56 protein-coding genes and 2 riboswitches (2 of these 58 only partly in view) are annotated in these 57671 nt (G+C 39.2%); of the genes, 15 read left to right on the forward strand and 41 right to left on the reverse strand.

What is annotated here, in order from left to right; all coding sequences use genetic code 11:
• On the forward strand, positions 1–45 hold the end of the coding sequence (locus tag FGG79_RS22015; RefSeq protein ID WP_205688806.1) for a hypothetical protein. It extends 246 nt beyond the left edge of the window; only the last 45 of its 291 coding nucleotides appear in the window; its start codon lies off the left edge, out of view; it ends in the stop codon at positions 43–45.
• Between the two features lie 196 nt (positions 46–241).
• Positions 242–709, forward strand: a complete 468-nt coding sequence (locus FGG79_RS07645) for a YkyB family protein (protein ID WP_138777114.1) — start codon at positions 242–244, stop codon at positions 707–709.
• An 88-nt stretch (positions 710–797) separates the two neighbouring features.
• Here FGG79_RS07645 and FGG79_RS07650 read toward each other — a convergent pair whose 3' ends face one another.
• Positions 798–1700, reverse strand: a complete 903-nt coding sequence (locus FGG79_RS07650) for a chemotaxis protein (RefSeq protein WP_138777115.1) — start codon at positions 1698–1700, stop codon at positions 798–800.
• 131 nt (positions 1701–1831) lie between these two features.
• On the reverse strand, positions 1832–2278 hold the full coding sequence (locus FGG79_RS07655; protein WP_138777116.1) for a TlpA family protein disulfide reductase: 447 nt from the start codon (positions 2276–2278) through the stop codon (positions 1832–1834).
• A gap of 143 nt (positions 2279–2421) precedes the next feature.
• On the opposite strand from FGG79_RS07655, the gene FGG79_RS07660 reads away from it, so the two are divergent.
• Positions 2422–2619 (forward strand): hypothetical protein, encoded by a 198-nt coding sequence (locus tag FGG79_RS07660; RefSeq protein WP_138777117.1) that lies wholly within the window; start codon positions 2422–2424, stop codon positions 2617–2619.
• 59 nt (positions 2620–2678) lie between these two features.
• Here FGG79_RS07660 and queE read toward each other — a convergent pair whose 3' ends face one another.
• Genes queE through queC form a run of 3 tightly spaced genes read right to left on the reverse strand, consistent with a single transcriptional unit; the run spans position 2679 to position 4494 of the window.
• The gene (queE, locus tag FGG79_RS07665; RefSeq protein WP_138777118.1) at positions 2679–3401 is read right to left on the reverse strand and encodes a 7-carboxy-7-deazaguanine synthase QueE; all 723 of its coding nucleotides are present in this window, start codon (positions 3399–3401) and stop codon (positions 2679–2681) included.
• Complete coding sequence (locus FGG79_RS07670) at positions 3398–3832, reverse strand: 6-carboxytetrahydropterin synthase (RefSeq protein ID WP_138777119.1); 435 nt, start codon at positions 3830–3832, stop codon at positions 3398–3400. The genes queE and FGG79_RS07670 overlap by 4 nt, the downstream gene beginning before the upstream one ends.
• Complete coding sequence (gene queC, locus FGG79_RS07675; protein ID WP_138777120.1) at positions 3829–4494, reverse strand: 7-cyano-7-deazaguanine synthase QueC; 666 nt, start codon at positions 4492–4494, stop codon at positions 3829–3831. The genes FGG79_RS07670 and queC overlap by 4 nt, the downstream gene beginning before the upstream one ends.
• A 123-nt stretch (positions 4495–4617) precedes the next feature.
• A riboswitch (PreQ1 riboswitch) is annotated at positions 4618–4662 on the reverse strand.
• Positions 4663–4880: 218 nt separating this feature from the next.
• Here queC and FGG79_RS07680 point away from each other — a divergent pair.
• Complete coding sequence (locus tag FGG79_RS07680; RefSeq protein ID WP_138777121.1) at positions 4881–5468, forward strand: HD domain-containing protein; 588 nt, start codon at positions 4881–4883, stop codon at positions 5466–5468.
• Positions 5469–5513: 45 nt separating this feature from the next.
• Here the strand turns inward: FGG79_RS07680 and corA are convergent, their stop codons facing one another.
• Positions 5514–6509: a magnesium/cobalt transporter CorA gene (gene corA, locus FGG79_RS07685; RefSeq protein WP_138777122.1), complete on the reverse strand. Its 996-nt coding sequence runs from the start codon at positions 6507–6509 to the stop codon at positions 5514–5516.
• Between the two features lie 130 nt (positions 6510–6639).
• Here corA and FGG79_RS07690 point away from each other — a divergent pair, with 130 nt between their 5' ends.
• Positions 6640–7791 carry an aminotransferase A gene (locus FGG79_RS07690; RefSeq protein WP_138777123.1) on the forward strand — a complete coding sequence of 384 codons (1152 nt, stop codon included), beginning with the start codon at positions 6640–6642 and terminating at the stop codon, positions 7789–7791.
• A gap of 645 nt (positions 7792–8436) precedes the next feature.
• Here the strand turns inward: FGG79_RS07690 and ptsP are convergent.
• The 10 genes from ptsP to FGG79_RS07740 all read right to left on the reverse strand — a co-directional run bounded on the left by ptsP (position 8437) and on the right by FGG79_RS07740 (position 17278).
• Positions 8437–10158 carry a phosphoenolpyruvate--protein phosphotransferase gene (ptsP, locus tag FGG79_RS07695; RefSeq protein WP_138777124.1) on the reverse strand — a complete coding sequence of 574 codons (1722 nt, stop codon included), beginning with the start codon at positions 10156–10158 and terminating at the stop codon, positions 8437–8439.
• Positions 10158–10424 (reverse strand): phosphocarrier protein HPr, encoded by a 267-nt coding sequence (locus FGG79_RS07700; RefSeq protein ID WP_138777125.1) that lies wholly within the window; start codon positions 10422–10424, stop codon positions 10158–10160. The genes ptsP and FGG79_RS07700 overlap by 1 nt, the downstream gene beginning before the upstream one ends.
• Positions 10425–10755: 331 nt before the next feature.
• Complete coding sequence (locus FGG79_RS07705; protein WP_138777126.1) at positions 10756–11019, reverse strand: hypothetical protein; 264 nt, start codon at positions 11017–11019, stop codon at positions 10756–10758.
• Between the two features lie 381 nt (positions 11020–11400).
• The gene (locus FGG79_RS07710; protein ID WP_138777127.1) at positions 11401–12657 is read right to left on the reverse strand and encodes a hypothetical protein; all 1257 of its coding nucleotides are present in this window, start codon (positions 12655–12657) and stop codon (positions 11401–11403) included.
• Complete coding sequence (locus FGG79_RS07715; protein ID WP_138777128.1) at positions 12627–13820, reverse strand: DUF58 domain-containing protein; 1194 nt, start codon at positions 13818–13820, stop codon at positions 12627–12629. The genes FGG79_RS07710 and FGG79_RS07715 overlap by 31 nt, the downstream gene beginning before the upstream one ends.
• Positions 13820–14758 carry an AAA family ATPase gene (locus FGG79_RS07720; protein WP_138777129.1) on the reverse strand — a complete coding sequence of 313 codons (939 nt, stop codon included), beginning with the start codon at positions 14756–14758 and terminating at the stop codon, positions 13820–13822. Before FGG79_RS07720 ends, FGG79_RS07715 begins: the two co-directional genes overlap by 1 nt.
• A gap of 350 nt (positions 14759–15108) precedes the next feature.
• Entirely contained in the window at positions 15109–15855 is a 747-nt protein-coding gene (locus tag FGG79_RS07725; RefSeq protein WP_138777130.1) for an SDR family NAD(P)-dependent oxidoreductase, read from the reverse strand.
• A 149-nt stretch (positions 15856–16004) separates the two neighbouring features.
• The gene (locus FGG79_RS07730) at positions 16005–16184 is read right to left on the reverse strand and encodes an aspartyl-phosphate phosphatase Spo0E family protein (protein ID WP_138777131.1); all 180 of its coding nucleotides are present in this window, start codon (positions 16182–16184) and stop codon (positions 16005–16007) included.
• Positions 16185–16290: 106 nt separating this feature from the next.
• The gene (locus FGG79_RS07735) at positions 16291–16881 is read right to left on the reverse strand and encodes a cell wall hydrolase (protein WP_346764026.1); all 591 of its coding nucleotides are present in this window, start codon (positions 16879–16881) and stop codon (positions 16291–16293) included.
• 202 nt (positions 16882–17083) lie between these two features.
• Positions 17084–17278, reverse strand: a complete 195-nt coding sequence (locus FGG79_RS07740; protein WP_138777132.1) for a hypothetical protein — start codon at positions 17276–17278, stop codon at positions 17084–17086.
• Positions 17279–17443: 165 nt separating this feature from the next.
• On the opposite strand from FGG79_RS07740, the gene FGG79_RS07745 reads away from it, so the two are divergent.
• Positions 17444–17623, forward strand: a complete 180-nt coding sequence (locus FGG79_RS07745; RefSeq protein WP_138777133.1) for a YkvS family protein — start codon at positions 17444–17446, stop codon at positions 17621–17623.
• A gap of 133 nt (positions 17624–17756) precedes the next feature.
• Complete coding sequence (locus FGG79_RS07750; RefSeq protein ID WP_138777134.1) at positions 17757–19142, forward strand: DUF2254 domain-containing protein; 1386 nt, start codon at positions 17757–17759, stop codon at positions 19140–19142.
• A 62-nt stretch (positions 19143–19204) separates the two neighbouring features.
• Here FGG79_RS07750 and FGG79_RS22090 read toward each other — a convergent pair whose 3' ends face one another.
• The 6 genes from FGG79_RS22090 to FGG79_RS07775 all read right to left on the reverse strand — a co-directional run bounded on the left by FGG79_RS22090 (position 19205) and on the right by FGG79_RS07775 (position 24814).
• Positions 19205–19324, reverse strand: coding sequence for a DUF6254 family protein (locus FGG79_RS22090; protein ID WP_240794214.1), 120 nt, complete (start codon positions 19322–19324; stop codon positions 19205–19207).
• Positions 19325–19394: 70 nt separating this feature from the next.
• Positions 19395–20432, reverse strand: coding sequence for a YkvI family membrane protein (locus FGG79_RS07755; protein ID WP_138777135.1), 1038 nt, complete (start codon positions 20430–20432; stop codon positions 19395–19397).
• Between the two features lie 149 nt (positions 20433–20581).
• Positions 20582–22276, reverse strand: a complete 1695-nt coding sequence (locus FGG79_RS07760) for a M3 family oligoendopeptidase (RefSeq protein WP_138777136.1) — start codon at positions 22274–22276, stop codon at positions 20582–20584.
• A gap of 159 nt (positions 22277–22435) precedes the next feature.
• On the reverse strand, positions 22436–22894 hold the full coding sequence (locus FGG79_RS07765; protein ID WP_481747256.1) for a MarR family winged helix-turn-helix transcriptional regulator: 459 nt from the start codon (positions 22892–22894) through the stop codon (positions 22436–22438).
• 236 nt (positions 22895–23130) lie between these two features.
• Positions 23131–23376 carry an aspartyl-phosphate phosphatase Spo0E family protein gene (locus FGG79_RS07770; protein WP_240794215.1) on the reverse strand — a complete coding sequence of 82 codons (246 nt, stop codon included), beginning with the start codon at positions 23374–23376 and terminating at the stop codon, positions 23131–23133.
• A 256-nt stretch (positions 23377–23632) separates the two neighbouring features.
• Positions 23633–24814, reverse strand: a complete 1182-nt coding sequence (locus tag FGG79_RS07775; RefSeq protein ID WP_138777138.1) for a pyridoxal phosphate-dependent aminotransferase — start codon at positions 24812–24814, stop codon at positions 23633–23635.
• 119 nt (positions 24815–24933) lie between these two features.
• Here FGG79_RS07775 and FGG79_RS07780 point away from each other — a divergent pair, with 119 nt between their 5' ends.
• Positions 24934–25719 carry a carbon-nitrogen family hydrolase gene (locus FGG79_RS07780; RefSeq protein ID WP_138777139.1) on the forward strand — a complete coding sequence of 262 codons (786 nt, stop codon included), beginning with the start codon at positions 24934–24936 and terminating at the stop codon, positions 25717–25719.
• Between the two features lie 68 nt (positions 25720–25787).
• Here the strand turns inward: FGG79_RS07780 and FGG79_RS07785 are convergent, their stop codons facing one another.
• From FGG79_RS07785 to FGG79_RS07795, 3 genes are all read right to left on the reverse strand, one after another.
• Positions 25788–26387 carry a DUF2087 domain-containing protein gene (locus FGG79_RS07785; RefSeq protein WP_138777140.1) on the reverse strand — a complete coding sequence of 200 codons (600 nt, stop codon included), beginning with the start codon at positions 26385–26387 and terminating at the stop codon, positions 25788–25790.
• 204 nt (positions 26388–26591) lie between these two features.
• Positions 26592–27053, reverse strand: a complete 462-nt coding sequence (locus tag FGG79_RS07790) for a methylated-DNA--[protein]-cysteine S-methyltransferase (protein ID WP_138777141.1) — start codon at positions 27051–27053, stop codon at positions 26592–26594.
• A 14-nt stretch (positions 27054–27067) separates the two neighbouring features.
• The gene (locus FGG79_RS07795; RefSeq protein ID WP_138777142.1) at positions 27068–29221 is read right to left on the reverse strand and encodes a PAS domain S-box protein; all 2154 of its coding nucleotides are present in this window, start codon (positions 29219–29221) and stop codon (positions 27068–27070) included.
• Positions 29222–29389: 168 nt separating this feature from the next.
• Here FGG79_RS07795 and FGG79_RS07800 point away from each other — a divergent pair, with 168 nt between their 5' ends.
• Positions 29390–30415 (forward strand): acyltransferase family protein, encoded by a 1026-nt coding sequence (locus tag FGG79_RS07800; RefSeq protein WP_138777143.1) that lies wholly within the window; start codon positions 29390–29392, stop codon positions 30413–30415.
• A 339-nt stretch (positions 30416–30754) separates the two neighbouring features.
• Positions 30755–32485, forward strand: coding sequence for a B12-binding domain-containing radical SAM protein (locus FGG79_RS07805; RefSeq protein WP_138777144.1), 1731 nt, complete (start codon positions 30755–30757; stop codon positions 32483–32485).
• Between the two features lie 26 nt (positions 32486–32511).
• On the opposite strand, the gene FGG79_RS22265 is transcribed toward FGG79_RS07805, so the two are convergent.
• Positions 32512–32637, reverse strand: a complete 126-nt coding sequence (locus FGG79_RS22265; protein ID WP_276607955.1) for a hypothetical protein — start codon at positions 32635–32637, stop codon at positions 32512–32514.
• Complete coding sequence (locus FGG79_RS21705; protein WP_171050724.1) at positions 32637–32795, reverse strand: hypothetical protein; 159 nt, start codon at positions 32793–32795, stop codon at positions 32637–32639. The genes FGG79_RS22265 and FGG79_RS21705 overlap by 1 nt, the downstream gene beginning before the upstream one ends.
• A gap of 180 nt (positions 32796–32975) precedes the next feature.
• Between FGG79_RS21705 and FGG79_RS07810 the strand changes: the two genes are divergently transcribed.
• Complete coding sequence (locus tag FGG79_RS07810) at positions 32976–33500, forward strand: hypothetical protein (protein ID WP_138777145.1); 525 nt, start codon at positions 32976–32978, stop codon at positions 33498–33500.
• Between the two features lie 69 nt (positions 33501–33569).
• On the opposite strand, the gene FGG79_RS07815 is transcribed toward FGG79_RS07810, so the two are convergent.
• Entirely contained in the window at positions 33570–34922 is a 1353-nt protein-coding gene (locus FGG79_RS07815) for a TrkH family potassium uptake protein (protein ID WP_138777146.1), read from the reverse strand.
• Positions 34923–35189: 267 nt separating this feature from the next.
• Here FGG79_RS07815 and FGG79_RS07820 point away from each other — a divergent pair, with 267 nt between their 5' ends.
• On the forward strand, positions 35190–35390 hold the full coding sequence (locus FGG79_RS07820; protein ID WP_138777147.1) for an alpha/beta-type small acid-soluble spore protein: 201 nt from the start codon (positions 35190–35192) through the stop codon (positions 35388–35390).
• Positions 35391–35478: 88 nt separating this feature from the next.
• Here the strand turns inward: FGG79_RS07820 and FGG79_RS07825 are convergent, their stop codons facing one another.
• From FGG79_RS07825 to FGG79_RS07855, 7 genes are all read right to left on the reverse strand, one after another.
• Positions 35479–36573, reverse strand: coding sequence for an anti-sigma factor domain-containing protein (locus FGG79_RS07825; protein ID WP_138777148.1), 1095 nt, complete (start codon positions 36571–36573; stop codon positions 35479–35481).
• The gene (gene sigI, locus FGG79_RS07830) at positions 36570–37325 is read right to left on the reverse strand and encodes an RNA polymerase sigma factor SigI (protein WP_138777149.1); all 756 of its coding nucleotides are present in this window, start codon (positions 37323–37325) and stop codon (positions 36570–36572) included. The genes FGG79_RS07825 and sigI overlap by 4 nt, the downstream gene beginning before the upstream one ends.
• Before the next feature lie 143 nt (positions 37326–37468).
• A complete protein-coding gene (locus FGG79_RS07835) occupies positions 37469–38740 on the reverse strand; it encodes a DUF5667 domain-containing protein (protein WP_171050833.1) in 1272 nt (423 codons plus the stop codon).
• A 291-nt stretch (positions 38741–39031) separates the two neighbouring features.
• Positions 39032–39799 (reverse strand): TerC family protein, encoded by a 768-nt coding sequence (locus FGG79_RS07840; protein ID WP_138777151.1) that lies wholly within the window; start codon positions 39797–39799, stop codon positions 39032–39034.
• A 100-nt stretch (positions 39800–39899) separates the two neighbouring features.
• Positions 39900–39998: riboswitch (yybP-ykoY riboswitch) on the reverse strand.
• Positions 39999–40060: 62 nt separating this feature from the next.
• Positions 40061–40522, reverse strand: coding sequence for a hypothetical protein (locus tag FGG79_RS07845; protein ID WP_138777152.1), 462 nt, complete (start codon positions 40520–40522; stop codon positions 40061–40063).
• A 207-nt stretch (positions 40523–40729) separates the two neighbouring features.
• Entirely contained in the window at positions 40730–41824 is a 1095-nt protein-coding gene (locus FGG79_RS07850; protein WP_138777153.1) for an SDR family oxidoreductase, read from the reverse strand.
• A 130-nt stretch (positions 41825–41954) separates the two neighbouring features.
• A complete protein-coding gene (locus tag FGG79_RS07855; protein WP_138777154.1) occupies positions 41955–45038 on the reverse strand; it encodes an efflux RND transporter permease subunit in 3084 nt (1027 codons plus the stop codon).
• Positions 45039–45225: 187 nt separating this feature from the next.
• Here FGG79_RS07855 and FGG79_RS07860 point away from each other — a divergent pair, with 187 nt between their 5' ends.
• A complete protein-coding gene (locus FGG79_RS07860) occupies positions 45226–46095 on the forward strand; it encodes a hypothetical protein (protein ID WP_138777155.1) in 870 nt (289 codons plus the stop codon).
• A 67-nt stretch (positions 46096–46162) separates the two neighbouring features.
• Here the strand turns inward: FGG79_RS07860 and nhaC are convergent, their stop codons facing one another.
• The 4 genes from nhaC to FGG79_RS07880 all read right to left on the reverse strand — a co-directional run bounded on the left by nhaC (position 46163) and on the right by FGG79_RS07880 (position 51799).
• Positions 46163–47569, reverse strand: a complete 1407-nt coding sequence (gene nhaC, locus FGG79_RS07865; RefSeq protein ID WP_138777156.1) for a Na+/H+ antiporter NhaC — start codon at positions 47567–47569, stop codon at positions 46163–46165.
• A 478-nt stretch (positions 47570–48047) separates the two neighbouring features.
• Positions 48048–49085, reverse strand: coding sequence for an EAL domain-containing protein (locus FGG79_RS07870; protein WP_171050834.1), 1038 nt, complete (start codon positions 49083–49085; stop codon positions 48048–48050).
• A 732-nt stretch (positions 49086–49817) separates the two neighbouring features.
• Positions 49818–51389 (reverse strand): peptide chain release factor 3, encoded by a 1572-nt coding sequence (locus FGG79_RS07875; RefSeq protein WP_138777157.1) that lies wholly within the window; start codon positions 51387–51389, stop codon positions 49818–49820.
• Between the two features lie 176 nt (positions 51390–51565).
• Positions 51566–51799, reverse strand: a complete 234-nt coding sequence (locus FGG79_RS07880; protein ID WP_138777158.1) for a YueH family protein — start codon at positions 51797–51799, stop codon at positions 51566–51568.
• Between the two features lie 171 nt (positions 51800–51970).
• Here FGG79_RS07880 and FGG79_RS07885 point away from each other — a divergent pair, with 171 nt between their 5' ends.
• A complete protein-coding gene (locus FGG79_RS07885; RefSeq protein ID WP_138777159.1) occupies positions 51971–53188 on the forward strand; it encodes a NupC/NupG family nucleoside CNT transporter in 1218 nt (405 codons plus the stop codon).
• Between the two features lie 177 nt (positions 53189–53365).
• On the opposite strand, the gene FGG79_RS07890 is transcribed toward FGG79_RS07885, so the two are convergent.
• Positions 53366–54841, reverse strand: coding sequence for a UDP-N-acetylmuramoyl-L-alanyl-D-glutamate--2,6-diaminopimelate ligase (locus FGG79_RS07890; RefSeq protein WP_138777160.1), 1476 nt, complete (start codon positions 54839–54841; stop codon positions 53366–53368).
• Between the two features lie 181 nt (positions 54842–55022).
• Positions 55023–56078 carry a M42 family metallopeptidase gene (locus tag FGG79_RS07895; protein WP_138777161.1) on the reverse strand — a complete coding sequence of 352 codons (1056 nt, stop codon included), beginning with the start codon at positions 56076–56078 and terminating at the stop codon, positions 55023–55025.
• Between the two features lie 428 nt (positions 56079–56506).
• On the opposite strand from FGG79_RS07895, the gene FGG79_RS07900 reads away from it, so the two are divergent.
• Positions 56507–57671, forward strand: partial view of a peptide MFS transporter gene (locus tag FGG79_RS07900; protein WP_240794217.1) — the 5' portion only. 227 nt of this gene lie beyond the right edge of the window; the window shows 1165 of its 1392 coding nt (coding positions 1–1165); the start codon lies at positions 56507–56509; its stop codon lies beyond the right edge, outside the window.

Genomic DNA, 57671 nt, shown 5'->3' on the forward strand with positions numbered 1-57671 from the left:
CCGAATAATCTTACGGAAAATATCAATATATACCCCCAAAGATAACCAAAAGGCTCTCCTGAAAATGTACCCCTTACATGATTAGGAAGAGCCTTAAATATTCCCAGGGCATACCAGTTAGCAGTAAGAGATTTAATCCTCTTGTATATTAGCTCCCCTTGACTCAAACTGCTTCATACCTTTCCAATCAAAGGAAAAAGGGGTATAATGGAGATGAATACATTAGAAAGGAGCCAATAACTTGAGAAACACTAGTAAATCCACCCCTTCTTCCACTTCCGTAACCACCCTCTCTCAAGCTATTTTCACTGTGAATCGGCATGCGAAAACTGCAGGTAATCCGAAATACTTATATTCATTAAAAAAAAGAGCCTTAATGAAAATGATACGTGAAGGTAAGGCAAAGAAAGTAGGACTGCACTTTTCCAATAATCCAAAGAATAGCCAGCAACAATCTGACGTATTGATTGATTGTGGAGAGTATACCTTTCATATTCCCCCATCAAAGGAAGACTTTAAAGAGTTACCTCATCTTGGGTCTCTCGATGAACGATTAAGGAATCCTAAATGTAAAATGGGGCTGCAACCGGCGAAAGGGATTTTAGAACAATACACAGGGATGTCCGATCAGAATGATCAGACACGAAAGCCAGAAAAAAACAATTATCAGAAACCTGTATTTAAAAAATTGGGCGATAGCTTCTTTTAACACCCTACTATTTGGGTACTTTAACGCATATTCCCCCTAAAGGGTTCAGATAACGTTCTGAACCCTTTGCCTTTAGCTTAGAGACCACTTATAAAATATGTTGATCGATTTTCAAAATAAGCTCGGCTATTTCCGGCTTACTAATCTGATCTTCCGCCCCTACCATTTCTCCTTTATGTTTCAAATCATTTGTTATTAGAGAAGAAAATATGATGACTGGGAGTGCTTGGAGCTTAGGATGGCTTTTGATTCGTTTGGTCAAATGATGTCCATCCATCTGCGGCATTTCAATATCGGTCAATACAAGCTGTACAGATTCGATCACATCTTCTGTTTCTTCTGCAAGTGATTCTAAATAACGGAACGCATCTGCCCCATTTTCAAAAAACTCCACTTCGTCATATCCAGCTTCTTTTAGCGTATCGTTCAACAGCTTCCTCAGTAATGGCGAATCCTCAGCTGCCACAATCTTCTTATTTCTTCTTTCTCTTGGGCCCAGTTTTTTCACTTGATCCACACGGATTCCTGTTTCAGGGTTTATTTCCAGCATAATGCTCTCAAAATCCAGTAACAGAATCATGGATTCATTTCGCTTGATCACACCAATTATCCCTGAATGGACTCCAGAATACATTTCTGATGGCTTATCAATTTGATTCCAGGAAATACGATGGATTTGAGTTACGTTATGTACATGAAATATTACCTTCTGCTGATTAAACTCGGCAACTATATACTTAGACGTACTTGTTTCTTCTTCTTTCACCCCAAGGACCCTTGCCATGTCTACTACAGGGAGAACCTCTCCCCTCAATTGAATGAGACCTTTAACATGGGGGTGAGAGTGAGGAATCGGTATGACTGTTTTAGGCTGAATGATCTCCTTTACTTTAATGACATTAATTCCAAATTTATTATTTTGAACCTCAAATTCCACAATTTCGAGTTCGTTTGTACCACTTTCAAGAAGAATTCCATTTGTTTGATTCAATTGTTTTCGTCCTTCCGTGCAAATATGCTAGATTGCCTGCTCTTCTTATATCGACAATTGTTGAGCTTCTTTACACTTCACTATAAAAAAATCGGCTTCCTAAAGTATCCGGAAGCCGATTCAATGGAGAATTATTGTTCTATTTTAAGGATACGATTTAATTTCTTTCGAAGCATGTTCATCCCACTGCCGCCTGCTTGAAAGTGGCGAAGATTCCCTTCTTCATCGAATACATAGTAAGCTGGCACATAATTATTCTCGAAGGCCTCGGTTAACTTATGCTCACTATCTACATAAGTTGGCTGAGAAATATCATGGCCTAATGCCATTTGCTCGATTAGGCTCAAATTCAAATCATCTTCCGAGCGGGGCATATGTACAGAAACGACGTTCAAAATATCTTCATACTCATCCCTGATCTCATTTATATCAGGCATTGCTTCTTTGCATAAATGGCAGCTCACCGACCAGAAATGAATAAGTGTAGGTTTGTCTCCCACAAGATCATCTCTCGATACTTCTCCATTCAACCAGCTGGTGGCTCCGGTTAATTTCGGCATTGGTTCTCTTAATTTCATTTTCATTCCTCCAAGACGATAAATATTATCTATTTATAATGATTATTATATAAGATAGATTATATTATCTGTTTTTCATTTCGTCAATAGAATTGCTTATAGAAAATAAATACATAAACATACTAAGAAGAGGAGGTGTTCAGATGACTGAGCAAAGAAATCGTGAAAACGGTAGGCTACCGGATTATGAAGAAATAAGCAATCATATTCTTCCTGCCCAATACAATCTTCCTTTCGTTGCAATCGGTAAAAATGCTGATGGTATTGATGAACCTGATGATCTGTCCTATTTAGAGGGGCAAAATGGATTTAAAAAGGAGCAGGAGAACCCCCGCTCTTAATCCGATCCTTTCCTATTTAAAAAAAGCGATTGAAAGGTTTACTTTCAATCGCTTTTTCCCTATACCCCTCGCTTATTCCCCCATACTAGGGTATGTAATTGAGGGAGTACCCGAACATTATTTAACTCTTCTCTTTCACATACTTTTTCTATAAGGGTTTCATAATCGATTAAAAGATCCGAAACCAGCTTCTCGGTATCCCCCTCTGAAACTGAAGGATTACCTGTTTGAATATAAAATGGAACGAAAGGATAACGTCCATGAATGTCTATTGCATATTCCAAATCCTTATCATCAAAGACAACAACTTTTAAACTAAATTGTCTTTTATTCTCCTGTAAACGAAATACGATAATATCAAGCTTTTCTAAATCGGTATTCATCCCCGAACTAGGTGGTTTAGGAGAAATGGTCAGATCATCAATGTCATAGAACCAATCCTGCCACCGACTTCCTTGAGTTTCAAGGGCCGTATCAATACCGTTTTCTTTAAATATGTCAATAAGCTCATTTAGGTTAGCTAATAGAGCAGGATTTCCACCTGAGATCGTAACATGAGAAAACCTGTTTCCTCCGACTTCCTGCAATTTGTTCCACACTTCATCAGCTGTCAACATGAGGATATCTTCTTTGGCAGACCCATCCCATGTAAAGGCTGAATCGCACCATGCACAACTATAATCACACCCTGCCGTCCTTACAAACATCGTTTTTTGTCCGATGACCATCCCTTCACCTTGGATAGTAGGTCCAAACACTTCTAGTACGGGTATTTTCTTCATGACTTCTTCCCCTTTGGTCTATAAATGACATAACTGCTCGGAGTCTCTCTTAGAAACACCTGAAGACATCGGGGGCGATGGGGTAGTGTATCCAGATGCGCTTGGATAATTTCCCACATCACTTTTGCTACCACTTCAGTTGTAGGAAATTGTGTACCACTCTCAGCAGAAAACCTATCATCCTGATTGATCACCTTATGATCAAATCGTTTATGGATGAGTTTTTTTATATGTTGAAAATTAATAAGGAAGCCAGATTCATCTAATTGATCTCCGCCTATTGTAATATTGGCAAAATACGTATGTCCATGAACCTCTTGACAGCTTCCTGCATCTGGATGGGGAATATAATGGGCTGCTGCAAAATGCATATCTTTATTTAATTCAAACTCATAAGGGTGGTCGGGAGCAGGGTATATTTGCTGAATCATATTCCCTCTCCTCCCTTTTTATCCTTCACATACTCTTCCAACCCTTTTTGTCTAAGCAGGCAGGCAGGGCAGGCTCCACAACCTCTGCCTTTGATGCCGTTATAACATGTGAGGGTATTATCCTGAATATACGTGAAAGCACCTAAGCGATCGGCCATTTCCCACGTTTGTGCTTTATTTATCCACATAAGTGGAGTATGGATCACAAATTGGTCATCCATGGATAGGTTAAGAGTTACATTCAACGATTTAACAAATATATCCCTGCAATCAGGATAACCGCTAAAGTCCGTTTCACATACTCCGGTTACAATATGCTTGGCTCCTATTTGTTTCGCCAGTATGCCTGCAAATGACAAAAATAAAAGATTTCTTCCAGGAACAAAAGTGGATGGCAGCTCTCCATCACCATGAGTGATTTCTTCATCAGCTCTTGTTAACGCACTTGGTGCAAGTTGATTTAATAGACTCATATCTAATACATGGTGAGCTACATTCAGATCTATCGCAATCTCTTTTGCGCAGTCCAACTCTGCAACATGTCTCTGACCATAGTTAAATGTAACGGCTTCTACTTCTTTAAATTGTTGCTTTGCCCAAAATAAACACGTTGTACTATCTTGACCTCCGCTAAATACGACTAACGCTTTCTCTGTGTTCATAAATGGTGCTCCTTTCTTATCTACAGGCTTTATCACCTGAAAAGAAGAAAAAGATTCTCTCATACTCTATAACATTGGCAATAAACCGCCATTAACAAAAAATAACGACACCTAAGGATGCCGTTTTCCTTAGTTTTTTATAGAGGGTTGTGCTAGAACCTCTCGGGGATAGTCTTTTACCCCAATTCTTCTTCGATTGTCTTCAACTAATATAACGTTTTTCACAAAAAAAATCTACCACTTGCACCAATTTCATTTGAAATGGTCTATGAATTAGAATGATGTCTTGAGAATGGCTACACAAAAATTGAACCTGCCAAGTATTTGCAAAACCCTCATCTTCTCATCATAATAAATAGATAAAACAAGTCTATGGAGGGTATGGCATGTTAGCTGAAATGATGACGTTTATAAAAGAAGTGGACAAACTAAAAACCATTGAAAGAAGGACGTACATAAGTGACCAAAGCAGGAGGGAAAATAGCGGTGAGCATTCCTGGCATGTATGCGTGATGGCGATGACCTTATTTGATGTGTATGAAAGAAAAAAAGAAACTGACCTTTTCACTTCCATACGAATGCTCCTTATACATGATATCGTCGAAATCGACGCCGGTGATACCTATGCATTTGATGTATTGGGGTATGAGGACAAGAACGAACGAGAAGAGCTTGCAGCAGATCGCATCTTTGGCCTGCTCCCAGCATCCAAAAGGGATGAATATCGTTCTTTATGGCAGGAATTTGAAAAAGGTCAATCCAATGAGGCCATCTATGCAATGATCATCGATCACATTCAGCCACTCGTCTTAAATGTATCGACTGAAGGGAAATCCTGGATCAAACATCAGATTAATGCCCATCAAGTATTAACAAGAAATTCTTGGATTAAGGATATCTCTCCTCTCATTTATTCTCAAATAATAGAATGGGTTGAAACCGGCATTGAGCAAGGCTGGCTCAAGAACAATTAATAAGATAAGAGCGGGATTCCTTAGGAGTCCCGCTTTACTTCATGCTTATTTCAAACGAAGAAGCCTTCTTTTCTTTCTCCGCTTTTTTGTACCGAATCGTAACCATCCGATTTTCATAAAGAAACCGAACATGATCAAAGCGATCAGCCCCATTATACCTAGGACGATAAAGTAACCGCTTCTCTCATCAAGTTCCGGCATATAGACAAAGTTCATACCGTATAAACCTGCTATGAACGTAAGAGGCATGAAAATCGTCGTAATAACTGTGAGGGTCATCATGATATTATTCATTTTATCCGAATTGATGGATAAATAATTATCCCGGATATCAGAAGAGAACTCCCGATAGGACTCAAGCATCTCCACAAGCTTGATTAAATGGTCGTATACGTCATTAAAGTATAGTTGCTCTTCTTTCAATGCATTTAATCTGCCTGAGTTACTTATCCGGTACAATAAGTCTCTCATCGGAACAAGTGTCCTCCTTAACTTGGACATATCATGGCGAATATCGAATAATTCATCCATCAAATCGCTATCCGCTTCTTCATTTGTGTTGTCTTCTGTTGTATTAAGGCGATCTTCAATCTTGTATATAAGCGGGAAATACTCATCCACTAATCGGTCAACGATTCCATGCATTACCTTAAACGGACTCAGCTGCTCTCCCTCTTGCCCCATCTTTTCCCAAAGCTTATCTACTTCTTTTACAGGCTGTTTATGGAAGGTAACGATGAAGCTTCCGTTCACAAACATGTTGACCTCATGGGCATCAAGTTTTATTGGATTGATTCCATGTAGAAGGACGAAAATGTACTGATCATAAAAATCGAGCTTTGGACGCTGACTAAAATCATCCAGACAATCCTCTACCGCAAGAGGATGGAACCTGAAATACAGCTTAAGTAACCGGATATCTTTGCTACTGGGCTCCGAAAAGTCCACCCAGTACCATTTAACATCCTTCTCTTTAATTTTGGATAGGGGAACATTATGCTTGACTTCCCCACTTTCCATGACAATGCTCGTTCGAATCATATGGCTCTCCCTAACTGATTTTTTTATTCTTTAACTTTTCCCTCTTTCATACACTTTCAAACAATATTGCTTCGTTAAAGGTAATAATAGTGTTAAAATATGAATCAAATTATCAAAGTAGGTGTACAGATTGGAACAGCATATTAACCCCTCAGTGAGAGACATTCAAATTTCAGGAATACGCCGTTTTTTCAACATGGTCTCAGGCATTGATGACATGATTTCCCTTACAATCGGTCAGCCTGATTTCCCCACGCCTCAGCATATTAAGGATGCTGCCAAAAAAGCCATCGATGATAATTTCACATCGTATACCCATAATGCAGGGTTTCTCGAGTTACGTGAAGCGGCAGCTAGATTCATCAAAGAAAAATATCATGTCCATTATAACCCTGAAACGGAAGTCATCGTGACAAATGGTGCATCTCAGGGAATAGACGTGATCCTTCGTACGATATTAAGTGAAGGCGATGAGTGCCTTCTTCCAGGGCCAGTTTACCCGGGATATGAACCTATCATTCGATTATGTGGGGCGAATCCTGTACATATCGATATCACTCAAAACAGCTTTAAATTAGATGCCTCCCTTATTGAGAAAAACTTGACGCCCTCAACTAAATGCATTATACTCCCTTACCCTTCCAACCCAACAGGGGTAAGCTTATCGAGGGAAGAATTAAAAGAGATTGCCGAGGTATTGAGAACAAGAGATATATTTGTCCTGGCTGATGAAATCTATAGTGAACTTACCTTTGATGATTCCCATTATTCGATTGCAGAATTCCTAAGAGACCAAACGATTGTCGTTAATGGCTTATCGAAATCACATAGCATGACCGGATGGCGGATAGGTCTAGTGTTTGCCCCCGAATCGATTTCCCAGCATCTTCTAAAGGTGCATCAGTACAATGTTTCATGTGCATCTTCCATCTCTCAAAAGGCAGCTTATGAAGCTCTGACAGTCGGAAAAAATGATGCTGAAGAAATGAAGGCAGAATATAGACAGCGAAGGAACTACGTTTACGATCGACTGATTGACATGGGATTTGAAAACATCGTAAAACCTGATGGTGCTTTTTACTTTTTCATTAAAATACCAGATGAACTATTGTTAAGTTCATTTGATTTTTCATTGGCCCTCGCTCAGGAAAAAAAGGTGGCTGTTGTACCTGGAGATGCCTTTTCTGAGCTCGGAGAAGGATACTTCCGGCTATCATATGCCTGCTCGATGGATCAACTGACAGAAGGCCTCAACCGCCTTCAGGCATTCATCCAAGCCTAATGAAAAGGGACGGACCTCTAACAAGGTCCGTCCCTTTCATCTTACCCTTCGTATTTACCGTTGTTTTTATGTACTTTATCAATTTTCACTTTATCATTTTGGACTTTATTTGTTGCTGCACTGCCGAAAATGCAGACAAAAAAAATGAACCAACACAGATAACTGAGTCGGTTCAAAAAAAGGAAAAGGGGGTGTTAGTGAGAAATTAATCTCCAATTTCATGCTTAGTAATAGAATACCCGTATTTCACAGCGATAAACCACTCTTCAAAACTTTTTTGCTTTTTTGCTTCTATTCAATCATTCCATTTCTTCTGAAACTCTAATTCTCATTCATTCCTTTCGGTTTAATCTTCAAAATTGTAAACAACCTTAAGAAAAAAAGTTATTTTAGTAAAATACTTTAAAAAAGCGCTTTCATAAAGTATAATAAACAAGTGAATTCTGAGATATGTGGTTCTGTCTTGTATTTGAAACCAGAAAACCGTAAAAATGGAGATCGATCCCTTAAATAAAAAAAGGGATTGAAGGAACAGACAATTCCTTCAATCCACTAGAAAGGGGGAAATGAGAATGAAAAGGCCCAAAGGGTGTGCCTTATTCTCCAAATATATAATACCCCCATTCCCTCTTTATAAACCTATTTTTACTCCATTGATGTCGCTTTTTTTACTGCAGAAATGACAGCATCATTCGTGTCTAATTGCAGTGCTTGTTCTGCCAGTTCTTTCATTTCAGCGCGGTTCAACTGACGGATTTGAGAACGTGCCCGTAAGATGGATGTGGCACTCATAGAGAACTCATCCAAGCCTAATCCAAGAAGGATCGGTACAGCAATTTCATCTCCTGCCATTTCGCCGCACATTCCTGCCCATTTTCCTTCTTTATGAGCCGCATCAATCACCATTTTCACTAGACGTAAAATGGCAGGGTTATACGGTTGGTATAGGTAGGAAACGCGCTCATTCATGCGGTCGGCAGCCATTGTATACTGTATTAAATCATTCGTGCCGATTGAGAAGAAATCCACTTCTTTAGCAAATACGTCAGCCATGACAGCAGTTGAAGGGATTTCCACCATGATTCCCACTTCAATGTGATCGGCTACGTTTGTTCCATTTTCAAGAAGAGCATTTTTCTCTTCTTCAAGAATGGCTTTCGCTTCTCTGAACTCTTGAAGGTTAGAAATCATCGGGAACATAATCTTCAGGTTTCCAAATGGACTTGCCTTCAATAATGCTCTAAGCTGAGTACGGAATATTTCCTGCTCATCTAAACAAAGACGGATCGCACGATAACCAAGGAATGGGTTCATTTCTTTAGGCAGATGTAAGTAAGGAAGCTCCTTATCTCCACCAATGTCAAGGGTACGGACCACTACCGGTTTCCCTTCCATACCTTCTAATACAGCTTTATAAGCTTCATATTGTTCGTCTTCTGAAGGTAACTCGTCACGACCCATGTATAGGAATTCTGTACGATACAGACCTACACCTTCTCCGCCGTGATTTTTAACCCCTTCCAGATCTTTAGGTGTTCCAATGTTGGCAGCGAGTTCAACATGCTCCCCGTCCTTGGATACCGTTGGCTCGTTTACAAGCTTAGCCCATTCAGCTTTTTGCTCCTCATAACGGGCATGCTCTTTCTTGTACTCTTCAATGACTTCTGGAGTCGGATTAATATGTACTTCTCCATTTAATCCGTCAACAATGATCATATCCCCGTTTTCAACAGTTGAAGTAATGGATTTCGTTCCCACTACAGCCGGGATCTCCATTGAGCGGGCCATAATGGCCGAATGAGATGTTCTCCCACCGATATCCGTTGTAAATCCTTTAACGAATTCACGGTTTAATTGTGCAGTGTCAGAAGGCGTTAAATCCTCTGCAATTACAATGACCTCTTCTGTTACCATGCTTGGGTTCGAAATTTGCACGCCTAACAGGTGTGCAAGAATACGTTTTGTCACGTCACGAATATCTGCCGCACGTTCTTTCATGTATTCGTTATCCATGGATTCAAACATGGACACGAACATATCCGCTGTTTCTTTAAGGGCGAATTCAGCGTTTACTTTTTCTGATTTCACTTTATCTTCAATTGGTGTCAGTAGTTCTGGATCGCTTAAGACAAGGAGATGTGCTTCAAAGATTTGAGCTTTATCTTCCCCTAAATCTACTCTGGCTTTATCGCGAATCGCTTCAAGTTCTGTCTTAGACGTTGAAATGGCTTCCTGGAAGCGTGAAACTTCCCCTTCAGCATTGTCTACGCTTTTCTTCTCAAAGCTCAAGTCAGGTTCAACTAAACGATACGCTTTCGCTATGGCAATACCATTTGATGCTGCAATTCCTTTTAAAAGACTAGACATTACTCAGCTAAACCTTCCTTGTTTAACGTTTCTTGTAAGCTGTTTAATGCTTCCTCTTCGTCACTACCTTCAGTAAGGATTGTGATTTCTGCACCTTTACCAACACCTAAAGACATAACACCCATGATTGATTTTAAGTTTACTTTCTTTTCTTTGTATTCTAGATGTACATCGCTGTCGAATTTGCTAGCCGTTTGAACTAGTAAAGTTGCCGGACGAGCGTGAATTCCTGTTTCAGCTGTAACTGTAAATGTTTTTTGTGCCATGTAAATCGACTCCTTCAATTATCTTGTTTTTGGTTGCTTCATAAAAGTAATGGATTATGAAGAAAACGTCAACTATTTCTATTGAATAATCCATTCTTCCTATAAAGCTATTCAATAAAAAAGAATAGCATGCAATGGAGATATACACAATTGTAAAGCTTGATTTTTTTAGTATTTCATAAATTTCCCACCCTTATAAACCTATTTATGTAAAATGCTTGTCAGGATAGGCAGTGGTTGTTGTCAACGACGTTAAAAAACTGACTCATACTAAAGAGACATCATAGTGGTGATGGAGTCTTTAGTATGAGTCAGTTTTTCGAATGCCATTCTACTTTTTTTCTATCGCTTCTGTTTTAGGTTTCATGAGGTTATAGCCTATCTTAGCTTTAATAACCGTTCCTTTTAAGGTCATTTCATGATCTTCTGAGGTGTTCGTATACACATTAACTAAATCACATATACATCGGGAAAATAATTCTGACAGCTGTTTTAATTCCTGTACACTCTGCTTACCATCATCTTTCATTAACTCTTCCATGACATCTTTGGCCAGACTCTTTACTCGCAGGGCTTGCTCTGTTTCATATTTCATATGAACCCCTCCACTTTTCTATCATTCTTTCTCTAGCATATGCCGTGAAAACTAGATTAGAACGTGAAGGAATTCAAATATTAAGTTGGGCATTTTTAGTAAACAACTGCTTATATCTTAGAAATATAAACGTGATAACTGTTAAAACAGCAAGAATTATTTCTACGGTCATCCTGAAAGAATCGAGGATTACTGGCTTTTCTAACTACCTTTCTCCTACCAGGCAGTTCTTCCTTTGCTCAGATATGTCCATATCCTTAATATGTAAAACATCTCTTAATTCATATAATATAGATACTTCCTACTCACATTTATCATACCGAACAAAAATTAAAGAAGCTAATGCTTACAGAAAGAGACGACTGCAAGCATTTGTTTCTTCTAATCGTCTTTCCGATCGTTCAATTCCGCCATAAGGACTTCTAATTGCCTTGTGAAGTAATCGACTTCTTCCTCACTCGGAACAAATTGACCGTATCTAACGCGTTCATAAAGAGAGAAAAATTGTTCAGATTCACTGAGTCCGATTCTGTTGAACCACAATTGAACATTTTCATTTAGGTGTCTCCCTGCTTCACTTCTATAAGCTTCCTCCTCAAATTTCTCCATCGATAGCCGGATTACGTCCCTTGCTTTTGAATAAGAAATTCTTTCTATTTTGGCATCTTCAACAGGGGTTGTGATCTTTTGAGTCATCATGATAGGAGAATTCACTTTATCATTTGTTATTTGAAGAGAAGATTTTCGTTTCTTCACCAAATAAATGATAACTAATATAACTAATAACCCTAATAGAACCTCATTCACCCAGGAAAATGATAACCCTTGGCTAAATTCATAAGCCTGACCTTCATGAAAATCCTGTTTTTGAACATCATTCCCTCCTCCCTTTTGGGGACCATTCGAGTTCGTGATCAGGTTTTTTATTTTTAATAAGAGATTATAAATTGGATCCACCATGAAAGAAAATACCCAGAATATCTTTTCAGCTCCCCAATATATCCCTTTACTTGCCAACGAGCTGAATACTGCCAGTAGCCCCCCTGCCAATGTGACTAAGAACCAAAATCCCATGGGCTTCAAGATCATTTTTTTTGAGCTGTTTTTCACATCACTGAGCATTCTTTGAATAGGGGTGAAAGTAATGATGATAGAAAATAAAATAAATAACAGGCCATAGATGATATAGGTATTCCCCATGTCTCTTATTGATCCTGTCAATAATGAAACAGAACCAATAAATAAAAATATTAGAATAGTCCCGCTGCTCACTTCAATTGATGTATCTTTACTTTGGGTATAAGTGCTGATTCTCCAATGTAAAAATACCAATACTGATAAAATCACCCACCATGCGGTAGAGAAGAAGTAGATACATAAGCAAAAAGAAATGGCGAGAGTCACTAACAATAGTTTATATATGGATTGTTTTATAATGCTAAATATGAGAAATGTAAATAATATGACAAATACCATACAAAGAGCCGGGACGTAGTTGCTTAATAGTACTTCTTTAGAAAAAAGGAAAGTGATCATTAGCAGGGCGAATAAAACATCTATTCCGACTAGCAGCCCCAATTTCACCAGGAGCATTTGTTTCTGTTTGGTCAAGAAGGAACTTTCTGCGAACGATTCCATAATGTGACGACTCCTTGTTTTAATTCTAATTTCAACTTATAGATTTGTATTTTCTGTTTCTCTATATTTGTCAATAAAGCTTCTTCCCTTGTTCCCATTACACCTGCAATGATTAAAACAGAAGGCACTAATTGTCGAAGGTGTAAATGCTTGAGAACAATATGGAAAGGAATCGTAAACTCATCCGTCGATAAGGTAGAAAGCAGTTCCATCCCTCTTTGCCTGTGAGCCCTTCCTATTCCCGGCGGAAGATAATAATAAGGGGTCCGGCCTTGGGACCTCACATTTAGGACAAGGGAGAAAGTGATGTTATGTTCTACTGCAAGCTTCATCATAAATGAGGCATACTTAATAATTTCTTCCAGCTGGTTTGTGATGGCATAACGATCTGAGATATTGATGGCTATCATCCACTCTTTTTGGGTAGCAGGCGCATAGACCTTTGTTTGAAGGCTTCCGGTTCGGGCAGTTGCCTTCCAATGAACATCCTGGAACCGGTCTCCTTGAACATATTCCCTTGTCCCTATTTGATGAAAGACATCATGAAATAATGAATGTTGAATAGGGACATCCCCCTGTCTCCATGTAATCTGTTGTTCTGCCATTTTAACAGGGGAATCAACAGGGAATACGATAATGGTGGAAGGGACATTCTCGAGTAAATTCAAAAGTACTTTTCCACTTCCGAATAAGTGGGGGATCTCTAACTGCATATTAGTAATCTTGCATAATCCCCTCCTTTTCCCTATAACAGGTATAGAGATGCTTCCTTCATCGTTTTTCCGGATGGAAAATGGAATGGACACTTCAATGGTGTCTCCCACGCCTGACGTGTATGGATGCACTGTGGGGATGACAATATCTTTAAAAGTGATTTTTAAAGTCGCACCCCAAATGGACATGCCTTTGTTCTGAAGTTGAAATTCCCACTTTTGCTCCTCATCGCAATGCATCCTTATTCTCTTCATGGTTCTTCCAATGTTGATGCCTTCTCCAACTTTCAACAAATACCATTGATGCACCCTGAAATAGAGGATCATCAATAAAAAAATACCTAATCCCACATATGAATGCACATAAAAACTTGCTGCTCCGATTATGACAAGTAGGACCAGAGTCAAGGATATATAAGGATCTTCGACTATGTCTCGCTTCCACTTCACTAAGCTTGCCTCGCTTCAACAGGAGTGATTGCCATTCCCACTATTTGCTCAATGACTTCCTCAGGAGTCCTGGTTAAGGAAGATTCTATTGTTAATTGAATACGATGTTGAAGAACATAAGGAGCGACCTCTACAATATCCTGTGGCCTCACAAAATCTCTTCCTTCTAAAAAGGCTTGAGCCTGGGCAGCCTTAAGGAGTGCCAAACTTGCTCGTGGACTTGCACCTACTTCCACCCATTCATGCTCACGTGTCCCCCTAGTAATTTGAAGAATATATGTTTCTATATCCTCGGATATATGTACTTCTTTGACACGACGTGATAATGATTGAATCTCTTCCAAACTCATTACTTTTTTTACTGTACTCAGTGGTTCCGATGATTTAAAACGGTTCAAAATTCCTCTTTCCTCTTCAAAATCAGGATATGTAAACGGAATCTTCAATAAAAACCGGTCCAGCTGTGCAGCAGGAAGAGGAAATGTCCCCTGCTGAGATTCAATAGGATTCTGAGTGGCCACCACGATAAATGGGGGCTCCAATGGTACTGTTTCTCCGTCAATGGTGATCTGCTTTTCTTCCATCACTTCCAGTAAGCTTGCCTGCGTTCTCGGAGTAGCCCTGTTAATTTCATCTGCCAGTAAGACATTTGTGACAACGGGTCCTGTTCTTAATTCAAATTCTTGCGTTTTCGGATTGAAAAACTGTATACCTGTTACATCACTCGGTAAAACGTCTGGAGTGAACTGGATTCTTTTGAACGCCCCATCGATACACTGGCTGAATGTTTTGGCAAGCAATGTCTTACCCGTACCCGGAACACTTTCCAATAGAACATGTCCCTCTTGAAGTAATGCAATCATTAAGAGGTCTATCTCTTTGTCCTTCCCCACTAACACTTTATTCATTTCTCTTTTTATTACATCCAATCGATTCATCTTTTTTCCCCCTCGTTTACATCCAACAATATTGATTTAATTTTCTAAAAATACCATTTATCACATTTTATCATAACACTTTGTTAAATTATCCCTTTTTAAGCAAAAAAAAACGACCACCCCTCCATGTCGATGGGTGATCAACTCTATTCCATTTTAAATATTTACAAATCCTTACCAATGTTCTTGAACTCATTCCATATTCATCTCATATTCTAGAAAAAAAGAGTGGGAGTGTATAGTAGCATGTTCGTCAGCGTCTTATTTGTTCTATGCATAGGATTTATCAATATTGTCGCATTAAGAAAGGGATAGGCACAGTGAGCCGTGAACTCCTGCGACGCCATACATTAATGCTCATAAATCATCTTCCGTGACATCCCGCCATCAACAACGAGATTTTCTCCCGTTATAAAATCATTTTCCGGGTTCGCAAGGAATAAGCAAGCCCTCGCAATATCTACCGGTTTCCCTACCCTGCCGGAAGGATGCTGACGATGGTCAATGCCTCTCAATGAGTCATAGTCTTCAGTCTGAATCCATCCGGGACTGATGGAATTGACTCGGATCCCCACTTCGCTTAGGGTGATAGCGAGTGAATGGGTAAGACTCACAATTCCCCCTTTCGTCGCTGAATAGGCTTCCGTGTCCGGTTCCGACATAGAAGCCCTTGTGGAAGCCATGTTTATAATACAGCCTCCACGACCCTTCATTAATTGGGCAGCTTCACGGCTGCAATAAAAAACACTGCTTAAGTTTGAGGATAGAATGTTATTCCAATCATCGGGTTCCATCTCCCAGAAGGACATGAATCTGGATACACCAGCGTTATTAATCAGAACATCCAGCACACCTTGATTTTCTTTTATTTTATTGAAAACGTCTTTTACCTCTTTTGGTACACCCACGTTCACTTCATGAAACCGTGTTATATATCCTTCTGAGTTGAGTAGCCGGGATTGTTCTCTTCCCTTCTCCCCGTCCATATCCATAAATTCTACAATGGCGCCCTGTTTCGCAAAATGTTCAACCAGGGTTTTCCCTATTCCATTGGCTCCCCCTGTGATGCATACAATCTTATCTTTCAATCTCTTCATCTCCCTTGGCCATTATCAATTGCTTCTATAATTCTACCCATTACCATTACTACTCAATCTTCCTTATTTAAATAGAAAAGGGTTAACCCCGGAAATCTCCTTTCTGACTTTAGAAAGATTTTCAACGGGGTTAACCCTATTTTTTCTATTTATTGAATGATTTTATTTTGTGTTATTTTTTTAGGATCATTTCGCTGATGAATATTGATCAAGGCATCAAGTTCTTTGCTCAGTTGAATGGTGGCCGGACTGTCTAGCCCAAAACGAATACCCGACTGGATCATCTTCCATCGTACCCTCTCAATCCGATTGACAAGTGTCCCAATCATCAACATCACCTCTTTAATCTTTACTCTATTTTACTATTAATTCCTCATAGAGAAAAGAAAAAAGTCAATGAACGAAAGAAGATTATGCCTACTTTACGAGTAACCATCATTTTGCAAAGCGATGTTTTCCAATCGTCAGCAAGGTTTCCCTGCTCGTGATCCAATCACTTGTCGATGTGACAGGATTATAGAAGAAGAGCGAACCATGTCCCTGACCTCTGAAGGCAAGTGCTTCATTCACAGCTTCTCTCGCTTCCCCTGAAGGTCGATTGTTAATTTCTCCATTTTTTACAGGTGAAAAAGCATAGTGCCCATTTGATACCTGATAGATTACCTCTTTAATAGAGTCAGGGAATTCGGTAGAGTCCACTCTGTTTAATACTACGATCGCGACCGCTACCTTACCTGCATAAGATTCCCCTTTGGCTTCTGCATGTACCAGTTTGGCAAGTAGCTCTTGCTCTTCTGCCGTTACCTTAATGTCAGGTAACTGCAAGGTTTGACCTGGGTAGATTTCATTCGAATTTAAATCGTTCTCTTTTTTCAATTGTATAATAGATACAGCATTCTCTTTACTTATATCCCACAGAGATTCACCTTTTGTTACAGTGTGCACTCCATCGGCAGCAAATGTTTGAGTGGAGAATGTAATAAGAGAAAGTGCTGCAACCCCTACTAGTAAGCTTTTCTTCATCATAATATTACCTCCTCAAATAGCGTTCCACATTAAGATAACAATGAACGAAAGAAATTTCAGCAGGTAATGGTTACCACCCATTGTTCAAAGCTGCATACTAAACAATGAACATCCCTCATATAATGGATATACAGAGGGCGAATCAACTCGATTAACGTTAAGCAGAATGCATAAAAAATGGAGGGATTCTCCTCCACCCTTTCTAACTCCTAGGAGTATCTAAATAATGAAAGAGGATATTCCCACCTTGTTGGGCTATTCCCCGGAACTGTTTAAAGTCATCTTGAGTCACCAGGACTGAGCGAAAGGTAAGAAAGTCTTCTTTCATCACCTTGACTTCCTCAATTTCCCTCGTTCGCAATAAGTGCAACTGTTCAAGAATTTCTGCTTCACTCATATCCAAACCTCCATTCTTATTGATTCTATTGTAGTTTCAAATGGAGGAAAAGCTCAAGACCTATTTTTTTAATGAAATTTTTAGAAAACTCTTTACCTTTTCATTACTTTACGTCAAAATATGAGTAATTGTTTGTAGAATTTTGGAAAAGAGGAGCGACTTCTGATGAAAAAAGCAGAAATTGGTGATCTGATTGAATTTAGAGAAGGATTAAAAGGAATTGTCGAAAAAGTGAATGAAAACTCAGTTATCGTAGATTTAACTTATATGAACAATTATCGGGACCTTGAATTAGAAGAAAAAACGGTAGTTAATCATAAAAACTATAAAATTGTGGAAGCATAATCAAGAATCATGACTTTCTAAAAAAGCGGTGGACTTCCCCCGCTTTTTTTAATAAGGTCCGCTCCGTAAAGGTTTACTCAAAATGACTTTTTAGGTTATTCTTATCGCATACTGTATTAAAGGTGGATCCATCATGAATTTGAATATACATATGTTTAATAAAGCCAAAAAAAGTTTTTGGTTTGTACCGTTTTTATACTCACTTATTTCTTTACTGCTATCTCTACTTACATTTTATTTCGATTGGTGGTTAAGCCAGCATAACTATCCTTTTTTCCCTAAGGTTCTGTTCTCTAATTTCAATCTCTCCATGACAATCATGAGCACAATCGCTTCATCGATTATGACCATGACGACCATCACCTTTTCAACCATCATGGTCGTCCTGACGACATTCCTGTCCCAATATTCACCAAGGACATTACAGAATTTCATCAATGACCGTCCGACTCAACGGGCACTTGCCATTTTTGTCGCAGGAGTGGTCTACTGCATTACTTTATTGGTACTGCTTCAGGATGAATCCGGGCAAAAATTATATATATCGTCTGCTTTTGCAGGAATCGTGGCGGTCATTTGTTTATTTGTCTTCGTATATTTCGTTCATCACGTGTCCAATTGGGTTAAGGTAAGTAATTTAATCCATAACATTACGATTAAGACGAATAAAAAAATCGAAAATAGCTATTTATTTCGAAAGAATGCATCCAAAAGTGAACCACCAACATTTAATGAATCCTTCTTTGAAGAAACAGATCCCATTTATGTGTATAGTACGAAAACTGGGTATTTACAGCAAATAGAAATTGAAAGAATGAGTAAGAAAGCTGTAAAGGACAATGCCATCATCAGAATGTTGAAAACACCGGGTGAATACTTACTTGAAGGAACTCCCGTCATGACAGTTTGGATATTGAATCGTGATATTCGTGTAGAAAATTACTTAGAATATCTTGTGTTAGGACCGGACAAAGAAGCAATTGAAGATATTGAGCTCGGGATCCGCAAACTGGTTGAAATCGCCTTAAGAGCCATTTCTCCAGCAATCAACGACCCGAACACGGCTAAAAATTGTATAGAAGAAATCGGGATCATCCTTTCAAAGTTAGCTAAACATAAGCTGCCTGGCTCTTATTTGACAGATGAAGAAAACAACATTCGGATCATATTGGAGCAACCGACTTTTGTCGACTATTTATACAAAAGTTTCTACCAACTGAGGCATTACGGAAAACAAGATATTTCCATCATTACAGAAATCCTTCGCTCACTCCGTATGATTGGAGAAAATAATCATGAAGAAACGAGGAATATGGTGTGGACTTTTAAAGACTATATTCTTGAAGGCGTCGACTATAACAGCCTCCAAAGCCTCGATATGCAATATATTATGAGGCATCTCGACGAACTGGCTTCTGCCTGTGGGAAGAAAGACTGGGATAAAGATGAGGTGCGTAATAAGTACTTTCCCGACCGCTACAAAACCCAAGACTCTTATTCTCATAAAAGTAGTGAATAACCTACCCACACAAATGAAAAACGGATGCCCGCGGCATCCGTTTTTCATTTATCGTTTTTCATTTATCGTTTTTCTTTTTTTCCTTCTGCAAGCTCTTTGAACGAAGCAACTTTCCCATGTGGGTGCTGCTCCTCTTTCCTTACATCCCACTGTCTTTCTTTTTCATGTTTTGATTTTGTCATACTCGCCACTCCTTTTTGGTTAGTTGATCTCTATTAACATAAGCAAGTGACATCCTTTTTACTCTATCCTTCAAATTTTTTCATTTGGTTTCATCCATAACAGAATAATAAACAGCAAGCTCATATATCCGAAGAGAGGATACAGGTAAGATAAAAGTTCGCTATATTCAAAAAAGCTTAGTGAGTAAATGACAAGGAATATTCCGGTAAAGGTCAACAAAGATGAACCCCTCCAATAATTGGTCAACTGCTTCTCAAGTCCAAATACTCCCCCAATGACCGAAGTGAAGATCTCACCATAAATAATGAGGATATAAATAAAGTAAAAACCGGAAACAAAGGACTTCATGACCACAGCCATAGGAATCTGGTAATGAGTCACATTTGGAATCGTAACCAGTGTCATATGGCTAGAAATCAAAATCAGCGTTAGGAAAAAACCACCCAGATATCCCCCATATTTAATGATGTCCCTATCCTTTACTTCACCTGCAACTGGAACGAGAACAGCCTGTGCCATTGCAAGGTTAAAGGCTACATATGAAAAAGGGGCCACTACAGATTTCCATCCATCTTCAGCATGTGGAATCATCAAAAATGCATCTAAAAATTCAGCATGACGCACAGAATAAATCATCAGGAACAAATTGAAGACAATCATGAGAGGAACAACAAACGTATTCACAGCAAATAGACCTTTTATACCCACCATCATTGTCAGGAATCCTAATGCGATGGTTAACAAAATACCCCATTGTTTCGGTAGAAGTAGCTGCTCCTGAAAAACCGCCCCTGCTCCCGAAAGCATAACTGCGGAAACACCAATCAACATGACCATCATGACTATGTTCATGATCTTCGCAAACCATTTCCCGAATAAGTATTCATTAAATTCTTCGAAGGACCTTGCCTTAATATCATGTGATTTCAGCATGATTTTTGTACCCATCGTAATAAATAAATACCCACTTAATAAAATGGCAATAAACCCGACAAAGCCAAAGCGGGTGAAAAACTCTACAATTTCTCTCCCCGTTGCAAACCCGGCTCCTATGACTGTGCCTACATACACTGCAGCTATTTGAAACGATCCGGCTACCTTTTTCATTCAATCACCTCTGCCACCTTCTATTTCACCTTATGTACAAGCAGAGGAAATCAGAAGCAAAAAAACATATTTCTTCAAGAATTCAACCCCAGTTTGTAAATGTGACCCCACAAAAAAGCAGCCATCCTAAATGAGGCTGCTCGTTTGCGTTATAAGGATGTATCATCTACTCCATTTAACCATTGTCTTATCGGTTCGATTACCTTCAGAACAGTGCCTTCAGTGAAAGGTGAATCTAAATGGGCCGCTTCTACCAGTTCAGTGAAAGAAAGGCTGCCTCCTAGTTTACAAAGGGCAACATAATCTCCCCATGCTTCCTCGCGATTCACGTTCATTTTCTTCCAGAACTGAAAAGCACAGATTTGAGCCAATGTGTAATCAATATAATAGAAGGGAGAATTATAAATATGGGACTGCCGTTGCCAGAAACCTCCATTTTCCAAATAGGAAATGTGATCATAATCTTTATGAGGAAGATAGTCCTTTTCCAAACTCCTCCATGCCTTGTTTCGTTCAGCTGGAGTAGCATCTGGATTCTCATACACAAAATGCTGGAACTCATCTACCGCCACACCGTATGGAAGGAATTGCAGAGCATCACTCAGGTGAGAGAATTGATACTTATCACTATCCTCCTTAAAGAAGTACTCCATCCATGGCCAAGTGAAGAATTCCATGCTCATGGAATGGATCTCACATGCTTCGTATGTTGGCCAAATATACTCAGGTATATCAAATCCTCTGCTGGAATACACCTGGAACGCATGGCCCGCTTCATGGGTCAATACGTCAATATCGCCTGAAGTTCCGTTAAAATTAGAGAAAATGTACGGTGATTCATGACTCGCAATATACGTACAGTATCCTCCTCCCGCCTTCCCTTTTTTCGCTTCCAGGTCCATGAGATCATGTTCTATCATGAAATCAAAAAATTCCTTTGTTTCAGATGACAGCTCTTCGTACATCTTTTTACCGTTGTCGATGATCCATTGTGGACTTCCTTTCGGGGCTGCATTTCCGGAAGTAAACTTAAACCCTTCATCATAGAACTTCATCGAATCGATACCAATGCGTTTTCCTTGCCTTTCTTTTAGCTCGGTAGCAAGAGGCACGATATGCTTCTTAACCTGATCGCGGAACACCTTTACCATTTCTGGTGTATAATCTGTTCTCGTCATTCTATGATATCCTAATTCAACGAAGTTTTTGTACCCTAGCGTAGTTGCAATTGTGTGACGAAGTTTAACTAATTCATCAAATAAACGATCTAATTCCTCTTGATTTTCTTCAAAGAAGGCAACAGTCGCTTGAGAAGCCTTCTTCCTTGTTTCTCTTTCCACAGATTGAGTAAAAGGTCCCATTTGAGCCAAAGTCCGTTCTTCACCTTCAAACGGAATCTTAGCAGATGCCAACAGCTTTGTGTATTGGGAAGATAGTTTATTTTCTTTTTGAAGAAGCTTGACGATTTCTGGAGAAAATGTCTTGATTTCGCTTTCTGCAAGGGAGAAAAGTTGCTTTCCCCACTTAATTTCTAATTCTTCGCGAAAATGAGAGTTAACCAACTCCTTGTAATATTCCGTCACCAACCCGTGTACTTCTGGCATCATATCATCAATATACTCTTGCTCTTCTTTGTAAAATTCATCATTTGTATCGATGGAATGTCTGATATAACAAATATTTTGCATAGTGTCGATGTTGAGTCGGATATCATTTATTTCTTTCATCGCTTCCACTTGTTCCTCAACCTTGGAAGCAGCTTTAAACCGTTCAAGCACCTTCTTGAATACAGGTTTAATTTCTTCAAGTTTCGGTCTTTCATATGTAAATTCTTCAAACTTCATACTGGTTGCCTCCTTATTATTTCATCCCGATTATAGTTATTCGACTTCTGACAGGAAAACTCCTGTTTTATCGAAAATTAGAATGGAGGTGAAATGTATAAAGTGGAAAAAAGCTCAAAAGAAAAGCCCCATCTGGTTGGACGGGGTGAGTGAACGTATTTAATAAGACAAATCTTTAATTGATAATCCTAATTTTTTCAGCATTTGGATCGTTTCTTCCTTCTCGTCATGGGACAATGCGGACATCAGCTCATTAATACGATTCTCGTGATTCGGAAAGATATCATCGATTAACTTTGTACCATTTTCCGTGATATGGGCATATGTTACACGACGATCCTTCGGGCATGCATTTCGCTTAAGGTACCCTTTTTGTTCCAATTTATCTACTACGTATGTGATGCTGCCTGAAGCCAATAGAATCTTTCCGCCAATTTGTTGCAGAGGTTGATCTCCCTTGTGGTAAAGAAGTTCTAGAACGGCAAATTCGGTCGGATTCAAACCATTCTCTTGGATATTCTTGTTTATTTCTTCATTTAAGGCTTTAAAAGCTCTTGAAAGGACAATGAAAAGTTTTAAGGATTGTTTTGAGTCTTCTGTTTTATTCATATCATTCATTCCTTTAAAAATAAATATCTCAGTTTCAAAACATTATACAAACTAATTCCTTTCTTGTCAAACTTCAAAGTTTGATAATTCGACAAAGAAAAACCCGATACCTCAAAAACGGTATCGGCCATTCCTTTTTGAAATCACGACAAATTAGATTGATTGAACAGGTTAGTAGTGGAATTGATTGGAGTTTTTTTGTCTCTCTCGTCATCCTGGTATAGTGAGGGAATCTTGTTGAGAAGTCACGAAGCTGTCCGCTTTAATAGGCTCTTGATGTATTGACCAAATTCACTTGATGTTTCTTGGAGGGTGAAAGGCACAACATTATTTGTACACTTTTCATAATCGTTCAATAGCTGATCCAGCTGCTGGCTGCATTTGATCGTTTCAGCCGCACATAACCCTAAACTTTCTCCCAGGGAAATCATTTCTGAACGTTTTTGATTGATTCTCATTGATAACCATTTCTGTTTTAATAGACGACCCATTTCTTATAAACTCCTTTTTTTAAGCTCCTAGTCTTAATAAAGTAAATTCGTTACTTGAGAATTATCGCAAGTATTATCAGAAAAGTAAATAGATTCGCAAAACAAGACAAAATAACTAATAATGTATGTTATTTAGACATTTTCCGTCAAGTGCCCAGTTCCCTATCAACCACGAAGAAAATGGATAGACAAAGAATTCTTTATCTATCCTGAGATCTGATTAATAGATTCTGTCTGCGGATAATCCGTACTTCAACTACTTTCCGTTAAATAATTCTAGACTCTCAATACGTGTAATCGCCTCTTTTATCCTAGCGTTTGTAGTTAAAAGGCCAACCCTTACGTACCCTTCTCCACATTCCCCAAAGCCAACACCCGGAGCTACAGCGACTTTAATTTTTTCAAGAAGGTAGGTTGAAAATTCCACAGATGTAAATCCCTCTGGAACCTTTAACCAGGCGAAAAAGGAGCCTTGAGGTGCCACAACATCCCACCCTATTTCCTTCAGGCCGGTGATCAATACCTCTCTTCTTTCTTCATATGTCGCAACCAGTTCGGTTACACAGTCCTGGGAGCTAAGGAGGGCAGTTGTTGCCGCTTCTTGAATGGCTCCGAACAAACTGACAAAAAGGTGGTCTTGAAGTACGTTAATCGCTTCAATGACACTGTTGTTCCCCACTGCAAACCCAATTCTCCACCCAGCCATATTATATGTTTTGGATAATGTATAAATTTCGATTCCAATATCCTTTGCCCCTTCAATTTGAAGGAAGCTGACAGGTTTGTGTCCATCAAACCCAATTGCCCCATAGGCAAAATCATGAACCACACAAATATCATGCTGTTTAGCCAGTTCGACTGTTTCATTAAAAAATGATTCTGTTGCGATTGCTCCTGTTGGATTATTAGGATAGTTAAGAAACATTAACTTGGCACTTTCCAGCTCTTCACTGGAGTGTGCCTGATAATCCGGTAGAAATCCATTTTCTTCTCTCAGAGGCATTTTGATCATACGGGCTTCGGCCAATGCAATGCCAGATAAATAATCTGGGTAACCGGGATCAGGTACCATTATCCCATCACCAGGATTGAGTAAACATTGTGGAATTTCAACTAACCCAGATTTTCCACCAAACAGAACAGCTACTTCTGTTTCCGGGTCTAATTCTACATCGTATTCACGTCGATAAAAAGCAGCTACTGCCTCTTTAAATGATGACAAGCCCCGAAAGGGAGGATATTTATGATTTAACGGAGAGGCAATTGCTTCAGTCATTTTTTCCACTATATGTGGAGGGGTCGGTTGATCAGGATTGCCCTGTCCTAAATTAATGACATCATGGCCCTCTTTCACTGCATCATTTACCGTCTTCGCGAGAGACGCGAAAAATTGTTGGGGTAATAAATCCAAACGCTTTGCCTTATTAAAGGTCTTCATACGCTCACCTCATTATTTTTTGAAAATTATTTACTTTCAAATTCTAGTCACAAATGATATAACGGATACTAAAGAATGTAAAGGAATAAGTTCTTAAAGCCTAAAATGAGGTGATTGAAATGATTCAAAAAATTGGTCTAGCTCAAATGGATATTGTGTTCGGTAATCCTGAAGAAAACAAGAAAAAAGTAGAAAAATGGGTTAAAAGAGCGAGCGATCAAGGCTGTGAAACGGTTGTATTGCCAGAACTGTGGCCAACAGGGTATGACTTGACAAGGTTAGATGCAATCGCTGATGAAGGGGCAAAAGATTCAAGCAGCTTCCTGTCTTCTTTGTCAAAAAAATATTCTATACATATTGTCGGAGGTTCTGTTCCAAACAAAACAGAGGATGGCGTTGCCAATACCCTATTAGTTACGAATTCCGATGGAGAATTGGTGAAAAAATATTCAAAACTTCACTTATTTAAGCTGATGGATGAACATCACTATTTAATTCCTGGACTAGATATGGGCATGTTCACTCTTCAAGGTGAAGAAATGGCCGGATTAATTTGTTATGACATCCGATTTCCAGAATGGTTCAGAAAGCATGTCCTGCAAGGGGCCAAGGTAGTATATGTGGTAGCAGAGTGGCCTGCTGCACGAATTGACCATTGGCAAACCCTTTTAAGGGCTCGGGCGATTGAAAATCAATGCTTCGTTATTGCCTGTAATAGGGTAGGCAGTGATCCAAACAATGAATTTGGTGGTTGTTCCCTCATTATTGATCCATGGGGAGATATACTTTCAAAAGGCTCTCGTTCAGAAGAATTGGTCACGGCAGAAATCAATCTGCAGGAAGTGGAAAGAGTTCGCAAACAGATTCCGATCTTTCAGGATCGAAGACCGGAATTTTATTCTTAATTAAATTGGAACGTCATGACCCAACCAATAGACAAAAGGGAGGAATGTTTCCTTCTCTTTTGTCTTCATCATTTTGCTTCATATAATTTAGTCGACGCCCACATTTCCCTTGGATTCACCTCATAAATGCTATTTTCCCGGTACATAAACTGGTGGATTATAAATTCTCTTCTTAGGGTAGCGAAGTCTTCATGAAATTGCTGAATGTATTCATTCAATTCTTTTTCCTTATATTTCTCCCCAACTTTTAACCCCTCCACCATATGTTCCAATATAAACAATTTCTTTTTTTGTTGAGAAGGTATATTCTTGATCCGTCCATTTTTCTCAATGAAATTATTTTTTACTTTCTGCTTTTCTTTCAATATCTCTTCTGACATCTTTCTGTCCCCTTTCGATTCATGAGCAAACTGCTGAAGAACACTCCCATGATGACTTAATACTTTTCTATTTAAATAGTAGTACACAGTGTTTTTCTCTCTTCTTGAATAAACAAGATTGCATTCTTTCAGTTTCGTAAGGTGATGAGAAATGGTTGGCGCAGTGAGACCCAGCTTCCCTGCAATGGCACCGACGTGTAAACTCTCTGTTGCCAGTAAGTAGACTATTTTAATTCGGGTAGGGTCTCCCATCGTTTTATGAAAAGCTACCTGTTTGCTTAATTGCAAGTGAACACCTCCTTATATTTAGATTAATATCTAATTAGATATTAATCTAAATATAAGGATTAATCAACCTAATTGACTCTTTATTGCCATTTTTTCACCATGCTATCTCTCTCAAAAATTGAAGGCGCATAGGAAGATGAAACCTATTCGCTTGTAAATCTACACAAGAAAAGGCATCTTCCTAGGAAGATGCCTTTTCTTACTCTACTTTTCCAATAACAACAACGTTTCTTTCTTATCGACTTGCTTACCTGCATAGCCTGTAAGTGATTTATTTTTCCCTATGACACGATGACAAGGGATGATGATGGGGAAACGGTTTACTTTATTAGCCTGACCGACTGCCCGCACAGCTTTAGGTCTCTGAATGGCTTCGGCCAGTTGTTGATAAGACCAGGTTTCACCATATGGAATACCTTGAAGGGCGTTCCACACTTCCTTTTGAAAAGCTGTTCCTTCTATTTTTAAGGGGATATCAAATTCTCTTCTTTCGCCTATAAAGAACTGGTGAATTTGTCGTTGTGCACTCATTAATAGTGGATTCTCTGTTTTCATCGATACTTTGTCTTCTTCATCCACAAATTGTACTGACAGTAAATGATGGTGATCCGCTGTAAGCTTTAACTTTCCGATAGGGCTTTCCATCACGATTGATTCAAATGACATGACTCAAAACTCCTTTAAGATTTAGGAAGATAGATGTGGAAAATGGTTCCTTTTCCAACGATGCTCTCAACTTCAACATTTCCTTTGTGCTCTTTAATAATTTTAAAGCTAACCATAAGTCCAAGTCCAGTGCCCCGCTCTTTCGTTGTATAAAACGGTTCGCCTAATTTTTTTATTTTGTCCTTCGATATTCCTCCTCCTTCATCCTTTATTTCAATGTGTATCATATTATTCTCTTCCTCACTGATGCAGATGGATATAAAGCCCCCGTCTTTCATGACTTCAATCGCATTCTTGATCACATTGATGAAGACCTGTTTTAACTGATTAGGCTCAGCAACGATAGTTGGCAGGTCTTCCTGATATCTCTCGTTGTACTGAACGTTATGCATAACCGCTTGCGCACTCAACAATTCTACCGTATCTTTCATGATCTTAATTAAATTTGTTTCTTGATACTGAATCGCCTGTGGTTTTGCCAACACCAGAAACTCAGTAATGATTGATTCAATTCGTTGAAATTCAGATGTAATTACATTAAAGTACATCTCATGATCGTCACCTACACTATTCTCCAGCAATTGTATGAACCCCTTTAGTGCAGTCATTGGATTTCTGATTTCATGGGCAATCCCGGCAGCAAGCTCCCCCACCACACTTAGTGTATCTGACTTCCTTAGTTGTTCTTGCAAGTCAATTTGGTCCGTAATGTCTCGAATGATAGTAAGATTCAAGTTGGAAAGTAGATTATACTTGGAAGATAACTCAACATATTGGACCTTTTCACCATAGGAAGTGAATGTTTTTAAAAATGTTGCTTGCCCGTTTTCCTTTAATTGCTGCAAGTATTCCTCATAAGATTCTTCAATTGGATCGATATTCAATATTTCACGTACATCTTTACCGATGAGGCGATCTTTTTCGATGTTGATGATTTTGCTCACTTCCGGATTGGCATCAACAACCACATAATTGTGATTCGTTAATAGAAGACCGTCCAGAGAACCTTCGAAAATCTTTCTGAACTTTTCCTCACTTTCACGTAATTCCTTCTCCATCTGGTACCGCTCACTTACATTTCGGAATATCGTCATGTTGTAGCCATCGACAGAATGTAACTTAGAAGTGAATTCTAAATGCTTTAATTGATTATTAGGCATAAGAAATAATACTTCATCCCTCACTGCACCGCATCGGTTCAATTGTTCCATGACTAAATCAAACTTATGACTTTCCAGCGGATAAACGAAATCACTGATTTTTTTTGAAAGAAGGTCTGCAAGGGTACACTCAAAGATTTTCAGGGCAGAGGTATTCGCTTTTAACACTCTTCCATCTTGATCCCAAAGCACAATTGCATCGATCGCTTCTTCAAATAACCCCTTAAATAACTCTTCATTTCGTTTAAGTTGAATCTCCATCTGTCTCTTTTCAGTTACATCTCTCAAAATCGCCATGTGAAGTTTATGATGGACATAGGGGCTAGTTGTAAATTCCACGACCGAAATACTATGTGATTTCTTTATCGGGATTTCACCGCGGGCTTTTTTATTCTGTGAAATCAGCTCTTTGATCTTATCAACCTTATAATGAGCGTTTTCAGGAATAAATGAGCGAATGTTCCTTTTTGTGATCTCCTCCTTTTCCAGACCCACTTGTAAACTAAATGCATGATTCACGTCATTGATATTTCCTTCAATGTCAAATAACACGATCCCCTCAGAAGCATTCTGGAAGATATTCGAGAGAAGATGGACATTCAAATGATCTTTTCGTTCTTTCTCTTTGAGTTCTGTTACATCTTTAAAGTACAAATAGGCATTAGGAGTTATGGTCGATTTTTTGAGTAGAAGTTCAACATGTATGATGTGCTTATCATCGATGTTCATCAATGTTTCATCTTCAAGAGTTATCCCGGTTTCCATTACTTCCTTGTAATGGGCGACAATCGGAGCTGGAACAGACGTAAAAAAGCAGCTGAACAGTCTTCCCATGACTCTGTCATGGTTTGATTGAAGCGTTTCACAGGCACCTTGGTTAGCGTACACAATTTTCAGTTCTTTATTGATCACAAGCATCGGCATGGGTGATGCTAAGCAGATTTCCCTATCGACGGGATGACATTGTTCCTGATTTCGATCTTTCTGCAATTCACTACTATTCGTCATTTCCTCATCCCCTTACTATTTTAAAAGACGACTATTGGCTTAACATTTACAGAATCCGCATAGCTCTCCATCCTTTTGGTGATAATTAACAATGAAATCATGTTTTGCTCAATGTATCCTAGGGTAAGAATGAATTAGGATTAAACTTTTCTAAAAGATGGTGAAGATATGAAACAGCGCGACTATTACTTCGACAATGCCAAATTCATTTTGATCTTTTTAGTGGTATTTGGGCATATTATTCGGTCTTATATCGAGAGTGATCCCTTTATCCTTTCATTGTACAAAACGATCTACACATTCCATATGCCGGCATTCATCCTAGTGGCCGGGTTTTTCGCAAAAGGATTCTATAAAAAGGGATATATTCAAAAACTTGCTAAAAAGCTAATACTGCCTTACCTATTGTTTCAACTGATCTACACGGTGTATTATTATTTTCTGTATCATAAATCAACATTTGAGATGGATCCTCTGAACCCCCATTGGTCATTATGGTTCTTGATCAGCTTATTCTGCTGGAACGCATTGCTTTATGCTTTCATCAAGTGGTTTAAGTTCAAACCTGGTATCGGCTTGACTGTGGCTTTTTCTCTTGGGCTTCTTGTAGGATTCGTTGATGTCATTTCAAACTATTTAAGCTTGTCCAGAACGTTTGTGTTTTTTCCTCTTTTCTTGATGGGGTATTACATGGAGAAGGAGCACTTCAACTATTTTAAAACGAATAAAGCTCGTATTGTGGCAGGTACATTATTTGTAATCGTATTTTTAGGGATGTATTTCATTCCCGAATTCTCAGACAAATGGCTGCTTGGTTCCAAGCCCTATGAAGAGTTTGAAGAGAATAGCCTTATAAGTATGACTGTAAGGGCGGCTGTTTACCTTTTAAACGTCGTGATGATATTCAGCTTTTTTACATTTGTCCCTTCAAGGAGACAATTTTTCACGAAATGGGGCAAAAATACTCTATACGTTTACTTGATGCATGGCTTTCTTATACGGTTATTTCGTGAAAGTCACCTAAAGGATACGATTGATCCCACAACAAGTTTGTTAGTCTTGCTTGGGGTATCCCTAGTTCTCACGATGATTTTTTCAACAAAGTTTTTCACAAGCATCACTCAACCAATCATTGAGTTTAAATCAACCAGACTACAGAAATTACTTTCCAAAAGGGAAATGAAAACAAGATAAACCTCACTAGAAAGGGCTGACCCCATATACGTACGGGTCAGTCCCTTTTAATGGATACTATTCTCTTAACGAATGGTGAAGTCACTTCTTCAATGTGGTAAAAAATAACGGTATAGTTACTTAATAATATTCGTAACTTTTCCTTAAATTCCTTCTAATAGTTACAATTAATTTAAATTCATTTCAGACAAACATTGAGCTTTTTCTCAAGCTTAGATAAAATGATAATCAGTACGGATTTTATAAGTTGTACGAACAACTTATACTTTATGGAAAAATATTGTTACAACAATTCAATTGATTACCTGTCGAATGGATTTAGTATAAAGGAGATTATTAATGAAGAAAGTCGTCTTAAGCACGTTAAACGCAAAATATATTCATACGAACCTAGCTATTCGTTGCCTAAAAGCCTATGTAGAGAATGAACATGAAATAGAACTAGCTGAATACACGATTAAAGATCCAATCCTTAATATAGCTACAGACCTGTTTACTAAAAAACCTGATGTGATTGGCTTCAGCTGCTATATTTGGAATATCGAAGAAACCATCAAAGTGATCCAGATCCTTCGTAAAATTCTTCCGGAAGTAACGATCGTCCTTGGGGGACCGGAAGTCACATATGATATCCCTTATTGGCTTGACCGTCTGGAGGACGTGGACTTTATTATAATCGGCGAAGGTGAAGAATCCTTTAAACAGTTATTAGATGAGATTAATTGCGATCGGGATTGGACAAAGGTTCATGGAATAGCTTATGTAGAAAATGGAAAGCATGTCATCAAGCCCCAACAAAATAAAATCGATTTACGGGAGGTCCCTTCCCCTTTCCGCTTCCAAGAGGATCTACCTCAATTGGGCAAAAGGGTGACGTATATTGAAACAAGCAGAGGCTGTCCATTCCGCTGCCAGTTCTGCCTTTCTTCTATTGAAGTGGGTGTACGTTACTTTGACAGGGAGAAAGTCAAAGAGGAAATCCGATTCCTGATGAAAAACGGGGCAAAGGTCATTAAGTTTGTCGATCGTACCTTTAACATCAGCAGAAGCTACGCCATGGAAATGTTCCAATTTCTGATCGATGAGCATTTACCAGGTACCGTGTTTCAATTCGAAATAACTGCAGACATCATGAGACCGGAAGTGATTGAATTCCTTAACGAAAATGCCCCTGCAGGGTTGTTCCGTTTCGAGATCGGCATTCAATCCACCAATGACGAGACCAATGACCTTGTGATGAGAAAACAAAATTATAATAAGCTAACAAGGACCGTAACGATGGTCAAGGATGGCGGCAAGATCGATCAGCATCTGGATTTGATTGCTGGCCTTCCTGAAGAAGATTACAATTCTTTCCGTAAAACGTTCAATGATGTATTTGAATTACGTCCTGAAGAGCTTCAACTAGGGTTCCTAAAGATGCTCCGAGGTACCGGGTTAAGAATTCGGGCAAATGATCATCAATATACCTACATGGATCATTCTCCTTATGAAATACTTGGGAACAACGTATTGTCCTTCTATGATATCGTTCGAATCAAGCAGGTGGAAGACGTTCTTGAGAAGTATTGGAACGATCACCGTATGGATCGTACAATTGAGTACCTAGTAATCGAATGCTTTGAAACGCCTTTCGATTTCTTTCAGCAATTCGGTTCCTACTGGGAAAATCAAGGATGGTCAAGAATTGGACATCAATTAGAAGATTTATTCAGACGACTATATGAGTTCTTATCTACAGAAACCAGCTATAATATTTCAGTCATCGAAGGGCTGATGAAACTGGACTATTTAGAAAATCAAAAATACAAACCAAGAAAACCTTGGTGGATTCATGAAATGACGAAAGAAGAGCGTTCCTCCATCTACCAAAGCCTCCTTCAACAACCGTCTATAGCAGGCGAGGCATTTGAAGGGCTAAACTTAAATGAAAAAGAACTGTATAAACACACGTTGCTTGAGGCAATTAGATCAAAAGATGGACAAGATCAATATGTATTGGCTTACTTTGAGCCGGCAACCGGTCAATCAACAGTTTTTGAATTTGATCGTCAACTAGTTCAGCTCTAACAAAAAAATGTTAAGCGGAAATCCGCTTAACATTTTTTTTTGTTCTCTTTTACTTTGGTCTGTTTTTGTGTCACTTCTATGATCTTGGCAGCATTGACATCTCCGAATTCCTGCCCGAATTCTTCGCGAAAGGACTGTTTTTTATCCTTCATCAGCTTCTTCCCTTCATCCCTTTTGCAGAGTTTCGATTCTTCCCTTTTGCCGGATCCTCTCCTTGAGTATATTCAGCTGAGAATTCTGTCTCTTGCTTATTTTTAAGTGGAGTTTTATTGTTTTTTTCAGCAGCATGGAACTGTGCTTTTCTTTTCATTTTTACCCTCATCTCCTTTGTTATCCTTACTTTTCCCTCTGTGCTGTAATTCCATTCTTCTAAAATAAGGGTTTACTGTCTGAAACATCGGGAGATTCCTCCAAGCTTACTGGGTGAAAAAACTGAATAAATCAAGCATTTAACCAAAAACTAAGCTAAAATGCTGAATGGGGAAATATCATGATTCTACTTTTTTTACTTTTTTATGCTATTATTGGCTGGAAATTCGGGAATTGGAAAGATTTTCTCAGCTACTATCCCACTCTCTTGTTCTTTATTGTTGGAGATTTACTCTCACAATTTCTATTGTACGATTACTCCATGTGGAAATTCAAAACCATAACACCTTTTGTATTTCCTATCCATCTAAACCATACCTTGATTTCTTTGAGCAAAATGGCGATTCAATACACAGCGACAGTCTCCATTTTTATCGGCAGACTGCCCAATACGATTTTGGGGAAAATGTGGTGGATTCTCCTTTGGACAGGAATCTATGGCCTGACAGAAGGGTTGGCCCATATACTAGGAATGATGACGTATCATAATGGTTGGCATTTTGGATGGGATCTTTTCTTTAATGTTTTGATGTTCACCGTTCTTATCATTCATCATAAGAATCCACTTATTGGCTGGATCGTATCGTTTCCAATTATCATCTTTCTCCTTCTCCACTTTAACGTGCCTTATTCCGTAATGAAATAAGGCGTCACTCGATGAAACTCAATAAAGAAAAAACGATGCTCAAGGTACGCATCGTTTTCTGAAAGTTCGTCAACCGATTATGACTCTTTCCTTAGGGTAATGATATTTGGCAGTCTTTTCTTTTCCTCCTATCATGAACAGAAAGGAGAGTATTCCTACTCGACCGATAAACATTAAAGCGATAATGACGCATTTTCCTACGGATGATAGTTCGGAGGTTATTCCCATTGATAACCCGGTAGTTCCAAAGGCAGAAGCGACCTCAAACACTATTTCCATTATAGAATGATCTTCTGTAAAGGACAGGATAATAACAGATAGAAAGCAGATAAAAATGGCCATCATCGTAACAACTAGGGATTTAATAATATCCTGCTGATGGATTTCCCTTTTAAATATCTTGATTGTTTGATTTCCCTTTGCAAAATGAAACAAGAATAAAATATTCAAGGCAAATGTTGTGGTCCTAATACCACCACCAACCGAGCTTGGTGACGCCCCAATAAACATCAGTGCGCTCATCACTAACAGAGTAGGTGATGAAAACTCAGCCACATTCATCGTAGCTAAACCACCATTCCTCGTTGTGGCTGATTGGAATAGTGCATAAAAGAATGACTCATGCCACGCCATGCCATCAAAAAAGCGATTATATTCAAATATAAAGATAATCAACGTCCCTAATGCCAGTAATCCAAAAAAAGTAACAGTTGTAATCTTAGTGTATAAAGAAAAGTGATGTCTGTTTCTTTGTTTGCTCATGAGATAATCCTTCGTCTCAATCAGAACAGGGAAACCAATTGCACCCAATGTCAACAATATGATGGTGATGAATTGCACAAAATAGTCATTGGCATAAGGAATGAGGGATTGGCCTGTAATATCGAAACCTGCATTGGTCGTCGCACTGACGGAAGCAAAAAGTCCTTGCAAGAAAGCTTCTTGCCAATTCGGATAATATCCTAAAAAATATACTCCCAATATAAATGCCCCAACGAGTTCAATAAGTATTATCAATAATAATATTTGCTTTAATAAACTGACCAGGCCGGCCAAACTTGTCTGGTTTTGGTCCGTCATGATTAAGCGTCGTTCCTTCAATCCGATCTTCTTTCCGACGATCAACCAAAAGAACGTCCCGAGAGTCATGATTCCGATACCGCCAAATTGCAGCACAAACATTAAAATGAAGATTCCTGTTGTACTGAAGGTGTCAACCGTGCTCACAACGGTCAGGCCCGTTACACTAACTGCACTTACTGCTGTGAAAATCGCATCTAAAAAACTCCATTCAGCCTCAGGTTTATGTGCAATCGGCAGACTTAGCAAAATGGTTGCAATCGTCACTGCAAGTAAATAATAGGTTACAATGACTTGAGCTGGCGTTAATTTATTTAAATTCAATCTAAGCTTATACCACATATATGTATTTCCCTTTCAACGTTATTTCCTTTTCTATCTTAATGAATATGAACGAAGAATGAAAGGAAAAACCGATAATTTCTTTTTATGTTTATTCTTTCTTTAACGGAAGTTACTTAAACCATCTTGTTAAATGATTCATTTCATAGGAATGTAAACTATACAAATTCGGCGAAATATTACCAAACATGTTCTCGGAATTTATACAAATAATATAAGTACTGAAACTTTCATTGTTTCAAGTATATCAATAAGGAGGTAACAACCATGGCTAAAAGTACAAATAAATTACTTGTTCCAGGTGTGGAACAATACCTTGATCAAGTGAAATATGAAATCGCCCAGGAGTTCGGGGTGACGCTTGGATCAGATACTGTATCTCGTTCTAACGGATCAGTTGGAGGAGAAATCACAAAGCGCCTAGTGAAACAAGCCCAGTCTCAATTATCTGGACAACAAACTAAATAATAATGGCATGGGGTAGCTGGCTTTCACCAGCTACCCCCTTCTCATACTCAAAGACTCATTCAGTAAACGTGCCTTTAGCATCATATTCTTAATCTTTTTTGTTTTCTTTCCGTTCATGCTGATCATGTTTCTTCTCATCTTTATTATCTTCACGTTCATGATGTCTATTGTCATTTCCCCTAGAGTGGGAGTTGTTCGATTCATTATGGGGAGATTTATTATGCTCTCTGTTAGATCTGTACTCAGACTCATCATTATGATTAGAAGAATTGCGGTTTTGAGACGGTATCGGCTTTTCTCTTGGTTTATTTTCTTGAGGATGAATCTTATCGTTGGTTCGATGATCTTCAGGCTTTACAGTTTTAGGTTTCTTTTCTTCCACAGGGGGATCCACCTTTTGCTCCTGAACCTTGGTGCGGTCATCCTTTTTATCCATTTCTGGGTTTGCTTTTTCTTCATCTACCACAGCATCTTCATGTTCTAGCGTCTTAGAAGGTTTTTTTACTTTCTTCTTATCTTCGCTTTCCTTAATGAAGGAACCAGCTGTCATTCCTTTTTCTGATGCTTCATCCCTAATTTCCGGGGAGGTTTCTTTCACGATAATATTTGCGTTATGTTCAAAGCGAAAGCCCTGAACAAACTCATTCAATTCATCTATTAAATCTCTTTCCCTTTGATGGTCCGAACCCTCGATAAAGGAAGAGGTAATCAAGACATTTTGATTGTCCTTTAAATATCCCATTTGTTCACTTAGCAAGAAGATCTTTTCTGTCACTTCGCTCACATCGTCATGTTCCCAGTCATTGAGCTCCTTTAAGAGCATCTCAGCATCCTCGTTGAAGGGTGTGATGCTAATTACCTGTTGTTCATGGTTCAAGGCTAATTCCATACTGGGGTTAATATCGACAGAAACATAGGCATATGCCTTGTTGTTCTGTAGAATAACGCTTGAAAACAAGGCAACAATGACGATCATAGCTGTTAAGATTGAAGTGGACACTTTCCAATTCCACCTGGAAATTGGTTTCGGTGCGACAGATTTGTTGGCAATCGGAAAGAAAGGAATCTCTTCACCGATAGCGTACTGTTGATCGAGCTGTTTTCTTCCTGTAAGAAATTCCCCTTCTGGTGTCATCATAACAAGGATATCCTGCTTGATTTCCATAATGATCCCTTTTTTCATATCTCTAACCGCCCTTTTAAGTAATCCCGTAAATACACATAATCCCCTATAAGAATAAGCGAAATGGCAATAATATACTTCCTGTTTCGCTCGATCGTTTTTCTACTGACGTTTACCTTTTTCTCTAATCTTTTAATTGGTAACCGTTTCTTATCTATAAGATAATTCAATAATTCGTTGGAGTTCACGACTGTTTTCGCAATGTCTATGGCATTCAACCTAGCATCTTCATGCTTAGGTGATTGTTCAATCAGATCATTGAAGGATAATTTGAAGTGAGATAGTTGTTCTTTGAATGCACCTATCTCTTCACGTCTCATTTGTGCTTGCTTCTGTTTTCCGTATTCTTCTACAGATACAATTTGATCGATGGTTAAACTTGTCTCTTCTTCACCATCTCCAGACAATGTCATATCCATGCTGACATCCTGTATTTTCCCATTTTTCCTGATATAATCGATAACTTTCCGTTTAATTATGACTTCAGAAAAACTGATGATGGAAGAGCCCCGTTCATGATTATATTTTAAGATAGCGTCATGAAAGGCAATCAGGCCGATGCTAAATTCATCATCACTTTCGTAAATATACCGTTTACAGACGGAAGACACCGTTTTTTTAATAAACGGTTTGTAGTCTTCAAGGACTGTATTCAGTAATTGTTCATCACCATTTTGTATTTGAATCGCCATTTCTTCCAACGATAGCTTCTTTTTTTGTTTTGCGAGTAAAAATAGTAATAAATTTAGCATCAGTCTCACCCCGTCCTGCACACTATTATACTCATATGCTGTTGAATTTAAAAGGATAATAGTGAGGAAGGGGCTGATTTGGAACCCCTTCCTGACTGATGTGACAATAATTTTTCAGTCTCTACCTCTGAACGATCACCACTTTACTCTTTGTGATGCCCCTTACCATTTTCTTTCCCTTTTTCATTATTATGCTGGCGCGCTTCTTTATCGTTTTTAGGGTGCTGTCTCTTTTCGTCTTTCTTCTCGTGCTGTGATCCTTTTGATTCTTCCTTCACATGTTTACGTACATCTTTTGTTTCATGTTTCACTTCTTTATGTTGATCTTTCCATTCTTTTTTTGCTTCTTTTTTCTCTGTATGATGGTAGACATTTGCGGGGGTAGCCTTGACTTCTTCTTGCATAATTTCTTCTTTTTCTTCTTTTTCGGTTACTTCTTTTGTGGTTTCTGTAGACTCATCAACCGCTTTGTCTGTAGTGTCTCCTGAATTAGGTGATTCTGAATCCTGATCCAAAGATGCAGATTCATCCACTTCTTGCTCATTTGATTTTTTCTCTTCTTTTTTATTCGCTTCTTTTGCTGCATTTTTTGCTGTTTTCTCTTCCAGCTTTGCAAGCTTTTCAGCTAATTTTATATAGCTTTTTTCAATATTTTTTTGTAGGGCTTCTTTTGCTTTAGGATTTTTGACTTTTTCTAAATTTGCTTTAAGAGATAAGATGTTGTGGGACATAAGTTCTTCTATGTCTGTCATTTCATCAGATGCTTCTTCTGTTTCTGTTTCCGTTCCTTCAGAAGTGGTGTTCCCTTCGATTTCAGAATCATCAGCCGTGGATTCTTTGTTAGTTGTTCCCTCAGTGTTCTCGTTCTTTTCCGTTTCTTCCTTCACTTCATCTTTAGCATCAGAATCAGTTTCTGTCTCTTTCGAATCTTTGTCGGCATCATCATTCTCATTATCAGACCAATGGCCTTCAGATTGATCAATCATGTCAATGGCTTTATTTAGAGCTTCAATAGCTTCTTCCTGCTTACCATCTTTAAACAACGCTTCTACTTCAGCCAATCTTTCTGCTGCATATTCCGCTAGTAATTTTGCTTCTTTGGCATCATCCATCGTAAAGGCAAGCTGAATTTTTTCAATTGCCAACTTAGCAAAATAGAAGAAATCACCAGGTAATAGTGAAGGTGTGTATGCAGATCCCTGAAGTTTTTCAATTTCTTTTTTGGCTGATTCCATCATCGCTTCATCATTTACTGCAACATCCGTTTTAGAAGTAGTGTTTTGTTGCTCCAATTTGATTGTGTCAAAGTTGTCATCGTTTGTATTCGCGAAAGCCATAGAGCTTGGAAAACTGATGGAACTGGCTACAAGAACAGCTAATGATGATTTCATGATTTTTGATTGTTGTTTTTTCATATGTACACCTCGGAAGTTTTATTGTATTTGGTCGATCGATCGCCTTAGTAAAGGAGTTACGTTTAAAGAACTTTTTTTGAGGGGGTTTATCCAAAATTAAATTTCGGAAAAAAGTTCGAGGATTCACAAAATACGGAAAGGATTGTTGATTAAACCCAGTGGTAATACAGTTTGGGTTTTTATTTTTTAAGAATACCAGAAAACTGCTCGTGGGGGATGGAGGAACTAGAAAAGTCAATTTCAAGAAAAAAAGCTAACGCGAATAATTTCGCATTAGCTTTTGATTCAAATTTATTCAGTTTCAACATCTGTCTGTTTTGCTTTTCTTCTTGAAAGGAGATAGCCACCGACTGATAAAAGGATCAATACGCTCCAGAATACAAGCTTCCATCCTTTTGATTCAGGAAAATGATGAGTCAGGATTGCCACATCAGGATGAGCAAGTGTGAATACAGCAAGCTTCACCCCGACCCAACCAACAATTAGGAATGCTGCAGATTCCAAAGTAGGGTATTTCTCCAATAATTTGACAAACCAGGTGGCTGCAAACCGCATAATAACCAATCCGATGACACCACCAAGGAACATGACGATAAATTGACCACCATCAATTCCTCCTATATCAAACCAACCTGTAGGCTGAAGAGTGACGGCTAAAGCAACAGCCGCTAGCATGGAATCAACAGCGAATGCGATATCCGCAAGCTCCACCTTGAGGACCGTCGTCCAGAATCCTGATCCTTTTGCCGCTTCCGATTTTACAGCTCCCGTGTCTTTCCTCTTTTTCACAAAGTGGTGAATCGCCACATAGAATAAATATATCGCCCCAATAGCCTGAACCTGCCATACATTCACTAAGAACGAAATGAGAAATAGTGCAGCAAATCTAAATACAAATGCCCCCAAGAGACCATAAAAGAGTGCCTTTTTCCTCTGTTCGACTGGTAAATGTTTGACCATCACTGCCATGACAACCGCATTATCTGCAGCTAATATCCCTTCAAGTCCTACCAAAATCAATAGAACCCAACCATATTCCAATAACATCGAAGCATCCATACCTTTTAGTCCCTCCCTATTTACATAGTTAGTTTTCCAATAGGCAAGAATTTTTATAAAACAAAAAGACCCTTGCCTAAATAAGGCAAAGGTCTTGCTTAGCATACGTATATGCCAACAAAGCCGATGGTATACACCATGTATTGACGACTTTGTTTAGGTATGAAACCACCTATAGCTACTCCCCTTTGACAGGTAGAAAACGTTAAATTGTATACGTTCATTCTACCCCAAAAAGTTTTTTTCGTAAAGAATTAATATTTATTTATAACGGATCATGATTGACCGGAAAAGCAGCCCAATCAGCACTCCTGGAATGACAAATAAAATAGGTAAAAAAATTGGGCCAAAAAATTTCCCGAAAATATAAACCTTAGGAGAATACATCAAACCCACAGTCACGGTGTAGGCGGTCATGACGAAAGGCAAAAAACTATATCTTTCTTCTTTTGTCCCAGCAACCTTATATGCATCCCACATAGCAAACATATATAGACAGGGGTAGAACATCAGCCATTGGTAATCAATTACGGAAGCTGCTTTACGGGTTTCCCCTAAAAAGCTGTACATGATGCCAAGGTTGAAATTGCTCTGGACATTAATAATAATCTCAAGAAGTACAAACAGTGCTCCCTTAAACCACAAACCAACCAATAATTGAGGAAAACCTGGAAGAGCAATGCTCCATAATATTCCTTCTAACTTTGATATAGAAGATTTCATGTGCACCCCTTAGGTAAGGTCGACCTTCTACACGGGACCATAAAAGTACATAGATGCAAATAATTATTTGTGTATTGGTTTTTGTATAGATTAAGGGACAATGACATCTCGAGATTCCTCCTATTGATGCTTCTCTCTTTATTTTTACCATATCTCTCCCAAATATTACGATTTTACATTTTTGAAACCTTTCCCCATTTTCGAACCTTAATAAATTTTCACATGCAATCCATCATTTGAGAAGTGTTCGAGGTAAAAGGAAACCATTTTTTCGATTTGAGTTGAAAGGGGCGGGCAGTAAATGCCGGATCCTTGTAAATCACGTTGAGCATGTTCACAATCGAATGATCCCTCCATTAAAAAATAGTCCAGAGCTTCCCGTTCCACTTTTAAATAACGGCGGACAGATCGTAAACCAAGCGCCCAATAAGAAATGGCGAGAGGAATATTACCCTTAGGCTTCTTCTTGAACATATGCCAATAGATCTGTTCATACACCTCCCTTACCGTTAATGGATCTGGATCTGTAAGGTGATAAGTCTTCCCGGTTCCAACTTCTTCATGGCCGAGATGGATGGAAGCTCTCACTACGTATTCAACCGGAACTATATTGATATGAGCCTTCCCCTCTCCAAGAAATGGAACCCAAGGCAGGAATGATAATCTCTTAAACATATTCATTATGAAGTATGGTCCATCAAACTTCACTGTTTCACCGGTTTTTGAATTTCCTTTTACAATGCCAGGACGGATGATTGTTATTGGGAGTTTATCTTTTGATCCGTCTACCAGAACCTCGGCTTCATATTTTGTCTGTTCATAAAAATTATGAAAGCTTCGAGGAGAGATGAGTTCATCCTCCAAGAGTTTCCCTTTTCGTGCCCCTGATATGAATGCAGTGGAAAAATACACGTATCGCTTTAATTGTCCGAGGGTTTCACAGAATGCATTGACCTGACGTGTCCCTTCCACATTTACCTTTTGTGCAAGTTCTTCTGGAACCGCTAAATCATAAATGGCGGCCAAATGCCAGACATAATCGATTGCATCACGCAATTCAACGATACGCTCTTGGGTCATACCGAGATTTGGTTGCGTGATATCCCCCTCAACCAATAGTAGTTTAGTCTCTGACATGTCATTCAGCTTCCTTACCCATTCTTTGGCCTGCTCTGTCATGGAGGTTAAATGTAGCAAGTATACTTTCGATGCCCTGCCTTGCCTCAATAGTTCTTCAACAACATTAAAACTTAAGAAACCTGGGAAACCAGTAATAAAATATGTTCTTTTTTCCACATTCATTCTCTCCCTGCTAAAAAGTATTGGATTTGCACACAAGTGCTGTTACAAAATAAGAGTTAACCTTCAACCTAAGGGACCCGTTCAAATGGTCACTACTCAGCTTTTTCAGGTTAACTCTGGCTGTAATCAATTACTCTTTAAATGCAGATCTATTTCTCTTCATTCTTCTTGTTTCTTTATCAAAGAAGCTGTACACAATAGGAATCACATAAATGGTCAACAGTGTACTACTGATCAACCCGCCAATTACTGCGATTCCCATAGGTTGATTAATTTCAGTACCTTCCCCAAGCCCAAGGGCCAGAGGCAACAAGCCAAGTATCGTTGTTAAGGCAGTCATAAATATCGGCCTTGCTCGGTCTTGCACTGCTTCGACTATGCTATCAAAACTGCTGATGCCAGCCTGCTTACGCTGATTAATGTAATCCACAATAACGATGGCGTTGTTGACTACGATCCCTGCCAGTACAATTACTCCAATAATTGCGGAAATGCTGATAGGGGTTTGAGTAACTGCTAACGCGATCGCTACTCCGATAACCATGAGTGGGACCGTAAACATGATAACAAATGGATATTTAAATGACTCGAATTGAGCCGCCATGACCATATATACAAGGACAATGGCAAGACCGAGCGCAAGGGCCATATCGTCAATTGAATCTTCGAGGAGCTCTCTGTCCCCACTAAATGAAACCAGGGTCTCATTCGGGAGGTCCAATGATTCGATTCTTTCATCAACGGCTTTTGAGATTGCTCCCAGATTGGTCTCTGACGAATATTGCAGGGTGAATTGAACTGCATGTTGCTGATCAATCCGCTGGATACTGACGGGACCATCTTCGATTGCGAAATCCACTACTGAATTCAATTGAATGTATTTTCCTTGTCCATTTGGAATGAGGAGCTTCTTCAATGAATCAAGATTTTCAGTAATATTTCGATCATATTGAACAAGAACGTTGATAACATCAGAAGACTCCGTAACCATTTGAGTAGCCAATACACCTCGAGTAACATCTTGGACGAGCGTACCTATCTGAGCTGGAACCAGCCCTTGTTCAAGTGCTTTCTCTCGGTTTACCTTCATTTGCACTTCTTTCACCGTCTCCATCTGATCGGTCGTTACTTCAGACACATCATCCATGTCTTTCAAAGAAGCAAATAACGAATCGACCGATTTTTCCAATCGATTCGGATCCGTGTCCCTCAGGTTAAACGTAAGAGTTTGAGGACTGGAACCTGATGTTGACTGAAGATTAAAGGAAACATCAGCTGACTTATTTACTTTTTGAGCGGCTTTTTCAATTTCCGGTTTCACTTCATCAGCAAAGCTGAATATCGATCTTTCCCTATCTTTTAAAGGTTTCATTTTGACATAAACTTCTGCAATATTCCCTTTTGAACTTCCTCTAAAGGATTCTTCCTGAGTTGAACCAACCAAGCTTACAAAAACATCCACTTCTTTTTCCTTTTCTAATCTTTCTTCAATTTCATTTACAACATGGTTTGTTTCATCAACAGAGGCCCCATTTTCTAATTCGACTCTCATATTGAAGAAACCTTCATCAGTAGGTGGTAAAAACTGTGTCCCAACTGTCGTGAGTCCAAGCCCACCTGCAACTAACGTAAGAGCAGTGATAAATAAGACGATGAACCGATGACGAAGAGCCCATTTGACAGAACGGGAGAACGTGTTTCGGCTTTTAGAACGCCTTCGCTTCGCTTCTATATTCCCTTTAGGCTTCTTCAATAACCTACTCGCAAGCATCGGAATAACCGTCAATGCTACAACAAGAGAGGCTAATAAACTAAACGAAATCGTTAAGGCAAATTCAGTAAATATCTCTCCTAGTAGTCCTGATATAAAAACAATGGGTAAAAATACTGCAACTGTGGTTAAGGTAGATGCAGTGATGGCTCCCCCTACTTCTTTGGCACCGATAAGAGCCGCTTCCCTCGGGTTTTTCCCAAGTGAAAGATGGCGATATATATTTTCTATCACGACGATAGCATTATCCACAAGCATTCCAATTCCAAGAGCCAAAGCTCCAAGCGTCATAATATTCAACGCAAAATCAGCAAAGAACATTAAGACAAATGTAACGATAACAGAGTATGGAATCGCTACACCAATGATTAAAGGACTCTTAACATTCTTTAGGAATAAAAAGAGTACGAGCATGGCAAACGCCCCACCGATCAATAGTGAATTAGCTATATTGCCAATCGCTTGAGTGATATAGTCACCCTGGTCGAAGAGAATGTCGGCTTTGATTGATTTGTATTGATCTTGTTTAAGTAGGCGGTTAAGCTCATTTTGAAATGCTTTTGATACAGATGCTGTATTGGCGTCCGATTGCTGCAGAACACTAAAAAGTATGGCAGGCTCTTGATTTGCACGGGTAATCGTATTTGTATCCTGCTGTCTCTTCTCGACAGTTGCTACTTCTGATAGCGTCATTTTCTTACCGGTTTCTGGATTGACATTAAGAACTAACGCCTTTAACTCATCCACCGACTGCAGTTTGCTCAAAACGCGAGTGGTCAAGGTTTGTCCATCGGTTTCAATTGTATCTCCAGGCGCAGTCACATTATTAGCTCGAATCGCTTGAATGATATCCTTTTGGCTTAGTCTGTTATCTTTCAGCTTCTGCTGATTTAATTCAATAACCACTTCATCCTTCAATGAGCCTGAAACGTTCACATTGGCTACGCCTTCAACCCTGGTTAGTTCCAGTTTCAAACTCTCGGAAAGTGTTTTTAAATTAGACTCTTTCCCCTCTTCCCTTAATGAGAATTGAATGATAGGAAACTGTGCGGGATCAAATTTAAGGAATCGTGGATTTTCCACACCGTCCGGGAGTGGGGTCTGGTCCAACCGTTGCAGGACATCATTTTCGATGTCATCGATGGAGGTAGACCATGAAAACTCGAGGAGAATAAAGTTCGAACCTTCCCTGGAAGTGGACTGAATGTTTTTCATTCCCGGAAGAGTGGATAAGCTCTCTTCCAATGGCTTGGTGACTTTCTCCACCACTTCCTGAGGACCGGCACCAGGATAATTGGTCACGACGACCCCTACTGGCGGATTCAGGTCTGGAATTAGTTTTAATGGTATTCTCAGGAGGGAAACTCCACCGAGAATAAGAATGAGAAGCATGGTTACAATGGTGAACACAGGACGCCTTATGGAAAAATCACTTATCTTCAATTAAATGCCTCCCCTTTCTTTATCTATATCGTTCACACGCTTTGGAAGCAGTTACTGTTAACTATAGTCTCTTCAGGAAGATCCTTCAATATTAAAGCGTCTCAAGCTATTAGTTTGTTTATAAAATAAATAATTCCACTTATTTTGTACACACTATTTTCTATAATGCAATGTAAGGAGCATCATAATGGCAAACTGGATTCCATTTGTTTCCCTCAGTCTTATCAGCATCTTTTTATTAATCTTCATAGTCATGAAAAACCGTCATATTTCTGCTCATATCATATTGTTTTGGCTTTTCATTTCCGGCTTGGCATATGTATTCGAATATATCATTTTTGTTTTATATAATAGCTATTCGTATTATCCCCACATTTTATCGAATGATTACAATGACAGTGTATTAGGATCGATTAGTTCTCAAGCATTTTCTGTTCCAATCGCGATTACGTATATTGTGGTGTATCGTTTGAAACTAAGCAGGATCCTCCTCATTATTGGATTATTTTTTTTCATAGAAACCTGGTTTATTTACTCTAATTTATACGAGCATCATTGGTGGGAATCGTATTATACGACTTTTTCCCTCGTCATTTCCGTCATCATGGCCAAGACATGGTGGAAACTTTTTTTGGGACAAACAAATCATTATGTTCAACTTATCACCTTGTTCTTTGCACTATCCACCATATCCCTTTCCTTCGCTTGGATCCTTTCTTCGATTTTGGAGATATATGTAATTCCGGTGGAACACTTTGCTAACCCTACAAGGGATTTGATAGCAGGGAATGCTTTGTATATTTGGTTTACTACTTACCTTTATACGCTTGTAATTTTTTTTCGTAACAGGAATTGGACGTATACTTTATTGACAATCGTCTTTCTCTTGAGCGTCGAGACCTTTATGGTCCAACATGACATATTAATCTTAAAGAGCTCCATCATGTTATTGGTTTTACCCCTATTTCATTTTCTAATGATTTCAATAGGAAGATTTTATTATTGTCAGAATTTCCCCACATATTCTGAAATGCAAAGAAGAAGGACTGTCCTTTAATTGAATCACTTTCCCTAGGGAGAAAGGATGATTCAAAAGGACAGTCCTTCTGTAATTCCTCAATTATTTAATTACTTACGACCGGATTGGTCTCATTTTGTTCTTTTTCAATCGTCCATCCTGTAAATCCATATAGGATTGTCATAACAGGGGAAATAAGGCAGAAAACGGCAAATGGTAAATATTCAAGGGTGGGAACTCCCAACACATCTGTTAGAAAGATTCCACACACACTCCATGGCACTAAAGGATTCACTACAGTACCTGCATCCTCTAATGTACGGGATAATGATTTCGGGTGGAGCCCCAATTTCTTATATTGTGATTGAAAAGCTTCTCCCGTCAACAAGATCGATAAATACTGCTCACCTACTACAAGATTAATTCCAATTGCTGTCAATGCAGTAGAAAGAATGGTTCTTCTTCCTGAATGAATGATTGTAGAAACTTTATTTAGTAAAGCGGGAATAATACCTAGTTTAAATAACAACCCTCCTAGACTTAAGGAAAGGATCACAAGGGAAACGGTGAACATCATGCTGTTCACTCCCCCTCTTGTTAAAAGGGAGTCGATGGATTCAACACCAGTTTCAGATGTATATCCAGAAAACAGAACCTGAAAGAGTTGACTCGCTTGTAAGGTTCCATGGAAGAATGATAATAAAACGGAAACGGCTATGGTGATCGATAAAGTGAGCAGAGCAGGTGTTTTAAATACAATTAACACAATAAGCAATAAGACAGGGATCATACTATACCAGTGAATAAGACCTGATTGCGTTAATCCGTTCTGTAAAGCATCGAGCTGAACTAAATCGATATTACTTGTACCAGGGGACAAGTAGCCGAATACAGCCAAAGAAATGACAAATGCCGGAACAGTCGTCCACGCCATATTACGAATGTGTGTAAACAAATCCACCTTCACAATGGATGAAGCAAGATTGGTTGTATCGGATAACGGAGACATCTTATCTCCAAAAAAGGCTCCTGAAACGATTGCCCCTGCCGTGATGCCCATCGATAATCCCATTGCCTCACCAATTCCAATCAATGCAACCCCTATGGTCGCTGCGGTTGTAAGCGAACTGCCAATCACTACTCCACTTAAAGACGTTAGCAGGAATGCAATGGCATAAAAGTAATGAGGGGTTACAAATTCAAATCCATAAAACATTAACGTAGGGATGGTTCCACTAATTAACCAGCTACTTACAAGAAGTCCAATGAAGAAGAAGAGTAAAACCGCACCAAGACCTCCTTGTGCCCCAGCAATCATTCCTTGTTCAATTTCCTTGAATCGTACTTTACGCAACAGTCCATAGAACATTAGCATGAAGAGGGATAGAATGATTGGAATATGTGGGACTGCCCCGACTCCGATAATACTGATACTGATGATTCCCAGTACTGCCAATAGCACGAGGGCTGCTTCTAAAACAGTAGGCTGATGTACATTTTTGATATTTAACATCGTGACACTTCCTTTTCTTGATTGACTGGTGTGTTGGAATGGGAGTGAATAGCAAAAAGAACCCACCATCCCAGATAGGGACGAAGAGTTCTCCGCGTTACCACCCTAATTGGAATAAACGAATTCATGTCATATAGAAGATCAGACGATCTATGACGACAAATAGTTTATCCCCACTTCATAAAGGCGTCCCATATTAAAGCCTCGATGCTCAAGGCCTTGTGAACAATGTAATTCAGAAATAAATGGACCTAGACTTACACCTCACGTCTAGTCTCTGACTGCTGTCACATTTCCCCCTACTCCGTTGTTCAGGACAATAACTATGCGATTAATCGATAAGAGCCAACTTCGACCCTTAAACGCTTTTAAGCTTTTATGCGCTAAAGTAATTTATATTAGTATTTTATCATCATCTTTTCATATGTCAACCGGCTTTTTTATATACATATCATTTTTTATAGGTATTTCTTAGTGTTCAGGTGGCGTTACCCTGCACAAATTGGGAATTTCCGAATGGTTCGATTGCTTCTTGAGATGGTTTTCCTATGAAGTAACCCTGAGCATAATGAATCCCAATATCTTTGCAAAATAACAATTCTTCTTTCCGCTCAATTCCTTCAGCCAAAACAAGGATGTCTAATTCTCCCGCAATCTTCATGACCTTCCGCAAAAATTTCTGGTTATCCGGATTAAGATCACAGTGATCGATGAAAGACCGATCAATTTTCACATAGTCCGGTTGGAGAAGTGTCAACATTTCAACTGTGGCAAAGCCAGAACCAACATCATCAAGGGCCACTTTCATACCTTCCCGTTTATATACTTCAAGGACTGACCTCAAATGTTCCACATCTTCAATCTTTTCCGTTTCTACCACTTCAAATACAAGGTCTGAAGGATTCACTCCGAGTTCATTCACAATGGTAAAGGTATGCCGCAAACAAAATTCAGGATTATATATGGTCGAGGGAAGGAAATTAATAAAGCTCTTAATACCAGGTTGGACCTGATTCTCCCTGCATTCGATAGCTGATTTTCTCGCTTTCTGATCCAACATGGAATGAAATCCTGTGAGCGACGCCACTTCAAATAATTCCCCTGGATTGATTCTCTCTCTTCCATTGCCCGGCCTCAATAATGATTCATAGCCAAAAAGGCTGAAATCTTTAAGGTCAATGATGGGCTGGAGGTGGCTAGTAAATCCCCCATTCTGAATCATCTCTACCATCTGTCTATACTTAATCAGATTCAGGAATTTCCCAGAGGGAATGAATGATTCTGGATAAGGGTCACAATTAATGCTAAACTCCCACCCCTCATCCGCTATTATCTCTTCTATTTCAACCAATTCCACATAAAGCTCATCGATATTTTCATAAGTAAAAGAATATAATCCCTTTTCTGATTGATGAAAATCCCTTTTTAATGGGAAACCTTTATGGTGATCGTTATATAAAAAAAAGTATCCTTTTTCATGGTACTCCATCGTTACTCCACAATTAGCACATTCCATCTTTCTGCTTCCTTTCAAAAATAGCATTTTATACCTATATGTCTATTTTAAGACTTTCAACACAACTATTGCTAGTGATACTCTTTATTATGGGATGAATTCACTAAATAATTGTTTGTAGCCCAGATATATATGAAGATGGTAGATGATTAGAAAATACTTTAGCATAATAAAATGCTCTTTTATTAAACTATGTTGCTATTAACGGTAGCGAGTGGTGGTTGATTTCCGCTGCAGGTGCTCGCTTTCCGCGGGGCGTGAGTTGAGCCTCCTCGGGCTTTGCCCTGTGGGGTCTCAACTTTCCCGCATTTCCCGCAGGAGTCGAGCACCTTCCGCTACAATCAACTTACTAAGTATGAGGACTAATCTACTACCATACGCGGCTAGAAAACATCATTTTTCATCGAGTGCAGTGGTCGATGTTACCTTGAATAGTAAGATACTATTTCATTCGTTTTTTTCACTAGTAAGCTCTGTCACGATATCTCATTTAGATGGTGAGGGGAACGGCGTAGACTCCTGCGGAAAAACGGGCGTGCCGAGACCCCGGAAGCGAAGCTGAGGAGGCTTGGCCGTTCGTCCGCCGGAAAGCGAAGGCGTTCCCCTCACCATCTATCGCACTCACTCATAGACAGAGCCTTGGCAGTTCCTATGTTAGAAAACATCAACCTTTGGGAAAAGAGCCTAATAAAAAAGCACCCTCACATCGAATATGTAGGGGTGCTAACGCTTTTACATTAAACTAAATAATCGGATATCAGGATTTTTATCATTGAACCATCTCATGGCAAAATCATTTTCAAACAAGAAGACCAGATTGTCATGACGGTCTTTCACCAACATGCTTCGGGAGCTTGACATGGAATCCTTCACATCTTCTTCATTTTCAATCCATCTTGCAATTTTAGAACCAATTGGTTCCATCTTCACATCAACATTATATTCATTCTTCATTCTGTGTTCGAATACCTCAAACTGAAGCTGGCCAACTGCACCCAGAATAATATCTTCTGTTCGAAGAGTCTTATAATATTGGATGGCACCCTCTTGAACCAGTTGAAGGATTCCCTTTTGGAAATGCTTCTGCTTCATCACATTTTTGGCAGTAACACGAACGAAAAGTTCCGGAGTGAACTGGGGAAGCTTTTCGTATTGGAAGCCGTTCTTACCTTGCACAAGTGTATCACCAATCTGATACGTGCCTGTGTCATAAACTCCAATAATATCCCCACTGACAGCTTCATTTACCGTGCTGCGATCATCTGCAAGAAATTGTGTTGATTGTGCAAGCTTGATGGACTTGCCGGTACGTGAAAGATTAACTGTCATCCCTCTCTCAAATTGACCGGAACAAATGCGGACAAACGCTATCCGGTCACGGTGGGCAGGATTCATATTGGCTTGAATCTTAAACACGAAACCTGAAAAGTCCTCAGCTGTCGGTTCAATCTCACCTACGTCGGAATTCCGTGATTGAGGAGATGGTGCAAATTGCAAATATGTTTCTAAAAAGGTTTGAACACCGAAATTAGTTAACGCACTCCCGAAGAATACCGGCGACAGTTCTCCGCTTGCTATGCGTTCTCGTGAAAACGGATTACCGGCTTCATTCAGAAGCAGCACATCTTCCAAGCTTTGATGATAAAGATTACTGTCCTTCAGAGAATGCTCCCCTTCAATTTCGCCTTCATCGTTTAACGAAATGAATCGATCATCCTCTTCTACGCGGAATTGCTCAATTCGGTTATGGAAGCGATCATAAATCCCTAAGAATTCTTTCCCCATTCCGATCGGCCAGTTCATCGGGTAAGACTGGATCCCTAATACTTCTTCAAGCTCCTCTAATAATTCCAATGGCTCACGTCCCTGACGATCGAGCTTATTGATGAAGGTGAAGATTGGAATGCCTCTCATACGGCATACTTTGAATAGTTTTAAGGTTTGGGCTTCGATCCCCTTGGCTGAATCAATGATCATGACCGCACTATCAACTGCCATCAAGGTTCTATATGTGTCTTCAGAAAAGTCTTGGTGACCTGGAGTATCAAGGATATTCACTCGATAATCATCATAATCGAATGCCATAACGGAAGATGTAACGGAGATTCCTCTTTGTTTCTCAATTTCCATCCAGTCAGATGTAGCAAACTTACCGGTTTTTTTTCCTTTTACGGTTCCAGCTGCACGAATGGCTCCTCCGAATAGGAGTAGTTGCTCTGTTAAGGTTGTTTTCCCAGCATCGGGATGGGAAATAATAGCGAAAGTCCGTCTCGATTGAACTTCCTGTATAAAGTCTATTTTCATTCGTAAAATCCTTTCTCGTCATTCTCACTTTCTCATCATATTCGTTCTAAAGTAACAATGCAACAAAGAATCAATGCAGTTCCACGTTAATCCAATGGCAATAAGCGTTTCTATGCCAATTGAAGTGATTTAATAGTAGTTTCAAGGAGCATTACGTAACAGGTGGAAAAAACCTGTTACATCTCGCATGTCCATTGAACAATCCTTAAACTTAAAGTATTTGCTGCTTCTTCTGATACCCTTCCTTTTAATGAATCAAATAATTTCATTTGGATATTATCTTCTTCATATGTAAGTGAAAAGGACCATTCAATAGTAGGAATGGCGATTAAAATGAATTCTTCTTTCTTATTTTCATATATATATACTTTTTGTTCCAATCCATCCAATAAATTTTTTCTTATTTTCATTTTTGTATCCCCTTTCATGAAAACGCTGTATTTGCGCATACTAATAGCGATGACTCTTGTACAAAATTCGACAAAATCCGTAATTGTAGGTTGTCAGACGTCTGAAAGCATTGTAAAATAAAAACTCGAAAGCATCAAGTTTCAATTATACTTATCGAAGAGGTGAAAGAAGTGCAATATTTATGGGGTATCATGGGTATTATTGTCGTTATGGGAATTGCGTTTGCATTTTCAAAGAATAAGAAGCGGGTTAATTTCAGAACAGTCCTCGGTGGACTTGCTATACAGATATTTTTCGCTTTCATCGTGTTAGAAACTTCATGGGGGCAGAGCGCTCTTAAAGGATTAACAGAAGTCGTTAATGCGATTATCAACTATTCCAATGAAGGGATCACCTTCCTATTTGGAGGTCTTTACACAGAGGAATCTAACATTGCCTTCATTTTTGCATTTAATGTACTTCCTGTCGTTATTTTCTTCTCTGCTCTAATTTCAGTCCTTTACTATCTTAAAATCATGCAATTTTTTATCAAGATTTTAGGCGGAGGATTATCGAAGCTGTTAGGAACAAGAAAAGCAGAGTCATTATCTGCAGCTGCCAATATTTTTGTTGGACAAACAGAGGCTCCATTAGTCGTACGACCTTTTCTATCAAAAATGACTGAGTCAGAACTATTTGCCGTCATGACGGGAGGTTTGGCTTCAGTTGCTGGATCTGTATTAGTGGGATATTCTCTTTTGGGTGTTCCTTTAGAGTACCTATTAGCAGCGAGTTTCATGGCTGCTCCGGCCGGTCTTGTTATGGCTAAGTTGTTTGTTCCAGAAACAGATGATTCACCAGAACCTGAAGCGTTTGAAATGGAAGCGGATTCGGAATCTGCAAACGTGATAGATGCCGCAGCAAATGGGGCAAGCGTCGGGTTGCAATTGGCTTTAAACATTGGAGCAATGCTCCTTGCATTCATCGCCCTTGTTGCGATGATCAATGGTCTTCTAGGTTTTGTCGGTGGATGGTTTGGATTTGACAGCCTTTCACTTCAACTTGTGCTTGGTTATGTATTTGCTCCTCTGGCTTTCGCTATCGGTGTGCCTTGGAGTGAAGCGGTTACTGCAGGAAACTTCATCGGGCAGAAACTTGTCATTAATGAATTTGTTGCTTATTCAGCATTTGCACCAGAAATCGGTAATTTATCTGAAAAAACAGTTGCCATTATTTCATTCGCCCTTTGTGGATTTGCGAATCTCTCTTCACTTGGGATTTTACTTGGTGGATTGGGGAATCTAGCCCCTGACCGCAGAAGTGATATTGCACGCATGGGACTGAGAGCCGTAATTGCAGGTGCACTTGCTTCTTTACTAAGTGCTGCTATTGCAGGTATGTTCATATAATCATCTGTATGACGAAAGAGAAGGATAGCCTCCTTCTCTTTTTTTAATTGTTTTATCTAACATTCTATAGACTAAAAAAAGAAGCAATCGGCCGTTATCTAACGGCCGATTGCCTTTTGTTTTTCAAAGTGGTTATTTTTTACGAGATCCGATTTTTCTCGGATTCTCTCGGGAAAGTTATTCAGATATACGATATTTCAACTTACTTTCTTCTCTCGCAATATCCTTATCACTATGAGGATATTTTGTATTTTCGATGATTTGATAATCTTCATGACCCTTCCCGGCAAAGATGATGATATCTCCCGGCTCACTTATCTCGACCGCATGCTTAACTGCTTTTCCTCGATCTCCAATCAATGCAAATTGATCATGCTGCATCCCTTTTGCAAGGTCGCTCAGGATGCTATCATATTCTTCATATCTCGGATCATCCGTTGTTAAAATGACGTAATCTGCGAGCGACGCTTTTTCTGCCATAGTAGGGCGCTTCGTCTTATCACGATTCCCTCCCGTGCCCACAAGGAAAATGATTTTATTCTCCTTAAACGGCAGGACAGATTGGATGGCATTCTCGATTGCATCAGGCGTATGGGCGTAATCAATATAAACCGAAAGGGGCGCATCCATTTTAACTTTCTCCATGCGTCCGTTTACAGGAGGAAGCTCTTTAACAATCTCAACGAGACGATAAATCTCCATCCCTTTCGCATATAGGCAGGCCATGGCGGTCAATACATTGTATACATTGAATTTTCCTAATAGGTTCATTTCAACCTCAAAGTTTCCCTCAGGAGAATTCAATGTGAATTTCGTTAAATCATTGAAATATTCTACATTTTCAGCCCTGAAGTCAGCATGCTTGTCAAGGCCGTAGCTAATCACTTCATGAGCAGTCATATTGTTATAGCGGTGATACCATTCTTCATCTGCATTAAGAACCGCATACTTTGGATTTTGAAGACCTTGACCCAATTGTGAGAATAATAACCCTTTAGCATACCCGTAGTGCTCCATCGTTCCATGATAGTCCAAATGGTCGTGACTCAGGTTAGTGAACGCCACTATATCAAAGTCGATCCCCCATAATCTACCCAGTGCAAGTCCATGGGAGGAAACCTCAAGGGTGAAATTCTGAATGTCCCGATCTAATGCAGTTTGCAGCATCTGCTGATTAGTTAGGTTATCGCATGTAGTGTTTTCACTTGGCAGCAACTCCCCATCTAAGTTAAAGCCGATGGTACCTGATAATGCAGAGCTTTGATTGTCCTTTTTCAAGATGGAATGAATCAGGTTGCTCACTGTTGTCTTACCATTTGTACCTGTCACACCAATAACCGATAATTTCTGAGAAGGATAATCGTAATATTTATTGGATAGTTGGGCCAAGGCCTTGAATGAATCCTTTACAACGACTATTGCCGCTTTGCTTAAATCAAGGTCCAGTTGCTTTTCTGCCACGACTAATGTGGCACCTTTTTCAACAGCATTGGCAGCAAAATCATGTCCATCCACTGTGTACCCTCTTGTGCACACGAACACGCTGCCATTCTTCACTTTTCTCGAATCCACATGAATGTCGCTTATTTCTGAAGGTAGTTCACCGTAAATGGTTTTTAATTTTATGCTTTCTAACAGATTGTATGTATTCATTCTCTTACCTCATTTAACTTATTAGTGTCTTTATTTTATCTTATCATTATCGCTTTGATAAGAGAAATACCTCCTAAAATCATTACAAACTTTTATCACCCAAATGTATCCATACCCCCTTTCCTTTGTTGCAAAACAAAAATCCTTCACCCACCTTAGTGGATGAAGGAAGAATACTCATTCATTCCATTATCATTTTTGATTGGACATAGTGCCAAAGTAATGTTTCTGTTTGAAGAATGGATGATTCATGTGTCCGTTCATATGCATGTGAAGCATCTATTCCTGCTCCTATCAGCCCATGAACGATATCAAATCCTGCTCGAATTGCAGCTGACGCATCAGATCCATAATACGGATAAATGTCAACCTTATAGTCAATTCCATTCTCTTCTGCCAATGAGACTAAATGTTTACGTAATCCGTAATGATAAGGTCCACTGGAATCCTTTGCGCAAATCGAAACCGTGTATTCATCAGTTGTTTGACCATCACCGATCGCCCCCATATCGACAGCGAGATATTCAATCGTCTCTTCAGGAATATTCGAATTCCCCCCATAACCAATTTCTTCATTATTGGAAATTAAGAAATGGGTCGTATAAGGAAGCGTAATGCCCTCCATTTGAATGTGACGGATTAACTGAAGGAGCATCCCTACGCTTGCTTTATCATCTAGATGGCGTGATTTGATAAACCCGCTCTCTGTAATTTCAGCACGAGGATCGAAAGAAACAAAGTCCCCTACCTCAATTCCAAGGTCTCTTACTTCCTTTGCATTACGAACTTTTTCATCAATCCGAACCTCTATGTTTGTATCATCCCTTTTCGCTTCTCCAGCATTCTTATAAACATGTACACTCGTTTGGTGCATGAGAATGGTTCCACTATATGTTTTGCCTGAAGAGGTTTCAATCTGACAATACTCCCCTTCAACAGCGTTCCACCTGAAGCCTCCAATCATGGATAAGCGTAGGCGACCATCACTCTTGATTTCCTTCACCATTGCACCAAGCGCATCTACATGGGCTGTTAACATACGATGTTTCCCTGTGTCTTCCCCCGGCAATGTGATGATTAAGGCACCTTTTCGATTCCTTTTCATCTCTATCTGTAAATCAGAGAGATATTCTTCAACGTAGCTCATGATGGTATTCGTGTTTCCTGAAGGGCTTGGTATTTCTACAAGCTCCTTGATCAATTGAAGTGTTTTAGACGAATCTGGATATGTATTCATTTCATTCCCTCCCTTCTTGTATTATACCGTCATTTACCAGGTGACTACAAATTCTGTTCACCGAATATTCCATCGAATGAATTTTTCTTTATTCTCGCCTTGACCCTCAAACTTTTTTCGCTTTTCCTTGTTGAAGGGATGTAAAAACCCACATCGATCACAACTATAAAAACTTACATTTCCACCAGCCCTTTGACCTTGGAGGTACATCCACTCCATTTCTCCATATTCCTCTCTCACGTATAGTTCACTTTCAGCCAAAGAGGTATGACCGCAATATAAGCACCCTTTAAACATATTTTCCACAGCCCCTTTTTGTACATGCCTATGAGAAGAACGGGAATACTATGAAAGGATTTGGAAAAAAACATACTTTTCCTCCTCATTAACAAGATAAGAAAATGACACAAAAACACAGGAGTGATAGAGTGAACTCATCAAATTTGGACAGTTTACCTCAAGGAAAGAAACACCCTAAAGGATTGTATCTATTATTTTTCACGGAATTATGGGAACGGTATAGTTATTATGGCATGAGAGCCTTACTCGTCCTTTATTTGACAACTGTTTATGTAAGCGGCGGTCTTGGCGTCGAGCCCGCAAAGGCATTGTCCATCTATGGAATATATACAGGAAGTGTTTATTTCACTCCGATTTTTGGGGGATGGTTGACGGATCGCTACATCGGGTTAAGAAAAGCGATTACCATCGGAGGGATCACGATGGCTTGCGGAGATTTCACCATTTTCCTTACTCATTCCCAAATCGGCCTGTATGCAGGGTTAGCCCTTCTCGTGCTAGGAAATGGATTCTTCAAACCGAATATTTCGACTCTCGTCGGTGAACTCTATCCCCGAAATGATAAACGAAAAGATGCAGCATTTACGATTTTCTATATGGGAATCAACCTCGGTGCATTATTCGCACCACTTGTTGCAGGCTTCCTTGCAGAGGATCTGTTTCTGACTACAATGAATGACGGCACGATGCATTATGGATTTAAATGGGCATTTCTTGCTTCTTCCATCGGGATGATCACAGGTCAAATTATATTCACTTCTTTGAATAATAAATATCTCGGAAACGTTGGACTAAAACCAAATCGAGTATTGGCTGAAGAAGCAAACGAAGATCGGGATGTGCCTTTGACCAGGAAGGAAAAGCAGCGTACAACCGCCATTCTCATCCTTGCCTGCTTTGTTGTGTTTTTCTGGGCTGGATTTGAACAGGCCGGCAGCTCGTTCACTTTGTATACGAAGAACTTTATCGACCGAGATGTGTTTGGATATACGATACCCGTGGCATGGTTTCAATCAGTTAACCCACTGTTTATCGTGATCCTCGCACCAATACTGTCAAGTGTGTGGTTACGCCTTTCCAGATCAAAAGGTGGGGATTTAAACATGACGACCAAAATGGGGATAGGGATGATTCTACTAGGTATCGGCTTCATGGTTCTTATACCAGCCGTCATGCAGACGGGTTCTGATGAACAGAATATTACTGTGAAAGCCAATCTATTGTTTATTGTCTTTACTTATCTCCTTCATACTTTAGGAGAACTATTTCTATCACCAGTTGGATTGTCTCTTG

The sequence above is a fragment of the Bacillus sp. BHET2 genome (assembly GCF_005938125.1).
Lineage (GTDB): Bacteria > Bacillota > Bacilli > Bacillales > Bacillaceae_B > Rossellomorea.

Bases quoted from the DNA above. Each gene is read 5' to 3' on its own strand.
- FGG79_RS07655 (WP_138777116.1), bottom strand. From the start codon at position 2,278: ATGAAATTAAGAGAACCAATGCCGAAATTAACCGGAGCCACCAGCTGG.
- FGG79_RS07660 (WP_138777117.1), top strand. From the start codon at position 2,422: ATGACTGAGCAAAGAAATCGTGAAAACGGTAGGCTACCGGATTATGAA.
- queE (WP_138777118.1), bottom strand. From the start codon at position 3,401: ATGAAGAAAATACCCGTACTAGAAGTGTTTGGACCTACTATCCAAGGT.
- FGG79_RS07670 (WP_138777119.1), bottom strand. From the start codon at position 3,832: ATGATTCAGCAAATATACCCTGCTCCCGACCACCCTTATGAGTTTGAA.
- queC (WP_138777120.1), bottom strand. From the start codon at position 4,494: ATGAACACAGAGAAAGCGTTAGTCGTATTTAGCGGAGGTCAAGATAGT.
- FGG79_RS07680 (WP_138777121.1), top strand. From the start codon at position 4,881: ATGTTAGCTGAAATGATGACGTTTATAAAAGAAGTGGACAAACTAAAA.
- corA (WP_138777122.1), bottom strand. From the start codon at position 6,509: ATGATTCGAACGAGCATTGTCATGGAAAGTGGGGAAGTCAAGCATAAT.
- ptsP (WP_138777124.1), bottom strand. From the start codon at position 10,158: ATGTCTAGTCTTTTAAAAGGAATTGCAGCATCAAATGGTATTGCCATA.
- FGG79_RS07700 (WP_138777125.1), bottom strand. From the start codon at position 10,424: ATGGCACAAAAAACATTTACAGTTACAGCTGAAACAGGAATTCACGCT.
- FGG79_RS07705 (WP_138777126.1), bottom strand. From the start codon at position 11,019: ATGAAATATGAAACAGAGCAAGCCCTGCGAGTAAAGAGTCTGGCCAAA.
- FGG79_RS07710 (WP_138777127.1), bottom strand. From the start codon at position 12,657: ATGGAATCGTTCGCAGAAAGTTCCTTCTTGACCAAACAGAAACAAATG.
- FGG79_RS07720 (WP_138777129.1), bottom strand. From the start codon at position 14,758: ATGAATCGATTGGATGTAATAAAAAGAGAAATGAATAAAGTGTTAGTG.
- FGG79_RS07725 (WP_138777130.1), bottom strand. From the start codon at position 15,855: ATGAAGAGATTGAAAGATAAGATTGTATGCATCACAGGGGGAGCCAAT.
- FGG79_RS07730 (WP_138777131.1), bottom strand. From the start codon at position 16,184: ATGATTGGGACACTTGTCAATCGGATTGAGAGGGTACGATGGAAGATG.
- FGG79_RS07735 (WP_346764026.1), bottom strand. From the start codon at position 16,881: ATGATGAAGAAAAGCTTACTAGTAGGGGTTGCAGCACTTTCTCTTATT.
- FGG79_RS07740 (WP_138777132.1), bottom strand. From the start codon at position 17,278: ATGAGTGAAGCAGAAATTCTTGAACAGTTGCACTTATTGCGAACGAGG.
- FGG79_RS07745 (WP_138777133.1), top strand. From the start codon at position 17,444: ATGAAAAAAGCAGAAATTGGTGATCTGATTGAATTTAGAGAAGGATTA.
- FGG79_RS07750 (WP_138777134.1), top strand. From the start codon at position 17,757: ATGAATTTGAATATACATATGTTTAATAAAGCCAAAAAAAGTTTTTGG.
- FGG79_RS22090 (WP_240794214.1), bottom strand. From the start codon at position 19,324: ATGACAAAATCAAAACATGAAAAAGAAAGACAGTGGGATGTAAGGAAA.
- FGG79_RS07755 (WP_138777135.1), bottom strand. From the start codon at position 20,432: ATGAAAAAGGTAGCCGGATCGTTTCAAATAGCTGCAGTGTATGTAGGC.
- FGG79_RS07760 (WP_138777136.1), bottom strand. From the start codon at position 22,276: ATGAAGTTTGAAGAATTTACATATGAAAGACCGAAACTTGAAGAAATT.
- FGG79_RS07765 (WP_481747256.1), bottom strand. From the start codon at position 22,894: ATGAATGATATGAATAAAACAGAAGACTCAAAACAATCCTTAAAACTT.
- FGG79_RS07770 (WP_240794215.1), bottom strand. From the start codon at position 23,376: ATGGGTCGTCTATTAAAACAGAAATGGTTATCAATGAGAATCAATCAA.
- FGG79_RS07775 (WP_138777138.1), bottom strand. From the start codon at position 24,814: ATGAAGACCTTTAATAAGGCAAAGCGTTTGGATTTATTACCCCAACAA.
- FGG79_RS07780 (WP_138777139.1), top strand. From the start codon at position 24,934: ATGATTCAAAAAATTGGTCTAGCTCAAATGGATATTGTGTTCGGTAAT.
- FGG79_RS07790 (WP_138777141.1), bottom strand. From the start codon at position 27,053: ATGTCATTTGAATCAATCGTGATGGAAAGCCCTATCGGAAAGTTAAAG.
- FGG79_RS07795 (WP_138777142.1), bottom strand. From the start codon at position 29,221: ATGACGAATAGTAGTGAATTGCAGAAAGATCGAAATCAGGAACAATGT.
- FGG79_RS07800 (WP_138777143.1), top strand. From the start codon at position 29,390: ATGAAACAGCGCGACTATTACTTCGACAATGCCAAATTCATTTTGATC.
- FGG79_RS07805 (WP_138777144.1), top strand. From the start codon at position 30,755: ATGAAGAAAGTCGTCTTAAGCACGTTAAACGCAAAATATATTCATACG.
- FGG79_RS22265 (WP_276607955.1), bottom strand. From the start codon at position 32,637: ATGAAGGATAAAAAACAGTCCTTTCGCGAAGAATTCGGGCAGGAATTC.
- FGG79_RS21705 (WP_171050724.1), bottom strand. From the start codon at position 32,795: ATGAAAAGAAAAGCACAGTTCCATGCTGCTGAAAAAAACAATAAAACT.
- FGG79_RS07810 (WP_138777145.1), top strand. From the start codon at position 32,976: ATGATTCTACTTTTTTTACTTTTTTATGCTATTATTGGCTGGAAATTC.
- FGG79_RS07815 (WP_138777146.1), bottom strand. From the start codon at position 34,922: ATGTGGTATAAGCTTAGATTGAATTTAAATAAATTAACGCCAGCTCAA.
- FGG79_RS07820 (WP_138777147.1), top strand. From the start codon at position 35,190: ATGGCTAAAAGTACAAATAAATTACTTGTTCCAGGTGTGGAACAATAC.
- FGG79_RS07825 (WP_138777148.1), bottom strand. From the start codon at position 36,573: ATGAAAAAAGGGATCATTATGGAAATCAAGCAGGATATCCTTGTTATG.
- sigI (WP_138777149.1), bottom strand. From the start codon at position 37,325: ATGCTAAATTTATTACTATTTTTACTCGCAAAACAAAAAAAGAAGCTA.
- FGG79_RS07835 (WP_171050833.1), bottom strand. From the start codon at position 38,740: ATGAAAAAACAACAATCAAAAATCATGAAATCATCATTAGCTGTTCTT.
- FGG79_RS07840 (WP_138777151.1), bottom strand. From the start codon at position 39,799: ATGGATGCTTCGATGTTATTGGAATATGGTTGGGTTCTATTGATTTTG.
- FGG79_RS07845 (WP_138777152.1), bottom strand. From the start codon at position 40,522: ATGAAATCTTCTATATCAAAGTTAGAAGGAATATTATGGAGCATTGCT.
- FGG79_RS07850 (WP_138777153.1), bottom strand. From the start codon at position 41,824: ATGAATGTGGAAAAAAGAACATATTTTATTACTGGTTTCCCAGGTTTC.
- FGG79_RS07860 (WP_138777155.1), top strand. From the start codon at position 45,226: ATGGCAAACTGGATTCCATTTGTTTCCCTCAGTCTTATCAGCATCTTT.
- nhaC (WP_138777156.1), bottom strand. From the start codon at position 47,569: ATGTTAAATATCAAAAATGTACATCAGCCTACTGTTTTAGAAGCAGCC.
- FGG79_RS07870 (WP_171050834.1), bottom strand. From the start codon at position 49,085: ATGGAATGTGCTAATTGTGGAGTAACGATGGAGTACCATGAAAAAGGA.
- FGG79_RS07875 (WP_138777157.1), bottom strand. From the start codon at position 51,389: ATGAAAATAGACTTTATACAGGAAGTTCAATCGAGACGGACTTTCGCT.
- FGG79_RS07880 (WP_138777158.1), bottom strand. From the start codon at position 51,799: ATGAAAATAAGAAAAAATTTATTGGATGGATTGGAACAAAAAGTATAT.
- FGG79_RS07890 (WP_138777160.1), bottom strand. From the start codon at position 54,841: ATGAATACATACAATCTGTTAGAAAGCATAAAATTAAAAACCATTTAC.
- FGG79_RS07895 (WP_138777161.1), bottom strand. From the start codon at position 56,078: ATGAATACATATCCAGATTCGTCTAAAACACTTCAATTGATCAAGGAG.